The 57,671-nt window shown below is 36.9% G+C and carries 56 protein-coding genes, 1 pseudogene and 1 riboswitch (1 of these 58 running past the window's edge); of the genes and pseudogenes, 17 read left to right on the top strand and 40 right to left on the bottom strand.

Annotated features, from left to right (window positions below):
* Positions 1–243 precede the first annotated feature (243 nt).
* From AC6HVZ_RS09410 to AC6HVZ_RS09420, 3 genes are all read right to left on the bottom strand, one after another.
* Positions 244–381: a putative holin-like toxin gene (locus AC6HVZ_RS09410; protein ID WP_497557896.1), complete on the bottom strand. Its 138-nt coding sequence runs from the start codon at positions 379–381 to the stop codon at positions 244–246.
* 57 nt (positions 382–438) lie between these two features.
* Positions 439–1,155, bottom strand: coding sequence for a sulfite exporter TauE/SafE family protein (locus AC6HVZ_RS09415; RefSeq protein WP_497557897.1), 717 nt, complete (start codon positions 1,153–1,155; stop codon positions 439–441).
* A gap of 110 nt (positions 1,156–1,265) precedes the next feature.
* Positions 1,266–1,898, bottom strand: coding sequence for a superoxide dismutase family protein (locus tag AC6HVZ_RS09420; RefSeq protein ID WP_497557898.1), 633 nt, complete (start codon positions 1,896–1,898; stop codon positions 1,266–1,268).
* Positions 1,899–2,057: 159 nt separating this feature from the next.
* On the opposite strand from AC6HVZ_RS09420, the gene AC6HVZ_RS09425 reads away from it, so the two are divergent.
* On the top strand, positions 2,058–2,432 hold the full coding sequence (locus AC6HVZ_RS09425; RefSeq protein WP_497557899.1) for a PH domain-containing protein: 375 nt from the start codon (positions 2,058–2,060) through the stop codon (positions 2,430–2,432).
* A 54-nt stretch (positions 2,433–2,486) separates the two neighbouring features.
* Here AC6HVZ_RS09425 and AC6HVZ_RS09430 read toward each other — a convergent pair whose 3' ends face one another.
* Entirely contained in the window at positions 2,487–3,005 is a 519-nt protein-coding gene (locus AC6HVZ_RS09430; RefSeq protein WP_497557900.1) for a DoxX family protein, read from the bottom strand.
* Positions 3,006–3,186: 181 nt separating this feature from the next.
* Between AC6HVZ_RS09430 and AC6HVZ_RS09435 the strand changes: the two are divergent.
* From AC6HVZ_RS09435 to AC6HVZ_RS09445, 3 genes and pseudogenes are all read left to right on the top strand, one after another.
* Positions 3,187–3,999, top strand: a pseudogene (locus AC6HVZ_RS09435) (ATP-binding cassette domain-containing protein).
* Positions 4,000–4,008: 9 nt separating this feature from the next.
* Entirely contained in the window at positions 4,009–4,941 is a 933-nt protein-coding gene (locus AC6HVZ_RS09440; RefSeq protein ID WP_497557901.1) for an ABC transporter ATP-binding protein, read from the top strand.
* A complete protein-coding gene (locus tag AC6HVZ_RS09445; protein ID WP_497557902.1) occupies positions 4,934–6,175 on the top strand; it encodes an ABC transporter permease in 1,242 nt (413 codons plus the stop codon). Before AC6HVZ_RS09440 ends, AC6HVZ_RS09445 begins: the two co-directional genes overlap by 8 nt.
* Positions 6,176–6,461: 286 nt before the next feature.
* Here the strand turns inward: AC6HVZ_RS09445 and AC6HVZ_RS09450 are convergent, their stop codons facing one another.
* The 3 genes from AC6HVZ_RS09450 to AC6HVZ_RS09460 are packed head-to-tail and all read right to left on the bottom strand — an operon-like array spanning position 6,462 to position 7,354.
* Positions 6,462–6,641, bottom strand: a complete 180-nt coding sequence (locus AC6HVZ_RS09450; RefSeq protein WP_497557903.1) for a hypothetical protein — start codon at positions 6,639–6,641, stop codon at positions 6,462–6,464.
* A gap of 16 nt (positions 6,642–6,657) precedes the next feature.
* Positions 6,658–7,269 (bottom strand): Rpn family recombination-promoting nuclease/putative transposase, encoded by a 612-nt coding sequence (locus AC6HVZ_RS09455; protein WP_497558010.1) that lies wholly within the window; start codon positions 7,267–7,269, stop codon positions 6,658–6,660.
* Positions 7,262–7,354 (bottom strand): Rpn family recombination-promoting nuclease/putative transposase, encoded by a 93-nt coding sequence (locus AC6HVZ_RS09460; RefSeq protein WP_497558011.1) that lies wholly within the window; start codon positions 7,352–7,354, stop codon positions 7,262–7,264. The genes AC6HVZ_RS09455 and AC6HVZ_RS09460 overlap by 8 nt, the downstream gene beginning before the upstream one ends.
* Positions 7,355–7,705: 351 nt before the next feature.
* Between AC6HVZ_RS09460 and AC6HVZ_RS09465 the strand changes: the two genes are divergently transcribed.
* Positions 7,706–8,242: a flavodoxin family protein gene (locus AC6HVZ_RS09465; RefSeq protein WP_497557904.1), complete on the top strand. Its 537-nt coding sequence runs from the start codon at positions 7,706–7,708 to the stop codon at positions 8,240–8,242.
* A 359-nt stretch (positions 8,243–8,601) separates the two neighbouring features.
* Here AC6HVZ_RS09465 and AC6HVZ_RS09470 read toward each other — a convergent pair whose 3' ends face one another.
* Together AC6HVZ_RS09470 and AC6HVZ_RS09475 are read right to left on the bottom strand one after the other, a co-directional pair.
* A complete protein-coding gene (locus tag AC6HVZ_RS09470; protein ID WP_497557905.1) occupies positions 8,602–9,036 on the bottom strand; it encodes a MarR family winged helix-turn-helix transcriptional regulator in 435 nt (144 codons plus the stop codon).
* Positions 9,037–9,053: 17 nt separating this feature from the next.
* A complete protein-coding gene (locus AC6HVZ_RS09475) occupies positions 9,054–10,214 on the bottom strand; it encodes an MFS transporter (RefSeq protein WP_497557906.1) in 1,161 nt (386 codons plus the stop codon).
* A 414-nt stretch (positions 10,215–10,628) separates the two neighbouring features.
* Between AC6HVZ_RS09475 and AC6HVZ_RS09480 the strand changes: the two genes are divergently transcribed.
* The gene (locus AC6HVZ_RS09480; protein ID WP_497557907.1) at positions 10,629–11,747 is read left to right on the top strand and encodes an N-acetylmuramoyl-L-alanine amidase family protein; all 1,119 of its coding nucleotides are present in this window, start codon (positions 10,629–10,631) and stop codon (positions 11,745–11,747) included.
* A 58-nt stretch (positions 11,748–11,805) separates the two neighbouring features.
* Here the strand turns inward: AC6HVZ_RS09480 and AC6HVZ_RS09485 are convergent, their stop codons facing one another.
* On the bottom strand, positions 11,806–11,988 hold the full coding sequence (locus AC6HVZ_RS09485) for a hypothetical protein (protein WP_497557908.1): 183 nt from the start codon (positions 11,986–11,988) through the stop codon (positions 11,806–11,808).
* A gap of 332 nt (positions 11,989–12,320) precedes the next feature.
* Here AC6HVZ_RS09485 and AC6HVZ_RS09490 point away from each other — a divergent pair, with 332 nt between their 5' ends.
* Entirely contained in the window at positions 12,321–13,580 is a 1,260-nt protein-coding gene (locus tag AC6HVZ_RS09490; RefSeq protein WP_497557909.1) for a hypothetical protein, read from the top strand.
* Positions 13,581–14,006: 426 nt separating this feature from the next.
* Here the strand turns inward: AC6HVZ_RS09490 and AC6HVZ_RS09495 are convergent, their stop codons facing one another.
* The 5 genes from AC6HVZ_RS09495 to AC6HVZ_RS09515 form a co-directional block, all read right to left on the bottom strand.
* On the bottom strand, positions 14,007–15,050 hold the full coding sequence (locus AC6HVZ_RS09495; RefSeq protein WP_497557910.1) for a ribonucleotide-diphosphate reductase subunit beta: 1,044 nt from the start codon (positions 15,048–15,050) through the stop codon (positions 14,007–14,009).
* Positions 15,031–15,465, bottom strand: coding sequence for a flavodoxin (locus AC6HVZ_RS09500; protein WP_497557911.1), 435 nt, complete (start codon positions 15,463–15,465; stop codon positions 15,031–15,033). The genes AC6HVZ_RS09495 and AC6HVZ_RS09500 overlap by 20 nt, the downstream gene beginning before the upstream one ends.
* The gene (locus AC6HVZ_RS09505) at positions 15,462–17,696 is read right to left on the bottom strand and encodes a ribonucleoside-diphosphate reductase subunit alpha (RefSeq protein WP_497557912.1); all 2,235 of its coding nucleotides are present in this window, start codon (positions 17,694–17,696) and stop codon (positions 15,462–15,464) included. Before AC6HVZ_RS09505 ends, AC6HVZ_RS09500 begins: the two co-directional genes overlap by 4 nt.
* A gap of 519 nt (positions 17,697–18,215) precedes the next feature.
* Positions 18,216–18,409, bottom strand: a riboswitch (cobalamin riboswitch).
* A 109-nt stretch (positions 18,410–18,518) separates the two neighbouring features.
* A complete protein-coding gene (gltC, locus tag AC6HVZ_RS09510; RefSeq protein WP_497557913.1) occupies positions 18,519–19,424 on the bottom strand; it encodes a glutamate biosynthesis transcriptional regulator GltC in 906 nt (301 codons plus the stop codon).
* A 258-nt stretch (positions 19,425–19,682) separates the two neighbouring features.
* Entirely contained in the window at positions 19,683–20,915 is a 1,233-nt protein-coding gene (locus AC6HVZ_RS09515) for an IS110 family RNA-guided transposase (RefSeq protein WP_497557914.1), read from the bottom strand.
* A 629-nt stretch (positions 20,916–21,544) separates the two neighbouring features.
* On the opposite strand from AC6HVZ_RS09515, the gene gdhA reads away from it, so the two are divergent.
* Positions 21,545–22,873 (top strand): NADP-specific glutamate dehydrogenase, encoded by a 1,329-nt coding sequence (gene gdhA / locus AC6HVZ_RS09520; RefSeq protein ID WP_497558012.1) that lies wholly within the window; start codon positions 21,545–21,547, stop codon positions 22,871–22,873.
* Positions 22,874–22,934: 61 nt separating this feature from the next.
* Here the strand turns inward: gdhA and AC6HVZ_RS09525 are convergent, their stop codons facing one another.
* Positions 22,935–23,588, bottom strand: coding sequence for a DUF421 domain-containing protein (locus tag AC6HVZ_RS09525; RefSeq protein WP_497557915.1), 654 nt, complete (start codon positions 23,586–23,588; stop codon positions 22,935–22,937).
* 220 nt (positions 23,589–23,808) lie between these two features.
* Here AC6HVZ_RS09525 and AC6HVZ_RS09530 point away from each other — a divergent pair, with 220 nt between their 5' ends.
* From AC6HVZ_RS09530 to AC6HVZ_RS09550, 5 genes are all read left to right on the top strand, one after another.
* Positions 23,809–24,405, top strand: coding sequence for a LemA family protein (locus AC6HVZ_RS09530; RefSeq protein ID WP_497557916.1), 597 nt, complete (start codon positions 23,809–23,811; stop codon positions 24,403–24,405).
* Positions 24,406–25,389 carry a DUF3137 domain-containing protein gene (locus AC6HVZ_RS09535; RefSeq protein WP_497557917.1) on the top strand — a complete coding sequence of 328 codons (984 nt, stop codon included), beginning with the start codon at positions 24,406–24,408 and terminating at the stop codon, positions 25,387–25,389.
* Between the two features lie 127 nt (positions 25,390–25,516).
* Complete coding sequence (locus AC6HVZ_RS09540) at positions 25,517–25,675, top strand: hypothetical protein (RefSeq protein ID WP_497557918.1); 159 nt, start codon at positions 25,517–25,519, stop codon at positions 25,673–25,675.
* Positions 25,672–25,830, top strand: coding sequence for a hypothetical protein (locus tag AC6HVZ_RS09545; RefSeq protein ID WP_497557919.1), 159 nt, complete (start codon positions 25,672–25,674; stop codon positions 25,828–25,830). Before AC6HVZ_RS09540 ends, AC6HVZ_RS09545 begins: the two co-directional genes overlap by 4 nt.
* A gap of 256 nt (positions 25,831–26,086) precedes the next feature.
* Positions 26,087–26,263 carry a hypothetical protein gene (locus tag AC6HVZ_RS09550; RefSeq protein ID WP_497557920.1) on the top strand — a complete coding sequence of 59 codons (177 nt, stop codon included), beginning with the start codon at positions 26,087–26,089 and terminating at the stop codon, positions 26,261–26,263.
* Positions 26,264–26,619: 356 nt separating this feature from the next.
* Here the strand turns inward: AC6HVZ_RS09550 and cuyB are convergent, their stop codons facing one another.
* The 3 genes from cuyB to AC6HVZ_RS09565 are packed head-to-tail and all read right to left on the bottom strand — an operon-like array spanning position 26,620 to position 30,057.
* Complete coding sequence (gene cuyB / locus AC6HVZ_RS09555; protein WP_497557921.1) at positions 26,620–27,342, bottom strand: cysteate racemase; 723 nt, start codon at positions 27,340–27,342, stop codon at positions 26,620–26,622.
* Positions 27,343–27,353: 11 nt separating this feature from the next.
* Positions 27,354–28,841: a UDP-N-acetylmuramoyl-L-alanyl-D-glutamate--2,6-diaminopimelate ligase gene (locus tag AC6HVZ_RS09560; protein ID WP_497557922.1), complete on the bottom strand. Its 1,488-nt coding sequence runs from the start codon at positions 28,839–28,841 to the stop codon at positions 27,354–27,356.
* Positions 28,842–28,872: 31 nt separating this feature from the next.
* Positions 28,873–30,057 carry a carboxylate--amine ligase gene (locus AC6HVZ_RS09565; RefSeq protein WP_497557923.1) on the bottom strand — a complete coding sequence of 395 codons (1,185 nt, stop codon included), beginning with the start codon at positions 30,055–30,057 and terminating at the stop codon, positions 28,873–28,875.
* A gap of 298 nt (positions 30,058–30,355) precedes the next feature.
* On the opposite strand from AC6HVZ_RS09565, the gene AC6HVZ_RS09570 reads away from it, so the two are divergent.
* Both AC6HVZ_RS09570 and fdhD read left to right on the top strand, forming a co-directional pair.
* Complete coding sequence (locus tag AC6HVZ_RS09570; protein ID WP_497557924.1) at positions 30,356–32,707, top strand: FdhF/YdeP family oxidoreductase; 2,352 nt, start codon at positions 30,356–30,358, stop codon at positions 32,705–32,707.
* A gap of 13 nt (positions 32,708–32,720) precedes the next feature.
* Positions 32,721–33,521 carry a formate dehydrogenase accessory sulfurtransferase FdhD gene (gene fdhD / locus AC6HVZ_RS09575; protein WP_497557925.1) on the top strand — a complete coding sequence of 267 codons (801 nt, stop codon included), beginning with the start codon at positions 32,721–32,723 and terminating at the stop codon, positions 33,519–33,521.
* A 164-nt stretch (positions 33,522–33,685) separates the two neighbouring features.
* On the opposite strand, the gene AC6HVZ_RS09580 is transcribed toward fdhD, so the two are convergent.
* Complete coding sequence (locus tag AC6HVZ_RS09580) at positions 33,686–34,213, bottom strand: hypothetical protein (protein ID WP_497557926.1); 528 nt, start codon at positions 34,211–34,213, stop codon at positions 33,686–33,688.
* A gap of 9 nt (positions 34,214–34,222) precedes the next feature.
* Positions 34,223–35,404 carry an Alp7A family actin-like protein gene (locus AC6HVZ_RS09585; RefSeq protein WP_497557927.1) on the bottom strand — a complete coding sequence of 394 codons (1,182 nt, stop codon included), beginning with the start codon at positions 35,402–35,404 and terminating at the stop codon, positions 34,223–34,225.
* A 573-nt stretch (positions 35,405–35,977) separates the two neighbouring features.
* Between AC6HVZ_RS09585 and AC6HVZ_RS09590 the strand changes: the two genes are divergently transcribed.
* On the top strand, positions 35,978–37,237 hold the full coding sequence (locus AC6HVZ_RS09590) for a GGDEF domain-containing protein (protein ID WP_497557928.1): 1,260 nt from the start codon (positions 35,978–35,980) through the stop codon (positions 37,235–37,237).
* 73 nt (positions 37,238–37,310) lie between these two features.
* Here the strand turns inward: AC6HVZ_RS09590 and rlmN are convergent, their stop codons facing one another.
* Complete coding sequence (rlmN, locus tag AC6HVZ_RS09595) at positions 37,311–38,378, bottom strand: dual-specificity RNA methyltransferase RlmN (RefSeq protein ID WP_497557929.1); 1,068 nt, start codon at positions 38,376–38,378, stop codon at positions 37,311–37,313.
* Positions 38,379–38,465: 87 nt separating this feature from the next.
* Here rlmN and AC6HVZ_RS09600 point away from each other — a divergent pair, with 87 nt between their 5' ends.
* On the top strand, positions 38,466–38,666 hold the full coding sequence (locus tag AC6HVZ_RS09600) for a hypothetical protein (protein ID WP_497557930.1): 201 nt from the start codon (positions 38,466–38,468) through the stop codon (positions 38,664–38,666).
* On the opposite strand, the gene AC6HVZ_RS09605 is transcribed toward AC6HVZ_RS09600, so the two are convergent.
* The 18 genes from AC6HVZ_RS09605 to AC6HVZ_RS09690 form a co-directional block, all read right to left on the bottom strand.
* On the bottom strand, positions 38,663–39,643 hold the full coding sequence (locus AC6HVZ_RS09605; protein WP_497557931.1) for a metallophosphoesterase: 981 nt from the start codon (positions 39,641–39,643) through the stop codon (positions 38,663–38,665). The two genes, AC6HVZ_RS09600 and AC6HVZ_RS09605, sit on opposite strands and share 4 nt — an antisense overlap.
* Before the next feature lie 26 nt (positions 39,644–39,669).
* Positions 39,670–41,466: an ABC transporter ATP-binding protein gene (locus AC6HVZ_RS09610; RefSeq protein WP_497557932.1), complete on the bottom strand. Its 1,797-nt coding sequence runs from the start codon at positions 41,464–41,466 to the stop codon at positions 39,670–39,672.
* Between the two features lie 11 nt (positions 41,467–41,477).
* Complete coding sequence (locus tag AC6HVZ_RS09615) at positions 41,478–42,665, bottom strand: nucleotidyltransferase domain-containing protein (protein WP_497557933.1); 1,188 nt, start codon at positions 42,663–42,665, stop codon at positions 41,478–41,480.
* A gap of 18 nt (positions 42,666–42,683) precedes the next feature.
* A complete protein-coding gene (locus AC6HVZ_RS09620; protein WP_497557934.1) occupies positions 42,684–43,130 on the bottom strand; it encodes a lasso peptide biosynthesis B2 protein in 447 nt (148 codons plus the stop codon).
* Positions 43,131–43,148: 18 nt separating this feature from the next.
* Positions 43,149–43,439, bottom strand: coding sequence for a lasso peptide biosynthesis PqqD family chaperone (locus AC6HVZ_RS09625; RefSeq protein WP_497557935.1), 291 nt, complete (start codon positions 43,437–43,439; stop codon positions 43,149–43,151).
* A 636-nt stretch (positions 43,440–44,075) separates the two neighbouring features.
* The gene (locus AC6HVZ_RS09630) at positions 44,076–45,005 is read right to left on the bottom strand and encodes an aldolase (RefSeq protein ID WP_497557936.1); all 930 of its coding nucleotides are present in this window, start codon (positions 45,003–45,005) and stop codon (positions 44,076–44,078) included.
* A gap of 264 nt (positions 45,006–45,269) precedes the next feature.
* Complete coding sequence (locus AC6HVZ_RS09635; RefSeq protein WP_497557937.1) at positions 45,270–45,413, bottom strand: paeninodin family lasso peptide; 144 nt, start codon at positions 45,411–45,413, stop codon at positions 45,270–45,272.
* Positions 45,367–47,352 carry an asparagine synthase-related protein gene (locus AC6HVZ_RS09640; RefSeq protein WP_497557938.1) on the bottom strand — a complete coding sequence of 662 codons (1,986 nt, stop codon included), beginning with the start codon at positions 47,350–47,352 and terminating at the stop codon, positions 45,367–45,369. The genes AC6HVZ_RS09635 and AC6HVZ_RS09640 overlap by 47 nt, the downstream gene beginning before the upstream one ends.
* A 156-nt stretch (positions 47,353–47,508) precedes the next feature.
* Positions 47,509–48,228, bottom strand: coding sequence for a metallophosphoesterase family protein (locus AC6HVZ_RS09645; RefSeq protein WP_497557939.1), 720 nt, complete (start codon positions 48,226–48,228; stop codon positions 47,509–47,511).
* 147 nt (positions 48,229–48,375) lie between these two features.
* Positions 48,376–49,530 carry an NAD(P)-dependent oxidoreductase gene (locus AC6HVZ_RS09650; RefSeq protein ID WP_497557940.1) on the bottom strand — a complete coding sequence of 385 codons (1,155 nt, stop codon included), beginning with the start codon at positions 49,528–49,530 and terminating at the stop codon, positions 48,376–48,378.
* A gap of 73 nt (positions 49,531–49,603) precedes the next feature.
* Positions 49,604–50,185, bottom strand: coding sequence for a dTDP-4-dehydrorhamnose 3,5-epimerase (gene rfbC / locus AC6HVZ_RS09655; protein ID WP_497557941.1), 582 nt, complete (start codon positions 50,183–50,185; stop codon positions 49,604–49,606).
* A gap of 46 nt (positions 50,186–50,231) precedes the next feature.
* Positions 50,232–51,218, bottom strand: coding sequence for a dTDP-glucose 4,6-dehydratase (gene rfbB, locus AC6HVZ_RS09660; protein ID WP_497557942.1), 987 nt, complete (start codon positions 51,216–51,218; stop codon positions 50,232–50,234).
* 50 nt (positions 51,219–51,268) lie between these two features.
* The gene (gene rfbA / locus AC6HVZ_RS09665; RefSeq protein ID WP_497557943.1) at positions 51,269–52,171 is read right to left on the bottom strand and encodes a glucose-1-phosphate thymidylyltransferase RfbA; all 903 of its coding nucleotides are present in this window, start codon (positions 52,169–52,171) and stop codon (positions 51,269–51,271) included.
* A gap of 90 nt (positions 52,172–52,261) precedes the next feature.
* Complete coding sequence (locus tag AC6HVZ_RS09670) at positions 52,262–53,275, bottom strand: glycosyltransferase family 2 protein (protein ID WP_497557944.1); 1,014 nt, start codon at positions 53,273–53,275, stop codon at positions 52,262–52,264.
* Positions 53,276–53,301: 26 nt separating this feature from the next.
* Positions 53,302–54,273: a glycosyltransferase family 2 protein gene (locus tag AC6HVZ_RS09675; RefSeq protein WP_497557945.1), complete on the bottom strand. Its 972-nt coding sequence runs from the start codon at positions 54,271–54,273 to the stop codon at positions 53,302–53,304.
* A 38-nt stretch (positions 54,274–54,311) separates the two neighbouring features.
* Positions 54,312–56,132 carry an ABC transporter ATP-binding protein gene (locus AC6HVZ_RS09680; RefSeq protein ID WP_497557946.1) on the bottom strand — a complete coding sequence of 607 codons (1,821 nt, stop codon included), beginning with the start codon at positions 56,130–56,132 and terminating at the stop codon, positions 54,312–54,314.
* Positions 56,133–56,169: 37 nt separating this feature from the next.
* A complete protein-coding gene (locus AC6HVZ_RS09685; RefSeq protein ID WP_497557947.1) occupies positions 56,170–57,387 on the bottom strand; it encodes a glycosyltransferase in 1,218 nt (405 codons plus the stop codon).
* Positions 57,388–57,412: 25 nt separating this feature from the next.
* On the bottom strand, positions 57,413–57,671 hold the 3' portion of the coding sequence (locus AC6HVZ_RS09690) for a glycosyltransferase (RefSeq protein ID WP_497557948.1). 932 nt of this gene lie beyond the right edge of the window; 259 of the gene's 1,191 nt are visible here — the last part of the coding sequence; the start codon falls outside the window, past its right edge; it ends in the stop codon at positions 57,413–57,415.

Raw genomic sequence — 57,671 nt, forward strand, 5'->3', positions numbered from 1 at the left:
TCAAAAAAAATAAAACCTTTATTTTTTTGCTCGTAAAACTAAAAAAGTGGCACATCGCAAAAAGCTCTTGAATAGTATGTGTTTTATTTTCAGCAAAGTATGGTATAATATAATTAGAAAATCAATATATTAAAAAGAGCCCAGCTGTAACTGGGCTTTTGGATAAGCGGTTCCCTGAAGAGGGATCGGCTACTCTTAGAAGAATAGACCTCTCCCAATCTTTCTTAAGGTGAATGGGAAGGTCTATTTACTTTTGATCAACGTGATGACCAAAGCGAGTAGTGCAATCAGCAAGGTACCGAAACTTCCCAGTACCATCAAAACCTCATACATACTCATAAGCATCACCCCCTTTTTAAAAGGGTTTAGCCGACCACCCATAAAAGAACGTTATCCATTTTTAGTATACCATAGATACGGGGAACGTGTATTCCTTTTTTATATTTGATTTAATAGCAAATATACCCCCGTGAAAAACAAAAGACCATATGTCAGCAGACGAAATAATTTTTGATTAATCCACTTAAATAATAATTGTCCAGCAATTAAACCAATAATCACAAGCGGCAGACCCATTAAACTAGAAATCCAAATTTCTCTGGAAGTCCCAGCAAAAATAACCTGAATAATGAAGCTTGCACCATAAATAAACAAATAAAATGCTAATGTTGTTGCACGTAATCTTTCCTTCGTTGTGTCTGTACCAGAAAAATACAATAAAATTGGCGGGCCTGGCATGCCGATACTTGTTGTAAATGCTCCGGATAATCCCCCAATAACAAAATCCCGATTTGTTGTACGGGAAATGCGAAAATTAAGCATTATTAGTATGGTCAGAACTAAAATCAGAATACTGACTCCGAGCTTAAGGAATGTCATGTCGATTAAAGAAAATACGGTAATCCCTACTGGCAGTCCAACAATGCTGCCAATTATAAACTTTTTCATTATCCCTTTATCCACATCATGTCTGATTTTCATAATCAATGCACAGGAAATAACCAGTGATAATATTAGATTAATCTGTATGGCTTCCCTTGGTTCAAACATAATTAATAAAAATGGAGTCGCCATAATTGAGAAACCAAAACCGGTACTTGTTTGCAATAAAGAAGCGATTAAAATAATACTGCTAAATAAAATAAAAGAGTTCAAAAGGTTCACCTGCAATTTTAAAGTAATGCTTTAATAGTACCATAATGAAAAATGGCCGGGGAATGAATACCCTGGCCATTCTTAACATAGCGATATGACTTTGTTAGAACCTATTCACCTATCACCCCACATGCAATTCGATCTCCAGCGTCACCAGCAGGCTGTGATTTATTATCATCTGCCTTGGAGTGAATCATGAGCGCTGTACCGCCTTCCTTATATAATGAATTATCCTGGTCTTTTTCTAATGTAACCATTTCTGCGGTTACTTCCTCATTTACTGTTCCATCTTCAGCCACTTCAATATTTGGAAGGTCTCCCGCATGTGGTCCATCCGGATCATCAAAGCCGTGGTTGGCACCAGTTGGATTGAAATGACCACCAGCTGATTTAAAATCAGGAGCTTCACAGGTTCCAGTTTCGTGAATATGAAACCCGTGCGTCCCTACTGGAAGGTCCGTTCCCTCAAGCGTGATGTCGACGCCTGACTCCTCTCTGACCAGGGTTGCAGTTGCAACTACTTCTCCGTCCGCATCATTTAAGGAAACCAATACCTCTTCCTCTTCTGTTGCATTGTCAGTTTGCTCCTCACCCGCATCACCGGAGTCGTTATTATTTTCCTGTTCTTCCTGACCCTGCTCATCCTTATTTGTGGTTTCCTGCCGTTCCTCTTCATCTCCACCACAAGCTGATAACACAACAACAATTACTACAGTAAAAAAAAACAAGATCCAACGCTTCATTTAATGTTAGCTCCCTTCAAGATAGTTATAATCATTTTTCACAAATAAAGAATAGTTTAAACATTTTCATGAAAATCTCGTTCCTTATCCCTATTGCTAGTAAATTTATCGTGAAAAATCTATACTAATGGGAGAATACTACTTGAGGGGGTTATTTACATGGGGATTTTTGATGGGATGATGGGAAATGCATCAGAAATTTCAGCGAGTGATGCAAAGAAAGCGCTTACTGAATTACTTACTTCTTCAGAAAATGTGGAGCATGCCTACAAATTAATTCGTGATTTGTTTGTCTTCACCAACAAACGACTCATCTTGGTTGACAAACAAGGAGTTACAGGAAAGAAAATGGAATATCACACAATTCCTTACAAAAGCATTACACATTTTGCCGTAGAAACAGCAGGAACGTTCGATCTGGAGGCTGAACTAAAAATATGGGTATCAGGCAATAGTGTTCCGATCCAAAAAACCTTCAACAAGCAACTTAACATTTATAAAGTACAGAGTGTTTTGGCTTCATACGTTTGTTAAACACCAAAGACTGATCCTGCTAGTTTGGCAGGATCAGTCTTTTTTCCAAACATCTTATGCAACTGCAACGTCTTCTTTCCGCTTTTTATTCTTGGCAGTTGGAGTATGATCTTTCAAGAAAGGAATAACCCATCTGTCTAATCCATACCTTCCAGCATTATATCCTGCAACAGTCAAGAATACGGTAATTAACACCATCTGTGCGTTTGTGCTTACCGTTCCACTGAACAAGAATGCGAAGTTCATGGTGATCCCCATTAATGCCGCAAAATTTGTAAAAATACCTAGAATAAGTGCAATACCTACTAGTAGTTCGCCCCACATTACTACAAATGTAAACAATTCAGCATTTGGTAATGCTACTTTCTCGAGAAAGAACGCCCACCAACCCTGAACTGCCGGATGGTCTCCCCCTGCACTTGTAATAGCTCCTTGAATAAACCCACTTGCATCAAATCCTCCACCGGTGATTTTATTAAATCCACCAACTAGCCATTGATATCCAATATAGATCCGAAGAAAAGTTAAAATACCTGCAGCAACTTTATTATTGCGAATAAAATTCATCATCATTTCCATCTCCTTTAGTATTTTATTTTTATATGTTCACTATTTCACAATATATTGTGAATGTATTTCCTTAGTACATTTATATAATAACATGATTTTGTAATATGGAAATAAGTTTGTTCATCATTTCACAATTATGCAACAAAGCTATGGCAGAAATGTGAATAACTAAAATTCTTTATTCATGTTCCATCTAGGACCAATCGATTTACAAATTAAAGCAGGAACAATCACTGCTCTAGTCGGTAACAATGAATCTGGAAAAAGCACAATTTTTAAGCTCATGATGAACCTGGCAAAGCCAGATATGGGCAATATTAAAGTGAATGGAAAATTTGTCTATGGTCAGGACGAAAGCTGGAAAAAGCAAATTGCCTACCCTCCGCAAACCGTGATTGGCTGGAATCCTTTTACTGGAAAGATATGAAAAGAATTTATTTCACCTTTATATCCAAACTGGGATGAGGCACTTTTCACAAAAATGGTTGATCTGTTCAATATTCCATTAAACAAACGCTTTGGAAAGTTATCACAGGGAGTGCAGCAGAAGCTGAATCTTGCTTTGACAATCCCCAGAAACACGGCCTTATTACTGCTTGATGAACCTACTTCCTTTATAGATATTCCGTCCAAAAAGCATTTCATCGATATACTGGTCGATTGGATGGATGAAGCTGAACGCTCAATTGTTATGACTAGCCATCAATCTTCAGATATTATGAAACTTGCAGACTATTTATCCGTATTACAGGATGGCAAGCTGATTGGTACATTTGAAAAAGGAGATTTAATCGCTAGCTATAAGCGTTATAGGACGTCCGACTCACTTCCTGAAAATTCTATTCCAGGCGAAGTTTCACGTGACAATCAGCAAGTGATTTCTAATCAGCCTGAAGTCACAGAGGGATTTTTAAATAAAAATAAACTGGAATGGACAGACGAACTGCGCCTGAAGCTAGAAGAAATTATCAGATTATTATTAGAGAGAAAGGAATGATAAACCCGTATGGAAACAATGTTATCTGTAGAAAACCTGGGAAAATCATTTAAAGGACAACAGATTATCGCAAACATCTCTTTTGAGGTTCGTAAAGGAGAAATCATGGCTATTCTTGGCCCAAATGGTGCCGGGAAATCAACAACTATCCGCAATATTATGGGGATCATGTACCCGGATGAAGGGTCGATCATTTTCCAGAATAGGAATGAAAAAGAAATTCCCCGACATAAAATAGGGTATTTGCCTGAAGAACGAGGACTTTATAAAAATGTAAAAGTAATGGATATTTTGCTCTATTTAGCCGAACTGAAGGATTATCCACTGGATAAAGCGAAAGAACGGGCACTTGCATATTTGAAAAAATTTGACCTGGAAGGAAAAGAGAAGGTCTCTGTTGAAGAATTGTCGAAAGGAATGGGGCAAAAAGTGCAATTTATTGCTTCGATTATTCATGAACCAGAGCTGCTTATTTTAGATGAACCCTTTTCCGGACTTGATCCTGTCAGTCAGGAATTATTTAAGGAAGAAATTCGTAATTTGGCGGATAATGGAACTGCAATCCTCCTATCCTCCCATCAAATGAATCTGGTGGAGGAAATGGCTGACAGGTTATTCATGATCCATCGTGGGCAAAAGGTGATCTATGGGACGATGGAAGATGTAAAAACGCAATATGCGAACTTTAAATGTACAATTCACGGAAAAAATGAAAAATTTGTTCTAGAACGTATACCGGAAGTTCAACGTGTGGAACAAAATGACAACACATCCATTCTTTATTTATCAAAGGATGTGCAGCCATCGGTTTGGTTGAGAAATCTGTCTGAAAATATCGTCATCCAGGAGCTGGCTATCGACCGGGTTTCGCTTCATGAAATCTTTATCGATATTGCTACAGATAAGAATCTATTTCAGGAAGCAGGTGAAGTAAATGCGTAACACAATGAAAGTAGCCAAATGGGAAATTAAACGAAACATGAAAAATAAAACATTTATTATTGGGATGTTTTTAACACCTGTATTTATTATTGGTTTTATGCTTATAGGAAGTTTGTTTAGTGATTCAGATAACGAAGAAGCAGAAATGACAAATGTATTTGTAAATGATCAACTGGATATTTTCTCTGATATTCAAGCAACTGCTGACCAAGCTGGATTCAACTGGGAATTACAGCAAACAGAACTGGCCGAGTCCGAAGTGAAAAATGAATTAGAGAACACCGAAAATACAGCTTACCTATTTATAGATGACCGTGCCATGAATGAGGGGAGTGTACCCGTATATACAAGCGAGGAAGTAGATCAATTTTTTATCAATCAAGTTCAAGTATTGGAAACGCCACTTAAAGCAGTACAAATGAAAGAGCTTGGATTATCCGATGCGGAACTGGCTATTGCCTCAAGCGGGATTTTCTTTGAAGATGCTGCCGCCGAAGACCCTGTAGCAACAGAAGAAGCTGATACAGAGGAAGCGCTAGGTGCAGATCCGATGGAACGCATTGTACCAGGGGCGTTTGCCGGGTTTATTATGCTTTCAATTGTCTTTACGGGGATGGCAATATTCCAAAGTGCCTCCCAGGAAAAGAAAGATAAAATTGCTGAGATCATATTATCATCACTAACACCAGCTGAATTAATGCAAGGAAAGATCGTTGGATATTTTGTACTCGGAATTATCCAGTCTGTGGTCTCTATCGGGTTAGTATTGCCTGTCCTTACATGGAGAATAGATATCCCGATCATGGAATATTTATTAGTACCTGAGCTTGCATTATTAATCGGTATCGCTATTCTGGGCTTTTTGCTATTTGCATCCATATTCGTTGGGATCGGAGCTACCATGGCGGATATCTCTACAGCCGGTAATTTCCAGGGTATGGTTATGATGCTACCATTTTTACCATTTATTTTTATTGGACCGGTTGCAAGTGACCCAAGTGGATTAATGGCACAAATCGGTACCTATATTCCATTTACGTCTCCAGGCGTCCTGCTTCTTCGCCTATCTATGTTAGATGAATGGCCGTGGATGGAAATCGTAATTTCATTAGCTATTTTAGTCGTAAGTGTCTGGATCTTTATGAAACTGGCAGGAAAAATTTTCAAAGTGGGAATTTTAATGTATGGGAAAAATGCTACACCTGGCGAGATTTGGAAGTGGATTCGTGCATAGGAATTCGTTTTAGTCAAAGTGGAGTGCTTGATGATGTTAGTGGGTTCCGTTTTCTATCGCAAATATTAAAAATGAAGGTTCTTTAATAGCACACGACCTTATTGATAAGAATTATTGGACATCACAGCAAACAGAAATGGAAGAACCAACCTAGATATAATTTGGTGGGAATCCGGGTTATATTACTTCTTCATAAAGCAATATGTCTAACTATTCCTTGCAAATAGCATGGGCAGTTCTTGCTTTCAATCAAGAACTGCCCTTAAATGTTATTTCAATTCATCTTTTATTTGTTTAAGAATGTCCTCTGATAAACCAGTGTAACAATCATAATCTGTTCAGTATCTATATTTAATTGAAACATCTTTTTAGCAGCTTCAATTTTCTCCTCTTTTCTCCCTAACTCCAATCCTTCTGCTTTTCCTTCTTTTAACCCTTCTCTTCTAAGTTGTTCTGCTACTGACATTAAACTCTTCCTCCCTTCAGTAGATAGTCCTTTTTTTCATCTTCTCAATTGGTAAATCATCTCGTGCACTTAATACATACTTTAGATAAACTTCAAAGTATTCTATCCCTGTTTGTTTGGATTCTAGTTCTGTTAAAGCTTGAAAGGCTCTTTCTATGACTATAATTAGTTGTTCTACATCACTTACAAAAATATGCCGCAATATACCAAGAAATACTCTTAACTGTGTCTCGCCTTTGATGTCTTCATCTCCATGTTCTGATAGGTCATATAGCAAATATTCATAATTAGGTATATAACTTTGAATATCTTTAGGCATGTTATCATATCCAGCAAACAGGCTGCTAAGTGCCTTTTCAACATCCCATTTTCGTTTTCCATGATAGTTGACTAACGGTATAATGATTGGCAGCTTGTTCGTTTTTTCATTCCTGTAGTTAGACCATATCTCAATCATATAGCTCAGCAATTGGATAGATATTTCCTTATCCATATAACTTTTGTGTTCGAACAGAAAGTACAAGTATCCATCTTCCCCGTTCATTTTAACACTAAATAATAAGTCGGAAAAATATTCTTTGAGATCCTGAACAAAGCTATCTTTTAACGAATTTAGTGTATCAAATATCTATTATACCCAAAATATTCTCGGGTAAATAATTCTGCATAAAATCCCGTGCAATATCTTGCTTTCCCATTGTTTCTTTAAAAATTTGTCATGTAGATTATTTAACATAATCATTACCTATTCCCGTCGTTTATTCAAATTGTTCTGTCAATTTATTTTACCATATTCTGATATGAAAGTGTTAATAAAAATGTCAAAACAGCCCTTTACTTTCTACGCTCTATTTAATTCTTGAATGATTAACACTAACTCTTATAAATCTTCAATAATCAAATCTCGGCTTTGTTCCATTGTATTTTTTCCGTTATTCAAACATCCCCAAATTTAAGTCGATCTTCTAAAATTCCTGTACCTAACATATAAATCAATCAGAATCATCATCCTGTATTGATATGTATTTTTATTTTATGCTATAAGTATCAAAAAGGAGGATTATATGAAATTAGCAGTTATCCATGGGTCGACTCGAATTAACGGGAATACAGAATATTTAACATATCAAGCTGTACCAAAAGGAAAAGCAACCCATATTTATTTACGGGATTATCATATTCAGCCTATTATCGATGAACGACATGAAGAAGAAGGCTTCCAGGAAGTTGATGACGATCATCGGGAGCTTATTGATATAATGCTGGAGCATGATATTCTCGTTTTCTCCACACCTATTTATTGGTACAGTATGTCTGGTGCAATGAAAATTTTCATTGATCGCTGGTCACAAATTATGAGAGAACCGAACTATACTCATTTCCGAAAAGAACTAGCAAAAAAGAAAGCATACTTGATTACTGTGGGCGGGGACAATCCACATATCAAAGGACTCCCCCTCATACAACAATTCAAGTACCTTTGTGATTTTTACGGCATGTCCTTTGAAGGGTATGTGATTGGCAAAGCCAGCAAACCTGGAGATATCCGAAATGATGTGAGGGCATTGCAGGCAGCTTCAACATTAATTAAAGAATTTTAGGATTATAGATTTACTATTATGGATGACCTCTTATTATAAATAACAGGTTCCGGATTGGGAGCGAAAAATGCTAATAACACACCGATTAGCACATTTCCCAGCAGCATATTAGCAACATAAAAAGCAAGTGAAATAGCTCAGAAATTAATCTGAGCTATTTTTGACGTTGTAGTATAAAAACCTTCTTTCACTAGCCGCCTTTTAGCAATAAGCGATAAAAGTTGCAGGAATTACAACTCCTTCTTTCGTTAACGCATCTGATTATGGAACAAGTCCAATTCAAGGGGAATATGTACCTACCTTTACCATCGATAATGATTCGCAAGCTGCTGTATATTTCAAAAAAGGAATGAGCATCTTTATTTCATATAATTTACAGCATTATTCGTAACTCTTTCTAACACATCTAACAGGATGGCTATTTCTTCCTTTGTGAAGTCTTTCGTTAGAATATCTGTCCATTGATACATCGTACTTAAGATTTCTTCATTAATAGCTCTTGCTTTATCAGTAAGAAATACGAGCTTTATTCGTTGATCTTGGGAGGCGGCTAAACGAGTTACATAGCCCTGTTCTTCTAACTTTTTGATTGCTCTCGCTGCCTGAGCTTTGTCAATGGTTAATTTTTTGGATAAAAAATCCTGGGAGACCCCTTCCTGTTGATATAACTCATGCAAAAATTGAATTTGACCAGTACCAATTCCGTAGCGTTGGTATTTCCGTTGCATATACATTTTCGTGTATCGGTCAATAATCGAAATCCATTTACCAACTGATTTAGATTGATTAGACATCTGTGTTCACCTACACTTCACTTGTTTTTATTGAAAACAAATTTGGTCCCTTTTGATATAAAAACAGCTAAACCTACCAATAGAATCATAATCGCAGACATTTGATAAAGAAACATATTACGCGTGTTTCCAAATAACCCACCTAAAAAATGTAACACTATCGGCGATGAAAATTGTCCTAAATACATAAAGCTTTGCACTAATGCCATAGCGCTCATTACTTGTGCTCCTTTTGTTAATGTTGCTACCCCATTATAAATGGAAGGTATTAGCGTTCCTGAACCAAGACCTAAAATAAATATCCCTAACGCAATTGGAATAATATGAGCAGTAAATCCAATCAAACAGAAGCCCAATCCAATTGTAAAGATTTGGGTAGGAATCATAAAGGATTGTAACCACTGCTTAATATTAGCGATAATAAGTCCACCAACTAGACCACCTAATGATGAAAGTGGAATGATAAATCCAATAATTGATGCAGATGCATAATTGTTTTCTTGTAAGTATATCGCCATGTTAGTCGGTATCGAATAGAAAAATACAAAAACCGTAAACATCGCAAGTGCTAACCCAACAATTTGTTTATTAAATGAAAACCTTTTGCGGATCGTTGTTTCAGTATTTTTTAATTGCTTAGGTGGATTCGGTAAATAGAAGATTACCATTAGTAAGACAAGCAATCCAAGTCCATATACGCCAAAGGTAAAACGCCAACTTACGGCAGCCAGAATTCCAGCTAATGCCATAGATATCATTCCGCCTAATTGATTGGAAGCACTCACACGCCCCATCATGGCTGTTCGTTCTTTTCCTTCAAAAAAATCAGATACTAGACTAGTAGAAATCGGCATGATTAATCCTACCGCTATACCTAATATGGCTCTTGTCGTTAATAATAACCAAATGCTATCCACCAATCCACCAGCAATCCCACCGATCATATAAAAAATTAACCCTACGATTAAAATTTGCTTCTTCGAAAAGTAACGAGTAAGCCAACTCGATATAAAGGTGAAAGGAATAATAAATATAGCATGCAGCGTATTAATGAGTTTAATAAGTGTTTGATTCGTATCTGGAAAGGCAAGAGAAATTTCACCTAATGCAGGCGAAACAGCTGCCCCTGCCATTACTGTGATTAAAGAAATTGATAATATTGCTAGTTTTTCTGACATACAACCATTCCTTTACTTTTGAACTGCATTGTCATTAATATAAAGTAAATTAGTTGCGTAGTCAACTAATTAGGAATGAGTTTTGGCAGTCTAAATATCAAAAAGAGAAGCTAGAAACATTACCGATTATGATTTCGATTACTTGTTGTGCAACAATAGAAAAGTACAATTGTAAAAAAAGAAATTCAATGAAGTCTAAATTTACATATGAAAACCAAAATGGGTTGCAGTGATTATATAGCTTTACGACATTAAAAAAACCGATTATCCTTTTTACTAGGTAAAAATACTTTTCAGCCTAGTTCATCTGACCGATTTTTTGCTAAATAAGTTTAAACTCTACTTGTTTTGGCTAAAGTTAAATACTATTATAAATTTAATAGTCCTAATTTTTTTATAACAAAGGAGGATCACATGCGAAAGTTTCGGCATATTTCTATTTTAATTGGATTTCTGGTATTTTTATGGTTATTTATCCCTTTAGCAGTCCACGCAGAAAGTAATGACACCTATGAGGTAGGAACATCACTATTAAATGTTAGGGCAGAACCTACAAATAACGCTAGCATAATTGGGTTGCTCAGCAAGGGGGATCAGCTCGTTGTATTCCAAGAGAAACATGGATGGGCACAAACGTATTATGGTGGAGAGGTTGCTTGGGTTGCCAAACACCATTTAATCTCTGAAAATAATACGGAGAAAAGCTCACATTCAGCATCACAAACTGCATCAGGAGAAAAAATCACTGTAACAGCTAGTAGTGTTAATATCAGATCCGGGCCTGGTACAGACTATTCTATTATTAGTTCAACTTATTCCGGAGATACATACAATTTAGTAGAATCATCCGGAGGCTGGCATAAAGTTCTTTTATCGAATGGATCTACTGGATGGATTGCTGGATGGCTAACGAACCCGTCTGATACACAAAAAGCACCTTCGAATACAAATTCGGACAATGTCGCAAATGAGCCAACAAAACAATCAACTAATAAATCACTAGAAGGCTATAACATTGTGCTTGACCCGGGACATGGTGGAAAGGATCCTGGTGCAATTGGATTAGGTGGAATACATGAAAAAGACGTCACCACTTCCACAACTAGTAAAGTAGCCGAGCAACTGCAGGGTGCAGGTGCAAACGTTATTGTAACGAGATCAGGTGACTATTTCGTTTCACTTAATGAACGAGTTCGCATTAGTAATGCTTATAATACACATGCATTTGTGAGCCTGCATTACAATGCATATCCGATTATCGCTGTAAATGGGGTAAGCACTTATTATTCCAGTGAATCGGATCGTAATTTGGCACAAAATGTCCAAGCTTCTCTAGCTTCAACAGTCAATATGTATGATAGAGGAGTTATGCAAGCAGACTACCGGGTATTACGCTACAGTAATGCACCATCTATTTTGATGGAGCTTGGATTTATTACGAATCCGAATGATCTTTCTATCGTTCAAACAGCAGATTATCAAAGTAAAGTTGCCCAGGCTGTAACGAATGGATTAATAAATTACTTTCATTAAAACTCAAAAAATAGCTGTCCTGAGGAGGGCAGCTATTTTTAGTTTGAAAATACATGGCTTAATGCAGCCATTTACCGGATTTTGTTTTCGCAGTATTTGCTGGCATTACTTTCCCATCATTTAATTCCCGTACACCCTGCTGAAACTTTATATGAATATAAAGCTCCTGGATAATTTCCTCCATGGAAACATTATCGGGTAGATCTTTAATCAATTGAATAACCTCTTCTTTGGCGTCCATCTTACCTTCCTCCCATTCAAACTAGTATTTCAAGTATAACACTATCCCCTTTTTTTTGCCTTTCTTGCATAACTATGCTTATAGGATCATTAAATTGGTGTTGTTTGGCCACAAAGTATTATTTAGATAACCAGTTTTAAGCGCAACATTTGAGGGAAAAAGGGAAAGTTTCATTTACTTTGCTACCTCATGTAAAATGCATGCTATCCTCCACTAAAGTATACTATAATCGCTAAAGTCACGAAAAACAAAGAGGAAATTTCAATTATTTTTTCAATCCAAAATAGGAATGATATACTAAGGGCAATCATTCAATAAGCGAGGTTTTTCAAATGCATACTAAAATACAGGAAATCGTTGATTATACAGCCGATAAGTTCCACTTAGACAACTACTATTTAAAAAGACATCATATTTTCCAGAAAAAGAGCGGTTTAAATGAAACATCCTTTATTTTAAACATGGAATGGTTTCCAAATGAAGTAGAGCTCACAGATGATGACCATAACCCTACAGGAACAGCCAGTATTGATATGGATATTCATACAAAGCAAGTTCGGAGTATTATATTTGTTAAAGGTGTCTCGTATGCACATTCCAATTTCCCATCTGCATCAGAGAAAGAGAATATAATCGAATGGATTGAAAAAGAAACCGAATTGGAATTTGGTCGTCAATTCAAGCTCATTAATGATGCTGGGGATAAACTTAGCTTTCAGGCGGCTGTGGATAATGTTGCTGTTTTTCCATCAGGTTCCATTGACGTGAAATTTAATCAGGAAGGACATCTCGTCTTATTTTCAATCAATGGCAATTTCCCAAATGAGTCACAATTGAATTGGGAACCATTTTCACTAACACCTAAAACAACCGATCCAATTGCAAAGAAACATTTAAAATTACTCGAATTCCCACAGGAAGCTGTGGGAAAGTGGATAACTATATATAGTGCTCCGGCAGTTTTTGTGACGAACGATGGAAAACGAACTATTTCATTTGAGGATGTGGAAAATCAAGGTTCCCATATGAAAAAAGATGTGGTGCTGGAGTGGGAATCCCCAATACATGAGGATTTTACGAAAAAGCCTATCGACATTTCACTAGAGGTCACGGTTGAACAGGCACTGGGAAATGAGGACCTGGGCAATAAGCCATTAACAAAAGCAGAAGAAGAACAAGCTGTGATAGAAACAAAGCAGCTTCTGCAGCGTGAATACTCCAATGACAGCGGAAAGTGGAAATTACATCAATTGTATCGTGAGCATGGCTATATTTTTGCTGAGTTAAAGCCAACAGAAATGGATAGACGAGTGATTGAACGTAAAATGAAGGTTGTGATTGATGTGGAAAATTATCATGTGATTAACTATGTGGATAATGGATTCATCCTTGATATGTATGAGCATTTTGCTAAAGCGGATGAACCCACCATTTCAAAGGAAGTTGCTTTCGATAAACTATACAGTTATATTGCAGTTACACCAGTATATGTGTATGATCAGGAAAAAGAAGGATATATTTTATGTGGGAAAATTGATTGTAAATATGGTGTGGATGCAGTGTCGGCTGAGGTTATTTTACTGGATGAATGATACTGTGAAGAATCGGCATGGTGCCGATTCTCTTTTTTGATCAGGCTGTTTTCTAAAAGATTTGGACTGCGCACTGCTCGTCCCACCAAAACTATTTATTTTTGACATAAAAGATATATAGTGCGACGTAAAATACCGCTCCGGAAATGCACTAAAGCCTTAGGGATTGAAAACTAGTGCAAACGGTCGAATAAAACATCTCTCTATGCCCGAACAGGGACAAACTTGAGAGATAATACAGAAAGTTGAGAGAGCACGGTAATTAGTTGAGAGATAGCCCATAAATCACCGATTATCTCTCAACTTTCTTCGGTTATGTCTCAACTTCCATGTTAATTCTCTCAACTTCACACGGTTTTCTCTCAACTCCGATGCTACTTCTCCAACTTTTGCGCTGCTCTCAAAACTTACGATAAAAGCCTTGGATCACAAATCATCAAACCCATTCAAATCACTTGTTTTCGTATATTGTCTGGACTTTTGTTCAAAGAAATCTGTTTTTGTTCCATCAAAGTTATCCACATATGCACGGATCCATTTCATTGGATTATCCACATGCTCTGTGTATATCTCACTTAATCCCATCATTCGCAGCATTTTATTTGCCCGATATTTAATATATCCAGCCATTTCATCGAGATCTATCCCTTCGACATCTGCTAATACATAACGGGACCAATCAAGTTCAAGCTCTACAGATTTTTTAAAATGTGCATAAACCCAATCGATAAACTCGCCTGTATTATATGCTGGATTCTCTGCCAACGTCGCCCGAAATAACTCAGCAATAAAACGTCCGTGCTCCAGCTCATCTCTGTTGATATAGCTGATCATTGTTGATGTGCCAACCATTTTATTATGCCTGGCCAAGTTATAGAAGAATGCAAATCCCGAGTAGAAAAACATCCCTTCAAGCAGTGAAGTATACACCATTGTTTTTAGAATGTTTTCGATTGTTGGTTCTTCAACAAATTTATTATATTGCTGGATAATATTTTCATTTCGTTTCAGCAAAACAGGATCCTTTCTGCCTAGTTCAAAGGATTTATTTTGCTCCTCCAGTGAGACAACTGACGATAATACATAGGAGTAGCTCTCATTATGAACCGCTTCCTGCTGTGCAATGACCGCCATTATCGATTGAACAGATGCATCTGTTGCATATAATGATAAAAGCAATGCTGTTCTTGTTTGCGGTGCATCCAATGTGGATAACAAGCCAATTATTTTTAAATAGGCATCGCGCTCAGATTCCGTTAATGTGGAAAACTGTTTCACATCCCCTGCCATATTAACTTCATCCGCCTGCCAATAGTTACCCACAAGCCGTTTATACATTTTATACCAATGTGGATAAGCTATATCATTCCAATTTAAAATCCCGCTCGATTTCCCACCAAATAGTAATGTTGACTTATTTGGATTATGCGGTTCCAATGTTTTCGCTTTTTCAAGCAAGGCTTTTGACATCATGTAAAACTCCTTCCACCCATTCTACTACATTATGTTCTTGACTCCCCCGAGGAGATTGCTCTATTTTCAACCCATCCCATTTGCTTTCATAAAACTTCGCCAACTTATCCACAGCTTTACAGAATAAGGTATCTCCGCCAAATTGGGTATCTCCTGTCCCAAACACAGCAATATTATCTGGCTTATAGCCAATTTCCAAAACAAAATCCTTTACCTCATCCGGAGTACTGCCCATATCCCATGTGAACGTTCCAATAAAAATGTAATCGTATAAAGAAGGATCAATCGGTGGCTCTATACCAATACGATGCATGTCCACCTGCATGTAATCACTGAATAAGTGGTTACAGATGATTTCAGCAACCTCTTCAGTATTTCCGCTATACGACAAATAGGCAATTAAAATTTTCAACTCTCACACCACTCACATTCTTCGACATCATTGGAGGTTGAGCGAACATAATAGGTTGTCTTCAATCCTTCCTTCCATGCTTGAAGATGAAGATCCAACAACACAGATGCTCTTATCGTATTAGGCACATAAAAATTAAACGATATACTTTGATCAACATGCTTTTGCCTTGCAGCATTTTGTTTCACAGACCAACGTTGATCAACAATATAGGCAGACCGGCGATAAATATCATAGGTTTCATGTGTTAGATCCGGTGCTGTTTTAGGAATTTTAAAATCCTTTTTTTCTTCATTGTAATATGGCTTAAAAATAGGATCGATACTTGCTGTTGAACCAGCAATCATAGCAGTAGTTGAATTAGGGGCAACAGCCATTAAATAACCATTACGAATCCCGTTTTCCTCTACCTGTTTTTTAAGGGTGATCCAGCTTTCACTGGTATATCCCTTCTCTGTAAAGTAAGCACCAGAACTCCAGCTACTGCCTACAAATGCTGGATAGCTTCCTTTTTCCATACTTAATTCCATACTGTTTTTTATCGTTAAAAATGCGATTTTTTCATATAGACTATCGGCAAATTGTACTGCATCCTCGGATTCCCATTTAATATTTTTTAGTGCCAATAAGTGATGCCAGCCAAATGTCCCCAGCCCAATTGCCCGATACTTTTGGTTGGTCAGCTGCGTTTGTTTAATTGGCAATGTATTAATATCAATTACATTATCCAGCATACGGACCTGAATTTTAATTAATCTTTCAAGTATATTGTCAGATACCGCTTTTCCCAGATTGATAGAACTTAAGTTACAAACAACGTAATCACCAGCTTTATACTTCTTCACAATCGTATTCTCGTGTTCAATATATTCCTCGATAAATTCTGTTGGTGATTGATTTTGCGTTATTTCTGTACAAAGGTTGGAGCAATATATAATTCCATTATGTTTGTTGTTATTCTGTCTATTCACTTCGTCACGGTAAAACATAAATGGTGTGCCTGATTCAAGCTGTGATTTCATAATTCTTTTCATTATATCGATTGCTGGTACACTTCTCTTGGTCAGTTGATCTGACTTTACACATTCGTCATACCGCTTGCGCCATTCTCCGCTTCCTTTTTCTTCATCATAAAAGTCTTCTAGTGAATAGCCCATCACTTGCCGTACTTCATGTGGGTCAAATAAATACCAATCTCCTCTACCGTCCACCTGCTCCATAAATAAGTCCGGCAGACAGACACCAGTAAATATGTCGTGGGCACGCATTCGGTCATCCCCATTATTTAATTTTAAATCAAGAAATGATTCAATATCCATATGCCATACATCTAAATAAATTGCGATAGCACCTTTTCTGGTCCCTAATTGATCTACATTCACTGCTGTGTTGTTCAGCTGTTTAATCCATGGAACCACTCCACTGGACATTCCTTTATATCCTTTAATTGCACTTCCTCGACTGCGGATTTTCCCCATATAAACGCCAATCCCACCACCATTTTTGGATAGTTTAGCGATGTCCGTATTACTGTCATAAATGGACTGCAAGCTGTCATCAACTGTATCGATAAAGCAGCTTGATAATTGCCCATGCGATTTACCGGCATTTGTCAGTGTTGGCGTTGCAACCGTCATATATAAATTGCTTAAAGCCCAATAGCTCTCCTTTACCAGTTGAATTCGATGTGCTGGATCCTCATCCTGCATCAAACACATCGCAATAATCATCCATCTTTCCTGTGGCAGCTCATAAATATTTTTATCATGATCTGTTGCCAGATAACGTGTAGCTATTGTATACAGCCCCAAATAATCAAACAACAAATCCCGTGTTGAATCAATTTGTTCCGCAAGATAATCAATGTCTACTTTTGAATACTTCGTCATTATAGATGATGCATAAATCTCTTTATCAGTAAGTGTTTTAATTAAATTATAAAAGTTCCCGTATCGATTGTTAGCATCATAATTCCGATTTTCCCCTGCTTCGCGATAAAGCTCCTCTAAATAAATTCTGCTTGCTAGATAGGTCCATTCGGGATTTGCCTCATCAATATTTTCCAGCGCATTTTTCACAAGAATATCTGTTGCCTTTGCTATCGATAGATTTGCGGGAATTGTTTTTAAAGCTTTTTCTTTGAATTTTACAGTACTAATGGATAGGTCTTTGGATGCTTTGTCAATCAGTTGAACGATATCTTCTTGATTCGTCGTAATTTCCGTAATCATGATAAATTCTCCTTTTATTAGCTATGTATTCGCTAGTCTTATAGTTTAAGTAAAGTGGACGAGCAACCTTAGTGCTGTGATGTACAGATTTTGTGCTGCGATGTACAGGTTTGCCGCAGTGCTGCATGGCTCTTCTTTTCCAACCTTAACTAGTACATGAACAAAGGCGCAGGGCTCCCGTTTAGCGACGTACGGACTGGACTGAGCCGCAGAAGATAAAGGAAACTCAGGCGACCAGAGGAAGCCGATGTTGACTTTCACCACAAGGGTATAAGTGCGCCTAAGCCTCTGGTTCCAAACGGCAAGTCTTCTTTATCGTACGGAGGTGAAGGAAGTCTGCTATGGCTTTAGCCCTGGAGCCGGACGTGGCTGATTCGGTTGTTTTGTTATCCACAGCCCACAAATTTTATACTTTCCTAGACATCGAAAAAAGCCGTTTACCCAACGATGAACGGCTTTAAAACGACAGAAATTATCTAGTTACATATCTATCGCTTCACCTTCCCTCACCCCGGGGACATGAAACTATAAGCTATGGCAGGTCTCCTGACTTGTGCTTCAATCTACTAAAGTCCTTCCCATAACGACACTTCAACAGCTATCGAAACAGTGGATTTCTCGTTCGTCTACACTTACAGTTGCGGGGGCAGTTGCGGTTTTTACCGCATTCCCTTTTCAGACACATACATGTCACCTTAACTCATATCACTACATATAGTATTGTTATTAGAATTTATTACAATATATTGTATTTAAAGACTAACATATTCATTCAGGGAATGCAATAGTCACGAATGTTAAATCTTAAATTCTTTGGCAGTGTTAGTTCTGAAACTTTTCCAGTCGTTTAAAGAAATCTAAGAGAAATTGATAAAACAATTTTTCTGTCGGGAGTAATTGACGGTCCCTTGGGATAACGATTCCAACTGTTCGGATAATAGCTGGTTCAATATTAGTCACTTTTACTGTAGCTCTCGGCAAATTATCTAATAATGTAATCTCTGGTATGAGTGAGACACCTAATCCTGCTGACACCAGACCTTTTATCGAATCTATATCCTGTCCTTCAAACGAAACGTTCGGTTTGAAACCAATCTGTTGACAAGCATTCGTAATCAGCTCACGCAAGACATATTCTTTAGGGAAAAGTACAAACGAATCCTCTCTGAGCTGATTCAGCTTTAGCGATGAACTTTTGGCAAGTGGATGATTAGCTGGCAATAATCCAATAATATTTTCAGTAAATAAAATAGCTCCCTTTAGTTTTTTCTCATTCAACGGAACCGGTCCGAGCATCGCCATATTAATTTCACCTTTTACAACAGCTTCTTTTAATTCGTGATAAGAACCCTGATTTAATTGAAATTTCACATCTGGATATTGTTCACGAAATGCAGAAATGGCAGTAGGCAAAATATATGTAGCTAAACTACTCGGAAATCCAATATGAATGGTTCCACTATTAGGGTCTGTGTATTCATCGATAACCTGTTTAGCATCATCAATTACATGAATTGCTTGTTCCATATGCTCTAAAAAAATCCGCCCAATCGGTGTAAGGCGAACATTACGGCCCTCGCGTATAAAGAGATCCACGCCTAATTCCGACTCCAAATTAAAAATTTGCCTACTGACTGCAGATTGGGCTACATGTAAGGAAATAGCAGCTTCCGTTACATGTTCACGGTTGGCAACTTCAATAAAGTATTTTATCTGTCTCAGTTCCAATTGTAACCACCTCACATCTCATTATCTCATATCGGCATCAATATTATCTATATTTTATATTGTTAAGATTAGTTAATTTTTGTAAAATTGTAATATAACATTTTTTAATTAGCATCTTTTTTGATGTTACATAAAGTGAAACTTCATTTGTATGAAAACTCTTACGAAAAATACCTAAAAAACGCAATAGGAAAGTAGACCCTTCAAAATCTTTGTTTTTTGAAGAGATGAGTTCATCATTTCCGATAAGTCTAGAAGCTAAGCTATCTGTTCTTCTGAAGGTATAATTTTGTATCCTTTCCTTTTTAGGTATTCAACCATCTTTGATTCTTTGGTTTGTTGTTGGTCTTTCAGGTAATCGGGGCCTAGTTCCCGATAAGGTTCCCTCGTTTGGAGGATGTTGTAAGCAATTTTTAAAATCAAATTGGCCGTAGCTATTCTTGCTTTCATTTTGCCTTGACGCTTCATTATCCTTTTTTGAAAGGAAGAGATTCTATTATTTTGACTAAGGGTCGCTAGTGCACATTCTGCTGCTATCGTTTTTAATGCCTTGTTTCCTTTTTTGGATTTACTGTGTTTTTTTTTACCAGCACTTTCGTTATTTCCTGGACTAACACCGGCCCACGAGGCTAAATGTTTATCTGATTTAAAAACGGTCATATCAACACCCATTTCCGCAATTAAAATGGCTGCACCTTTTTCGTTTATTCCAGGTATAGTGTCTAGTAATTCTAATTCTTCACGGTAAGGTTTAAGGCAATAGTCAATCTGTTCTTCCAGTTCCTTGATTTGTCTTTCGATATACGTCATATGTTCCCAGTGTTGGCGTAACATATAACGATGGTGACGACGGATACGTCCGTTTATGGCATCGGCAATCTCAGACAGACTTGCCCTTGTCTTAGGATGTACCATTTCTCGAAGTGACTTTTCTTCTATTTTTTCGCCATTCATGATGGCTTCAAGAATACGTCGGCCAGATGCACCAAAAATATCAGAAAAAACGGAGGTAAGCTTGATATTTGCGTCTTGTAGAATCTTATGGATACGATTTTTTTCTTGCGTACAATTGTGAACTAATTTTGTTCGATAGCGTGTAAGATCCCGTAAATCACGGATATCTTCTGGTGGAACAAAGTTACTCTCAATAAGGCCACTTCGTAATAATTTTGCGAGCCATTCTGCATCTTTTACATCTGTTTTACGACCGGGAACATTTTTAACGTGTTTAGCATTGGCGAGTATCAGGTGAAATTGTTCCTCAAGCATATTCCATATTGGTTTCCAATAAACGCCGGTACTTTCCATTACGGCATCGGTTATTTCCATATGGGCGAGCCAATCATTCAAATTCAACAAACCATTTGTTGAGGTAGAAAAAGTTTTAATTTCCTTTTTGGGTCTTTTGTCTAATGGGCCATATAACACACAAGCTACGACAGTTTTCTGATGCACATCTAGGCCTGCACATCGTTCAATCATTGCTTCCATTTAGGTAAACCACCTTATCTTTGTTATATTTAACAATACAAATGAAAGTAACTATGTTGCAAAATTTTTGTATACATGCTCGAGGCATAATAGTTAGTACTTTTATACTTTCACAACCAGTTTCAGTGCCAGGGTATCTCACGTTCAGATCCACCAGAATGAGGACGGTCTGGTAGTATTGTTATTAAATATATGTCCATAATCTACCTAAGTAATACTATCGTACGGGGTGATAATTATTATTTTCATGGTAGTTGGTGGTTACGCGAAGCGTAGCCATGAGAGTTCAGTGGGGGTTCCCTTCCTTCCCACTGAATGTTAGTACCTCATGGTATGACCTAAAGGCTCTTGAACAGAATCAGGAAATTTACGGGCTGTTTTTACCGCAAAGGTATGACACAAGGTCCTCCTTCACCTTCACGTCTGGGATTTTCTCACGCTTGGAGGTGGGGGTATTACAGCCCGTTAATGCGTGATAAAGATCTATCGCAGATTAACAGTGAGCTGTCTTTTAATCTACGGTAGATTTTCATTTTACATTTTATTAATACAGTAGGAGGTTCAGGATCATTATGAATTTAACGAAAGAAAGTAAAATCGTAAAGGAAAATGTATTCATCCAAGATTATATGCAAACTTTATATAAAAAGGTAATAGAACGCAACCCCAATGAAAAAGAATTTCACCAAGCAGTTAAATTAATTCTTAAATCGCTCATCCCGATTTATATAAAAAACCCCACATATATGGAAAAAGGGATATTAGAACAGCTGGTAGAGCCTGAGCGAGTAATCACCTTTCGCGTGTCATGGGTGGATGACCAAGGGAAAGTACAAGTTAACCGCGGCTTTCGTGTTCAATTCAATAGCGCACTTGGTCCGTACAAGGGCGGGCTTCGCTTTCATCCATCCGTTAATTTAAGCATTGTTAAGTTTCTCGGATTGCAGCAAATTTTCAAGAATTCATTGACGGGTCAACCCATTGGTGGGGGAAAAGGTGGCTCTGATTTCGATCCAAAGGGAAAATCAGATAATGAAATCATGCGTTTTTGCCAAAGCTTTATGACAGAGCTAGCAAAACATATTGGACCAGATATAGATATTCCAGCCGGCGATATTGGTGTTAGTGCGAAGGAAATAGGTTATATGTTTGGACAATATAAAAAAATCCGCGGAAGCTTTGAGGCAGGAGTTTTAACTGGAAAAGGATTAGACTATGGAGGGAGTTTGGCACGAAAAGAAGCGACTGGATATGGCACCGTTTATTTCGTACAGGAAATGTTAAAAGATAGTGGGAGGTCTATTAACAGAGCTACTGTAGTTGTTTCCGGATCTGGTAATGTATCTATTTATGCCATGGAAAAGGCGATTAAATTAGGAGCTACAGTTGTTGCATGCAGTGATTCAAACGGCTATATTTTTGATGAAAATGGAATTAATATTGAAACTGTAAAACAACTTAAAGAAGTAGAAAATGCTCGAATTAGTGAATATGTGAATATACACCCAACAGCAGAGTATGTTGAAGGATGTACCGGTATTTGGTCCATCCCCTGTGACATTGCGCTACCTTGTGCAACACAAAATGAACTCGATGATAAGGCAGCAAGGCAACTGGTTGCTAATGGGGTAAAGGCAGTAGCAGAAGGAGCAAACATGCCTTCTACAACCGAGGCGATTGAAGTGTTTTTGCAAAATAATATTTTATTCGGTCCGGCAAAAGCTGTAAATGCAGGTGGCGTAGCGGTTTCATCATTAGAAATGGCACAAAATAGCATGAGGATGTCATGGAGCTTTGAAGAAGTTGATGCTAAATTACAAGAAATCATGAAGACCATTTATCAAAACTGTATAGATGCTGCTGAGGAATTTGATAAAAAAGGAAATTTAATTGTTGGTGCGAACATTGCCGGATTTAAAAAAGTAGCCGATGCAATGCTGGCACAGGGTGTTGTCTGAAATTAGTTTATCTATGGAAAAGATGCTTCCTTAACCGGGAGCACCTTTTGAGTATTCTTAACTACTGCAAATGCTTGGGTGGATTAATGTCATGACTTTTCTTTTTTACTTCTGCAAATAAACCTTCCTGATTACTATTTTCACTCAGCTGATAAGTTAACTGTTTCAGCTGCTCCTTTAATTGTGTTAATTCCATTAATGGGGTTGACTGGTCCAGTGTTTGCTGAATATTATTTGCCAGCTGCATAAATTCTTTTTTTGTTACAGGCTGTGCCTCTTGTTTTAATACATAACCTATTTGTCCGTTTGGCTCCAGCGTTGCCCACTGCACATCATTTACATTCATAACATTTAGCTGCCTTAAATTCATTTCCAGTTGATCAACAGTAAGCCTCATTTTTTTAAGATTCTTTTCCTGCAGGACACCATTTTCAATTACAACCTTTGATTTACCAGTAATTAATGTTTCAAAAAAGTCCCCTTTGATTTGCACATATTCCATCACGATTAAGGTAATGATTAGAATCCCCCCAACCGCTAGCGTCAGCCAAATATTCTCCCCCGCCACCGGCTGAACAAGCAATGAGCCTATTCCAATCATAATAACCGTTTGAGCCAAGGTCATTTGGGAAATCGACTTTCTCCCAGCAATTCGGAGTAAAAGGGTTCCGCCAATTACAACGAGAATAGCTTTCCAAATCCAATCTAATTCCATATAACAATTCCTCTTTTCTGCTATGACATCTATACCATTAGTTTTACAATTTAAATTGATATTATTCTTAACTGTTCGTTCATCTTTAGCAATTGGATAATAATAATAAATATAAAATAGATCTAAAGTACCATTTTAAAATATTTAGTATTTTCATGGTGACGAATTTGTTACAATAACTACAGATATTTTAACTAATTCAAATTTAGGAAGAAGGAGAGTGTTTAAGATAGATAGTTTATTAGCGTTTTTAATAACACCAACTGGTTTAATTCTTGCTGGCATTGTTATCATCATTATTATATTTATGATTATTTACAATCGTTTTATAGCTTTACGTAACCGAACGGAGCAAGCTTTCAGATCGATTGATACATATCTGGAGCAACGTTTTGATGCATTGTCGAAATTAGCGGATGCTGTAGCTTCTCATAATGAGCATGAACGCTCTACACATACAAGACTTGCAGAAATTCGGTCAAATTATAAAAATATGACAAATGATGAAAAGGTTGCTGCGTCAAATGAGGCTGAGGGTCTAAAACAACGACTAAATGTACAAGTGGAGAACTATCCAGAGCTAAAGGCTGATGGGTTGTATTTGAATATGATGAAAACTACTACTGATATTGAAGAGAAGCTGTCCGCCAGCAGACGGAGCTACAATGCAAATGTATACAAACTCAATACAATGCTGGATTCATTTCCAACGAACATATTTGGGAAGATGATGAATTTTAAGAAGGCTGAAATGTTCAAGGCAACTGAGGAAAAAAGAGAAGATGTCGACCTTCGAGCAAGATTGCGGGGAATGTAAATGTTTCCGTCTTTTGAAAGTATTTATCCTAGTCTCGGACCTGTACTGGAAATAGCGCAAGATGCACGTGCAGAGGCAAAGAAAAAAATTTTCCGTTATATAATGATAGTCCTAATCATGTGGGCGGTTTCTGTAGGAGCACTGTTGATTACTAGTAATTCGTCCATCGGGGGAACATTGGTCTTCATTTCTTTTCTGGGAACATTTTTATTTATCGGTTTATCCTTTAGGAAAGCAAAGGAATTTCGATCCATATATTCCCATAAAATTGTCGGAGCATTGGTAACGGCAATGTTTGAAAATATCGCGGTGCCAAAGGATGAACCAGAATACGAAACAGCTATAAAGTTTATTCCAAATCAACGAATAGGAATTAATCGTGTTAGTACAAGTGGAATTGCTCCACAGTTTGATAAAGTAAGAGGGGAAGATTATATAAGCGGAAGACTGGGAGCAACAACCTTTGAGTTCTCCGAGATTGAGCTTATTGACATCCAGTATAAAAAAGACAGTAAAGGCAATCGAAAAAAGGTGGAAAAGCGTGTATTTAAAGGGATTATGTTTGTTGCTGACTTCCATAAAGATTTTGAAGGGGAAACATATTTAATTGACAAAAAGTTTTTTGATAGCGAAAGATTCCACCTCAAATTTCAAGGGGCATTCGAAATTGAGATGGAGGACATGGCCTTTAATAAAGCCTTCCGGACAATGACAACTGATGATATTGAGGCTCGTTACGTTCTTTCGTCCAATCTAATGGAAAGAATAATGGAATTTGAGAGACAATCTAAACATGAAGTTGAATTATCTTTTAAAAATTCAAAGATGTTTATCATGCACGAGTCCCGTAAAAATCATTTCGAAGGTAAACTGTTCGAAAATAACGATGAAGAAACATTAAAACAAATTTATACAGATTTCCGGACATATTTTGATATTGTTGAAGAATTCCGATTGAATCGCAGAATATGGAGTAAAAGTTAGGTGGGTTTTTGGCAGTTTGGGCGTGTAGGACATTCTGATGGACAGTTTTAGCTTGGATTTGGGGCTGGTTTGTCCGTGACAGGCGTTCTCATGGACAGTTTTAGCTTGGATTTGGGCTGGTTTGTCCGTGACAGGCGTTCTCATGGACAGTTTGGCTTGGATTTGGGGCTGGTTTGTCCGTGATTGGCGTTCTCATGGACAGTTTAGCTTGGATTTGGGCTGGTTTGTCCGTGATTGGCGTTCTCATGGACAGTTTAGCTTGGATTTGGGGCTGGTTTGTCCGTGACAGGCGTTCTCATGGACAGTTTGGCTTGGATTTGGGGCTGGTTTGTCCGTGAGATGCCTTCTCATGGACAGTTTAGCTTGGATTTGGGCTGGTTTGTCCGTGATTGGCGTTCTCATGGACAGTTTAGCTTGGATTTGGGGCTGGTTTGTCCGTGAGATGCCTTCTCATGGACAGTTTAGCTTGGATTTGGGGCTGGTTTGTCCGTGAGATGCCTTCTCATGGACAGTTTAGCTTGGATTTGGGGCTGGTTTGTCCGTGAGATGCCTTCTCATGGACAGTTTAGCTTGGATTTAGGGCTGGTTTGTCCGTGATTGGCGTTCTCATGGACAGTTTAGCTTGGATTTGGGGCTGGTTTGTCCGTGACAGGCGTTCTCATGGACAGTTTGGCTTGGATTTGGGGCTGGTTTGTCCATGATAGGCGTTCTCATGGACAGTTTAGCTTGGATTTGGGGCTGGTTTGTCCGTGATTGGCGTTCTCATGGACAGTTTAAGCTTGGATTTGGGGCTGGTTTGTCCGTGACAGGCGTTCTCATGGACAGTTTAAGCTTGGAAATGAACAGTTTTGTCCTTGAGAGACACTTTATGTGACCGGCTGCTCCTATTTTCGACCTGTTCGGGCAATAGAAGCACTCTCCCAAATCCTGCCAGAACAAAGGCGCAGGTCGCCCATTTAGCAACGTACGGAACGGACTGAGCCGCAGAAGATAAAGGAAACTCAGGCAGGCGACCGGAGGAAGGCGATGTTGACTTTCACCACAAGGGTATAAGTGCGACTAAGCCTCTGGTTCCCAATCGGCAAGTCTTCTTTATCGTACAGAGGTGAAGGAAGTCTGCTATGGCTTTAGCGCTGGAACCGACGTGGCTGATTCGGTTGTTTTGTTATCCACAGCCCACAAATTTTATAATTTCCTAGACGACAAAAAAATGGTACTGATCCAAAGTGATCAGTACCATTTTTCAAAATCCTTCAATCGTTTCCCCGATAATAGAATCGACTGATCAACCAGCGCCTGCATAGCATCAACGCAATGTTCGGAAACCTCTTTTCGTAATTCCAGACAGGATAATTCCGTACAGCCTAATATAACGCAAGAGCATTCTTCCTTATTTATCAAATCATTGATAATCGTTTCTACTTCTGTAATATCAACAGGCTTATCTTCTTTAAAATTATAGATCGTGTTCATTACCAGTTCCTGTTCTGTATCTTTCGGAATAATTGGTTTAAGATGATATTCCAAACAGCTATTTTGATAGATTTCACTATTAATCGTACCATCTGTAGCTAAAATACCAACCTTTGCATTCGCTCCATATTTACCATGAATGTATTTTATCGTTTCATCAATCATATTAATGATGTTTACATCCGTCATTGCTTCCATTTCTTTGATAAAATAATGCGATGTATTACAGGGGATCGCTATATTAGAAACACCTGCATACTCAAGAAGTTCAAAATCCCTTTTCACTGCTTCTAAAAACACCTTTTCCTTTCGTTCCAAAATAGCTTCGGTTCGGTCAGGGATTGTGGGATGGTTAAGAATAATCATATCAATATGATCCTGGTCCTTTTTTGCAACTGTATTTTCGATTACCTTCTCAAAGAAAACAGAGGTTGCCATTGGCCCCATACCACCAAGCACTCCCAGTTTTTTACCTTCCATCTTGCGTCCACCTACTTTATTTTCGCAAAGTGCTTTTTGCTTTTTAATGCTTCAAATATAATTTCAGATTCATTGAAAGGCATTTCTCTATCACCAATAATTTGTGTTCTTTCATGCCCTTTTCCTGCTATAAATATGGTGTCATTTTCATTACTTATATCAACCGCATACTCGATTGCTTCTTTTCGATCCAAGAAGGTTCTATAATTTCCCTGATGCTTGTCCATTGCTTCAGCTATTTCCTCGATAATTAAATTAGGATCATGCTGTTTAGGATTGTCGGAAGTGACAATTGATAAATCTGCATATTCGGATGCTACCCGAGCCATTCCGTATCGTTTATCTCTTCCACTATCACTTGTATCTGCATATACCCCGAACACTAATATTAATCTACCTTTAACATATGGCTTGATCGTTGTTAAAGCTTTTTCCAACGCATCCTCCGTATGTGAGAAATCAACCATAATTTTATAGTCCTTTTGTCGATAGACTACTTCCATGCGACCATCAATTCCGCCAACTTCCTGGATACCCTTTTGGATAACCGAAAGTGGAATATCATTACAGTAAGCACATGCGATTGCCGCAAGACTATTATAGACGTAAATAGCACCAGGCAGATTCACTTTCAAACGAATACTTCCCGCTGGTGTATGGACAGTATAGGTTGTGCCTTCAAATGTATATTCAATATCAGTCGGGAAAATAGCAGCACTATTTTCGATTCCGTATGTAATTACTTTTGGTTGACGATCTTTCACGATATCGATTAGTTTTCGACCATATTCATCATCTACATTTATCACATTAAAATCACTTGTTAACTTGAACAACTTTGCTTTTGCACGAAAGTATTCATCCATGTTTTTGTGTAGCTCCAGGTGATCTGGAGATAAGTTAGTGAAAATACCAATATTGAAGTTACTATATGCAACACGATCCAAATTCAACGCATGTGAGGATACTTCCATAATACAGTTGTCAATTTTTGCCTCATTCATTTTGGTGAAAAATTGCTGCAGATTCAGTGACTCTGGTGTCGTGTTTTTATTTTGCATGAGCTTATTATTAATCATTGTTCCAATTGTACCGATTAACCCAACGGATTTATTCGCTTGTTCAAAGATAGACTTAATAAAATAGGTTGTTGATGTCTTACCATTCGTGCCCGTTAATCCGATAACGTTCAGTTTCTCTGTAGGTCTATCATAAAAGTTTGCTGATATCCTTGCAAGTGCATTTCTAGAATTAGCCACCTTTAATACAGTAACTTCCTCAGATACTTCTATATCTTTTTCCACAATAATAGCAGCTGCACCTTGTTCAATCGCTTTATTAATAAAGCGATGCCCATCTACACTGAAGCCTGATATCGCTACAAATAAACTACCTTCCACAACTTCTCTGGAGTCATATGCGACTTCAGTGATCTCCATCTGCATATTCCCTTTCATTTTAGTAAACTCCAGATCCTGTACTACTGAGGTTAATAACATTGTTTCAACTCCTCAACCATTGCTATTTCGATTAGCGTTTCCCAATTCTTTTAAAGATTTTACTCAAAATAATTCCTGTATAGGCATATGCCGGTTTCGGGTCTTTCCAATCCCAAATGGCATAGGCTTTTGGCCTAATCAAGGACTTAATAACATCCATAACAGAAAGCTGCCCTGTTTTTATATAATCCCGTACTGCCAACATATCCTCATACCCGTACCAAAAAGCGCGGTTTGTTGTTTCTTTCAAGGCTGTTGGAGCAAGCGGAGTACCTGTCAATTCCATATAAGTTATATACGGGATATTCATGCCTACCTTTGCAAGCAGGTTATTTAGATTAGTAATTCTCGCATTTATTTCAATCAGATAAAAATCGCCAGTTTCTGCATCTTTTTTAAATTCTATTTCAGCAAAACCTTTGAACTTAATAGCTTCCAAGAAAGCAGACCCTTGTTCAACAAGCTCAGGCACATATTTTTGTACAGTGTAAACAGATGCACCAAAATTAACCGGATATTGCCGCTGCTTTTGACATGTCACCCAGTGGGTAACTTTGGCGTCCTGATTTAAATAGGCATCAAATGTGTGCATATGGTCATCAAAACCAGGAATAATGCGTTGTACAATTACTTCCTCACCCGCATCCTCAGATTGTTTTAATGCATCTTCTAATTCTTCCATTGAATGAACTTTAAATAACTTCCTTCTGAATTTCTCTACAAAGCTCGGTGAATCGGTTGGTTTAACAAGGCAAGGGAATGTAATGATATTTTCTATTTTTTTATAAAAGTCATCTTCGTCCACACGAACGGTTTCTGGCACCTTCATCCCTTTTTCAACTGCTAATGCTCCAAGTGTTTCTTTATTCATTACCCTTGTATATAAACCCTGCTCTGTTTGCGGAATCAAGTAATATTCTCGGATTCTGTCCAAGTGGGCGTCAAGCACTTCAACATAGGAATCATGACATGGAATAAGCACAGGCTTTCTGTCCTGCTTTTTCGCATAGTCTATTAATGCGTCTATGAAGTTTTCAGAGTCCTTTTTATAATGAGGAACAATTATCTTTTCCGAGCAATACTTCGACTTTGCTCCGTATCTTTCCTCTTCAGAATAGTCGGCAGCCACCGTATGAATTCCGTACATGCCAAGACATCTGATCGTGCTTAATCCTATATAATAATTATTCCCTAAAATCACGGCTTTATTATTCATATAATCGCTCCTTGATAGTGATTCCCCTAGTAAATGTAGTAATCGTCATTTGTATATATGTTGTATTTAGTAAACTAATAAATTATACCATATTTCACACACACTAACTAGTTTGATTTTCACGTAATAGCTTTCGATTATGCTTCATTTTTTATGACATATACACTCATTGTCGTTCTTATTTAAAAATTCGCATTATAGACTCTTTAATATATCATTTTAGTGTATAATGGATATAGATTTTTTTATTTCTTAGACACCTATACATCATTATATAATTCAAATGGGGGGATGACCGTTGGGGAAGACGAAGCATACCGGTCCAGTTAAATTATCAAAGAAGCCAAGCCCTGACTTATGGGTTAGTAAAATCCCTTTTGGTTTGGGGAAAATTAAACCACATCACATTCGAGATACAATGAAAGTAGCATGGGATAATAAAGATAATCTTCCCTATGCAAGTCGTATTTTAACGCAAGGGGTTTGTGATGGTTGTGCACTGGGAGTATCGGGATTAAAAGATCAAACATTAGCAGGACCTCATATTTGTACAACCCGTTTAAATGTTCTTCGTTTAAACACGATGTCTGCAATCAAAGAAGACCGTTTACATGCAGATATCAATGATCTGCGGAAAATGAGCAGTACAGAACTGCGTAAATTAGGTCGAATACCATACCCACTTATACGTAAACCTGGAGAACGGAAATTTAACCGTATATCATGGGATGAAGCACTGGATAAAATAGCCAATAAAATGAAAACGCTTAACCCGAAACAATATGCCTTTTATACCACATCTCGAGGCATCACAAATGAAGTTTATTATACGATTGGAAAAGTAGCACGCTATCTTGGAACGAATAATATTGATAATGCATCACGAATTTGTCATTCTCCGTCCAAAACAGCACTAAATCGTTCTGTAGGAATTGGTGCATCCAGCTGTAATTACAAAGATTGGATTGGCACAGATGTACTTGTCTTCTGGGGATCTGTTGCTGCCAATAATCAGCCTGTTTCCACAAAATATATGTATGCAGCCAAAAAGAAAGGTACAAAAATCATCATTATTAATCCATATTATGAACCTGCAATGGATCATTACTGGGTGCCATCTATTGCTGAATCAGCCTTATTCGGAACTAAAATTGCTGACGACGTTTACCAGGTTAATATCGGCGGAGACATTGCCTTTATGCACGGGATTATGAAGCATTGGTTTGAAATGGAAGAGCGTGAACATGGTTCTGCTATTGATCATGAATTTGTAAATGAGCACGTTAATGGTTTAGAAGAATTAAGGGAGAAGACCACCTCCTATGAGTGGGATCAGCTTGTAAAATCCTCCGGTATATCAAAAGAACAAATGATTGAACTGGCAGAGCTACTTGCTAAATCTCAATCAGCCGTATTTGTTTGGTCAATGGGACTGACACAGCATCGGTTCGGGTCGGATAATATATCGCAGGTGGCTAACCTTGCATTATTGCGTGGCTTTTTAGGCAGGGAACACTGTGGATTAATGCCCATACGTGGTCACTCTGGTGTTCAAGGATCTGGGGAAATGGGTGCTGATCCCTTCGTCCTCCCAGGTGGGGGCATGGATGATTCGAACAGAGAACGTATAGAGAAAATATGGGGATTTGATATCCCGGTATGGCAGGGCGACATTGTTGGGGTCTCCATCGAAAATGCTTTACTACCGGAGGAACATGAACGGAAACTGAATTTATACTATATGTCAGGTGGCAATTTCCGGGAAACAATGCCAGATCCTGATTTTGTCACAAAGGCACTTGAAAATGTAGATATTCGTGTTCATCAAGACATTATATTTAATACTTCTACCCTTCTCGATGCCCGGGAGGCGGTTATTGTTTTACCGGCTATGACTAGGTATGAACAGCCTGGCGGAGGTACTTCAACCTCAACAGAAAGAATGGTTTACTTCTCTCCGGAAATTAAAGGACCGAGAATGGAGGAAGCTCGATCTGAATGGGAAATTTATGTTGACCTTGCAAAGCGAGTAAAACCTGAGGATAAACATCTGATTGACTTCAAGGATGCTCATCACATACGTAAAGAAATTGCGAAAGCTGCACCGAATTATGATGGGATTCAGCATCTTCAAAACAGGGGCGATTTATTTCAATGGGGTGGGGCCTGGCTTTGTGAGGATGGCATATGTCCAACTCCTGATGGCAGGGGAAACCTTATCTCCGTAGAATTACCAGAACTCCGAAAACCTGAAGGACATTTCTATGTTACAACACGCCGAGGAAAGCAATTTAATTCGATGATCTACAGTGAAAGAGACCCATTTAATGATGCAGATCGCTATGATGTTTTAATGAATGCATCGGATGGCAAAAAGCATGAAATTACTGAAGGTGACTCAATCGTTGTTTTCAATCAGCATGGTACATTTACTGGTCGAGCGAAGTTTGTTCCACTAAAAGAAGGGAATATTGAAGTACATTGGCCTGAGGGGAATTCCCTTATTCCAAAAGGTGTCTACGAGGAGCACGCAGGGATTCCGGAGTATAATACGGCGATTATTATGGAAAAAGCGGAAACATATTATGCCCATAAAGATACCAAGTATGTAGAGAAACGTGTGGAAGAATTGGAAATGGAAGCTAATTAAAGGGGGGGAAATTATGATCGAAATGAAGCAAAATGAATGGGATGTTATTCGTTTTGATGGTACCTCTTTATCTTTTCAAGAGGAAGAGATTGCAACCGAATTCCCTCTGACTATTGTATTAAATGGCGAGGAATTCGCAACAATGGTCTGTTCGCCTTCCAGTCTGCATGAACTTCTAGTTGGTTTTCTCGCTTCAGAAGGAATCATCCGTTTTTATAATGAAATTACGAAGCTATCGATTGATGAGAAGCGTGGCTTTGCTTATGTGGAAATCGACAAACCACTAGACATGTATCAGCATGACCATTCTAAACGTTTTATTGGGTCATGCTGTGGGAAGAGCAGACAATTTTATTTTAAGAGCGATGTAAAAACTGCAAAAACAATTACCAGTAGATTGGCAATTTCTGTAATCCAATGCACTACTTTAATGAAAGAACTCCAAGAGAAATCTGATCAATTTCTAAGAACCGGTGGTGTACATAATGCAGCATTATGTACACCTAATGAAATCCTTCATATTGGAACAGATATTGGCAGGCACAATGCATTGGATAAAATCTACGGGGGAATTTTAAAGGACAAAATTTCACTGGTCGATAAATTAATTGTCTTTAGTGGACGTATTTCATCAGAAGTTTTACTGAAAGTGTCAAAAATCGGGGTAGGTATACTTGTTTCCAAATCAGCACCTACTGATCTTGCGCTTAAATTAGCAGATGACTTGGGAATAACAACGATTGGTTTTACAAGAGGAAATAAGCTGAATGTTTATACACATCCAGATCGTATTATTGAGGTTAATGGGGGGTAGTGTAGCTTTTCTAAGTTAAATTATAACTATTTTCATATACTTTCGGACTGCACTTATTGGCTCCATCGAATAGTATTGTTGCTTTATAACCTTCACAGTTTTTGCAATGTAAAAAACAGCATTAAAAAGCTGATCCAAATGGTTTAGCACCATCCGGATCGGCTTTATTTGTTCATACTAGAGAAGAAATCACCTAATGGATCCTCATCCTCTTCAGGTTCTTCCTCATTCTCATGATTCATTTCCAGTCCCTGAATATTTACATCATCCAGATCCTGCTCATTCACCTCAGGTTTATATTCGCTCTCCTTAGAAACTGCTGCTTCCTGAAGGTATAGGGCTTCATCAATATTACTAGTATTACTGTTTAAGGCTGCCAGCAATGTTGTTGCACGCATCGGATCATTTAATAATTGATACAAAATTGTGCCAATCAGCGCCTCGGAATGCTCGTGCTTTAACCAGCTCTTTTGTTCTTTCGTAAGCTGTTTGGGAAGCGGAATTGTGATCGTTTCTCTATCTTTTGCATACGTTTCATTTACTCCTTTTAATACAAATCCTGCAATCTCACTGGAAAAGTTTCTTCTTTGGGTTTCTTTCAATTTCGACAATTGCTTCAAAAGATAATCCGGTGTATCTGAAGGAACTCGAAATGTTATCGATTGCCCTCTTTCTATACTTTTTTTAGACATAGTCTCACCCTATTTTGCTTCTGTGGTCTTTTTATCTTCTTCCTTACTTTCAACATATACTCCGGATTTTCTGACAAAATCCGTAACTAATTTATAATAGGCATTTGCCATCATCCAGATACTTTCATTCTCATCTTCAAAGAATTCAATGTTGTAGCCATCCAGCTTATTATTCAGAGCTTTGATATAATCCTTTAATACTGCTGAACCACCACCAACGAAATAGCAGATTTCAGATTGTGAGTTTTTTGCCCATACATTTCTCAGAAAACGATATTCCTTCTTAGCAAGCTCCAGTAAAATATGATCGGTTATATCATGGACATTCGTTCTGCTCCCTTTTACCATAATATGGTGGCGATCATTTTTCCTCGTTATTATATCAACTACATCGCGACGGCTATCCAGTTCAACCCCATGTTTTGAACGGATTTCTTCCCGAATTTCCTCCAGCGATTCTGATACACCAAGGTTAAATCCCTGTGCTTTATCATCATCGACATTACGATTTCGTATGACAGCTATATCTGTAGACAATCCGCCAATATCCTGAATTAATATTTGTTTATCAATCAGTTCCTTATTAATTACTTTCAAATCATTATCCATAATTAGATTTACATATGCCGCAAATCCCTCAGGATAAACTTTTACTTCATCAAATTTAATATTTACTTTTTTACCTTGGTGCTGCGGTGTAACAAGGAACTCTACTTGGTGTACAGAGCCTAACAACTGTGATCTGTAGCCAACATCCTTTCCTTCTTTTACTTCTCTTAATGGTAGACCCGTTCCTAGTGTAAAGTTGGCATCAATAACATCATCCTTTGACGCTTTGAATGCCCCACTGCTTACTGCATCTAATGCTAATGAAGCAAATAGCATGATTAACGTCTGATCCTCTTCTGATTTACTGCTGCCCGGATCAAGCTCTGTTGAATTATTCGTCTTTGTTGCTAGATTGCCAACACGATATACAACATTGTTTTCTTCTAGGGCAGGGGAGTGTACTCGGATGTGAATATTATCCAGTACCTCCTTTTCATCCAATTCCTCTATGCCAATAACTGGACGATCCTCCATGTCCTGTGCAATTACATTTGGTATATATAATTCATTTTCCAGTTTTCCGAAGTTTCCCTTTAAGGCATCATTTCCGACATCCACTGCTGCGATTCTTGTTTTTATCATATCTCAAAAACTCCCTTCTAAATAATATGTATCATTAATAGATTAATAGTTTTTAGGAAAATAATCAATCAGACTTTTTATGTAATCTTTTTTATTTACTTGTATACAATTAGAAAACGCTGTTATACAAGTATGCATTCATATTTGTATACTTGCAAACATTATTGTAATTTAATTGTATACAAATTGTTTGCAAGTAAACTTATTTGTATATGAACAAACAAGAGACAAGATTGTAAACTCTTGTCTCTTGTTTTAGTTTATTTTATATGAAAAAATTCCGTTATAAGGGATAGAATTACCTCGATGCCATTACTTATATCAACTGCAACTGTACTTACCGTAATCCAGAACTGTATAAAATAGCATTTTTTACAGTTATCAATAAGGAACGTACTTCAATGTCTATTCATCCTGGACAAAAAATAGAAACTCTTCCATTACTACAATATAATATGACTAATGTTAAGAATTAAACAGAGATTGGCAAAATTACAGAGCTATTATTTAAATTTTATGATATTATTAACTAACTGGGAGTTTTTACCTATATAGAAAAGGGGATAATCGCTCATGGTTCGACTAAAGGTCTTTATAATTTTACTATTTTTGGCCTCAATAACTGTCGCTGTAACTTCTGGTCCACTACTAATAGAAACATCATTATATGTGAAGTCTGTATTATTATTTTGGGTATTCTCATTTCTTTATTCACATCTAAGTGTTATTATCAAAAAAGGGAAAGTAAATATGGATTACGGCATAAACTATGGTCTTTCACTAGGATTATTTGCCGGGCCACTGGGACTGGTCATTTTTGAAACAGTATACCGTTTTACCGTCTACTTCAACAGGAAATGGACTAAAACAGCTGATCCAGATGAATTTTTACATACATTTTACAATATAGGAGCTTTTACACTAAACCATTCCATTGCTTATTATATGTTCATAACTTTATTCCCAACGTTTCAAACCATTCCATTTGGCTTTTGGATACTAATCATTTTACTAGTCATTATGGTCTCACTCTTGTCTGACACATACTTAATTATCATATTTCTCTTCACAGGAGAGATCCATTCAAGACAAGATGCATGGGATTTTATTAAGAGCAGAAGCATACTTGATATGGGAAAAATTGTATTCTCCAATGGTCTGTTATTCGTTTTCCTCCAACAGCAAAATTGGGAAATGCTGATTGCTTTGTTTATACTAAATTACCTAGTCAGCCGTTCCTTTCTAGCAAAGTCACAAAGCATGCAGCATAAAATAGAACGGGATAAATTCAAACAAATGGCCTACACTGACTTCTTAACAGAGGTTTATAATAGAGCATTTATGGACAAAAAAATGAATGAACTAAATAATTCCGGTGAATATCTTGGAATTATTGTTTCCGATATCGATTCATTTAAAAAAATCAATGACTCTTATGATCACGCAGTTGGCGACCGTGTTATTCAGCATTATGCAGCTACATTGCAAAGTTATTTGGATGATGGGGATTATCTTTTCCGAAGCGGTGGTGATGAATTTACGATATTCCTAAGAAACAAAGACTTCCAATCATGTGTAGAATTATTGCAAACCATTCAAAAAGGGATCGAAACAAATCCAGCTATCGCAGAATATAAAACGAATAATATTACGCTGCCCTATACATCATCGTTTGGTCTGTATTATTATAAAACTGGCAAACATTTAGAAATTAAAAAGGCGTATGTGTATGCAGATCACCTATTGCTTGCTTCTAAAGACCACGGAAAAAATGGGGTATCGATAAAAAATGGAACATTAGATATGCCACTTTCCTTACGGTATAATAACTAATCTAAAGATATAATTCATTTTTATTTAAAAGACTCTATCCACATTAATTTAAAGTGAATAGAGTCTTATTTATTTACACTGCATTTTTCTTTTTAATTTGTTTACTTCTTAACTGGCCACACGCTGCATCAATATCTGCACCGTTTTCCCAACGTACACCACAATTAATCCCGTGCTCTTTTAATGTTTCAAAAAATGCCTGAATATCTTCAGAAGTGCTGCGTTGGTACTGGTTATGCTCATCAACAGCGTTATATGGTATCAAATTCACATATGCAAGATGCCGATGATCTTTTAACAGTTGAGCCAGTTGAATGGCTTCTTTCTTATGATCATTTACATCCCTGAGCATGATATACTCATAAGTAATTCGCCTATTAGTTTTTTCCAAATAATAGTCCACAGATTTCATCAGCTTTTCTATCGGAAATGCTTTATTTATTTTCATAATCCGTGTACGCAACTCATTGGTTGGTGCATGGATAGAAATTGCTAGGTTCACCTGAATTCCTGTATCCGCAAATTCATAAATCTTATGTGCCAAGCCACTTGTTGATACAGTGATATGCCTTGCACCAATATTAAGTCCCCTATCATCATTCACGACATATAAGAAGTCCATTAGATTGGCAAAGTTATCGAATGGCTCTCCAATTCCCATGACTACAATGTGACTCACACGCTCGTCTTGTCCTTGTGCATCAAGATGCTTTTGTACATTCATAATCTGTTCTACGATTTCACCACTAGATAGATCACGACTTTTTCTTAATAAGCCACTCGCACAAAATGTACAGCCGATATTACAGCCAACCTGTGTTGTAACGCAAACAGATAATCCGTAATTAAAACGCATTAGCACCGTTTCAATTAAGTTTCCATCAGCTAATTTATATAAAAATTTAATCGTACCGTCTTTAGATTCCTGTCTAATTTCCTCATCCAAAGTATGCAGAACAAAATTTTCCTCCAATAATGCAATAGTTTGCTTATTTACATTCTTCATTTCAGAAAAACTTGATATCCGCTTTTTATAAAGCCAATTCCATACCTGGTCGACACGAAAACGCTGTTGTCCATGCTCTATCAGCCAGTCAGTTAATTGATCATATGTCAGTCCATAAATGGATTTTTTACTCATTTATATTACCCTCATTTCCAGAGAATCATTCCATTATTTCATGCTAAATAATTCGATATCATTGCAATGTATAATATTACTATATTATTGCTTGATTATCAATCAAATAAGAAATACAGTGCCATTTCTCCATTATTTTTTATCTGTGTAATTGATGTAAAGTATGACGAAACTAAAGATGATGACTGGATGTATGAAAGAGAGTGCATCTTGACGTTAAATGTAAATGGGAAAGGGCCAAGAGAACGTTTTTCTAAAACAAAAATCACTTATTCAAGAGCAAATTAGTCACCCTTTAACTTCAACAGATTAATCTCTGGGGAATTAAACAACCGGAACTTTAGCAAAGATACAGCATCACTGCTCCCAAGACCAGCACTCACATACTGCTTCGTTCCTTTATATTCCCATAATCCTTTCACTCTATTCTGCGGCGGAAAAAGACCATTTGGTTCATACCAGGGATCCGGAATAAATAGTGCACCGATAAAAGGTAGACGAATCTGTCCACCATGATAATGTCCTGCAATAATTAAATCAAATTCTCTCCATACTGTATTGAAATCTGAATCGATATAATCTATTCGCGGGTCAGGAACAGGGTAATGGTTGAGAGCAATAACTATATCGGAATCAGGGAGATACTCAACATCCATCTCTTCCCATAATTGTCTTTGATATGAAAGATATGGCTTATCAGAACTATAGCTCGGATAAACAACCCCATTTATTTTCCCGATACTATCCGGATTACTGATGATAGCAAGCTCTAAATTAAGAAAATGTATAGCGACTCCATTTACTTCAACTGTATCAACCGCCTCTACTAGTGAAACCCCTCTTTCTTCCATGCCTTTAACAAATTCACTTTTCCCAAATGCGGGTTCAATCTGATAACTATCCGGATCTGCATTTCCAGGCACATACCAGGCATTTTCTTTATTATCTATCCCTTCGAGTAAGGAATAAAACGGCCGATAGTTCGTGCTTTGAACACCACTCAACATATCCCCTGTAAAAACGATTGCATCATAATCGATACCATTTATCGTTTCTATTAATCTCTCCTGATTTTTCCCGAATTGCTTTTCATGCAAATCCGTAATTTGCAGGATTCGAAAATTTTCTAGCTCGGGTGCGAGATTATCAATTGGTATTTCTTGTTCTACAACAGTTATACGGTGGTTATCCCATAATGTGTAAAAACACAAGACAACAGCACCGATTAGAATAACTACCATAATCTTGCCAACTACTTTTCTCACGGCTTATCGCACTCCAATTCCATTTCTTACTTAATAGCCTCCAATTGATGGTGCAGTAAGTTACTAAAAACGCTTTTCTTTTCCTTGGAAAGCTGCGTAAATCCACCCCGCTGAATAATTTCCCCTTCTTCAAGTACAACAACCTGATCTGCATTTTGAATTGTTGATAATCGGTGAGCAATAACAATAATCGTCATCTTCCCTTTTAACCTATCCAGTGCTTGCTGAATTTTTGCCTCATTTTCTGTATCAAGTGAACTTGTTGCTTCATCTAATATAAGGATGGATGGTTTTCTTAAAATAGCACGGGCTAATACAAGCCGTTGCCGCTCCCCACCTGAAAGCTTAATCCCTCGATCCCCGATAGGTGTATCCAATCCATCAGGAAGTTTACTTACAAATTCAGCGGCAGAGGAGAAATTCAACGCTTCCCATATCTGTTCTTCAGTCGCATCCGTTTTTACTAATGATAGATTTTCCCTGATACTCGTATTAAATAGAAAAGGATCTTGGGGAACATAACTGATTGCCTTTCTTAATGACTGGAGATTGTTTTTCATTAATGGAGTCCCATCAATCAATACCTGCCCTTTTTCAGGTTGATTTAGTCCCATTAATAAATCGATCAATGTACTTTTGCCTGCACCTGAACGCCCTACAAAAGCGGTCATTTGGTTTACGGGTATGCTAATATGAATATTTTTAAGTGCATAATTGCTCTCATTTTGGTTGTAGCGGAAATAGATATGATGACATTCGATGCTATAATGTATCTCTAGAGGTTTTACGTTAACATCTTTATTTACTTCAAACTCTTTTGAAATCTTACATTCATTTTGTAAAGCTATAACTGCTTTAAATGACGGAATCGTTGTTGCAATTTGTTCCATCGACGCCTGTATGCCAGCAACCCTTGGCCATAACCTGGCAAAAACTGCAATAATTAGAAGAAGCTGTGCTGCCTGCGCATTAAACATCATTAAGGCAAAATAAATAAAAATCGCAATGAATACCGCTGAAGCAACTTTATAATATAACTGAGAGGTCGACTTTAATCTTGAGTATTCCACCTGTTCTTTCTCCATGCTTTTCGTAATAGAGTGAAACCAAACTATTCTTGATTCTTCCAATGTATTACTCTTAATATCTTTAATTCCGTTCAGCTGGTCCGTGATGCCCCCGACGTATTCCCGCCCTAATTCGTAATTTCTTCCCCCTAAGGTAAGAGACCGTTTTAAAAACTTGCGATTGAAAAAGATGAGAACCAAACCACAAAGCAAGACAAAAGCGGTAATTCCCGGCGAAAGTATGAAAGCAAGTCCAATTTGGATAGCGGAAAATGCTAAGGATGCAATAAACTGGAGTACAGAGTAAGCACCCATGCTCGAACGGGCTACTTCTGCTGTTAGAATATTAAGCAAATCAGATTTCCTTTGTTTGATAAAAAACGGCCAGTTGGAATGAAGCAATAGCTGATAGGTCTCCACCTGCATATACCTTAGAAACCCTTGTTGAATCATTGTATTCTTCACCGTCAACTGTCTGCGAACGATATTTTGGCCAACTACAATTAAAACATAAATAGTTAAAATAATAGGTAATCCAACAAGCGGAGGAATATCATCAATAAAACTAAACATACTTAAAATAGGAATTCCCTCTACACCCATATCGATTAACCCGCTCATACTGATTAATGGTACAAGTAATAGAATGGCCACCCCTTCTAAGAGCCCTATGCTTGACATTGCAATAAGATTTATATAAACAATTTTCCCGGAGTACGCGTGTATTTGTTTAAGAAAGTAAATAATGGATTCCATAAGTCTTCCTCCTATGAAAAGGCGATTTTCCTAGTCTTTCGGTATGCCCACAAAAATGGTCGCAATGGAAAATAGAGAAAGTGCAAGGTTTTTGGTAATGGTAAGGTTTTTGCATCATCTGGATATGGGTATAAGAAACTTAAAATAAAGAAAAACTTCTGGTTTGCACTCATTAAAGAAAATAAATGACGTTTATGATAGCGGGCTACTTCTTCTGGAACAGGGTCTGAATGTAGATTAACCTTTCTTTCAAGATAAAATATTGCTGCTTTCGCTAATTGTCTTGCACATTTTTTTGATGTTAATAACTTCATTTCACTGTTCAGTTTCACTTTTAAAAGCTCCGAAGCCAGAATAAGTCCCTGACCGCCAACACGTTCATAGTGATATCCCTTTAGAATTTTATTAACCTTCTTCCAGTTAAGTTGCTGATTCATTAATTGCTGAATATCAATTAACCAACGCAGGCGAGACCATCCATGACGTGAACCATGTGAAGTGAGAAATAATAACAAGTCTTCCCTACCGAGTAAATAAACTGGAAAATTAGTAAGCTCGCTTATACTCTTTCGTTTCCATAACTCGTTAAATCCAGGCTCCTTCGCAGGACCAGGATTTAGCTGCCAATGGATTTCCAGCTTTATTTTACTTTGTGGATGAAAATAGGTAACATGATGATGTCGCCATTTCCAGTCATTTAGCACCGTTTCGAAATAGTCATCTTTCTCATAACCTTGTTCAACAAGGAGTGCTTCTGCCTTGTTAAGTAGATTTATCGGTATGATCATATCCAAGTCACTTGATGTTCGAAGGGAAATATCCCCATAGAGATCATGTGCAAGTGCAGGCCCTTTCAAGAAAATTAGTGGGATTTGACTATCTGAAAACAATTTGCTCACTTGTTCCATCACCGCACTCAATTGAAGCATTTGAAAAGTATTTCTTTTATATAGATAATTAAGTTTTTCTATAATATACTTAGGAATAATCTGGTTATCTATCTTTTGCAGTTTAGTATAAAGTATTGGATATACACGATGATGGATTGTCAGATCTATGAAATGGTCCCAATCTACATCATTAAAAAGCTCTAGGTCAGTCGCCTGCGCATCATTAGCACTATTACTCTTTAATAACTCAATTATCGCCAGTAATTCCTTAGGTATATTGTTAAGATCAATTTTAGGTCTATTGTCCATTGACTTCTCCCTCTGCATTTAATGTCCAACTTTTTTAGCAAACTTACTAATAATAGTAAAACGTTTCATACCTTCTGCACCAGTTACATAATAAGGACCACTACGCAGCCATGCATGCGCAATCAGCTTTCCATTCTCGTCTTTTGCCGTTCCTAAGTAAAGCGTACTTTCTATATTCCGCTTCTCTAACATTTTTAAAGCAGCAATTGCTTTTACAAGACATTCACTTTCCCAAAACGTATATTTACTCATGATATGAATTGCTTGGGATATTTCCCCCAAAGTCTTTTTATATTCAGGATTCAAATTGGACGATGTTTCATTCATTTTTTCACCTAGTGAAGGAGCGATTTTCGAAAAGGGCATCTCTTTTAATATGCGAGCCCAGGCTAGATACAGATATGCTTCCAATAAGGTTCGCTTTGTTTTCGTATTTAAGGACAAAAGTAATTTTACTTTTCTCATCTCACTATTTACTCCTTCTTATGCAGACTTTACCCTCACTAAACCTTCTGCTTCTAATTGATCGATGAATTCAATAACCTGATCTCTGCATTTACCTTCGTCTACATCATATTGCGCTACCAATGAATAAATAAGATCTTTAATTAAAGTTGGTTCTTTCATACACTCCCAAATCTCTCCACCGATTTCCCCAAGATTGTAGTATTTACCGTTCTGAACACTTAACATGACCTTTTCCCCATCCATATCGCTAACAATATTGCCCTCTACTTGACTTACACTATCTGTAATCGAAATCGTTTTGTTCATATAACTTTCTCTTCCTTTCGGATATTATTTAGATATTATTATCTCAACTTTCGCAGCGTAAAATGAACACATAAGTCTTGAAGGAATAAGGAAGGCTGAAAATACACTACTCGAGTTGACTTTGGTTTACCGGTTCGTATTTGCTATAAGATGTGTAACAAGTTAGAAGGCAGAAATGTGCTATAATGCCGCTGCGGAAATACATGTCGCTTTCCGTGGGCGTCTGATGAGCCTCCTCGAGCTAACGCTCTGTGGGGTCTCATCCAGGCCTCTGCTCCCACAGGAGTCTCCATGTATTTCCTCCGCTGATTTTTAATTTTTTCTTTCGTATTCACTGTAATGCAATGCTTAACAATCGATGTTGCACTGTACCCGCATTTGATTGGAGCGGAGGGCAGTTGACTCCTGCGGGAAAAGCACGAGTCTGAAGACCCCGCAGGAAGTGGTTTTCTTCCGAGGAGGCTGAGGCCGTGCCCGCGGAAATCAACTGCGGCAGTAATTGCACATTTTATACTTGTGTACAACGATCTTTTATGTTTATCAAGGTTGTCAAGCCAACAATTAGAAACATTTTGGGTTGATCAAAGTTAACTGTTTGAGCTTATTTTATTGGTGCGAAAGTTGAGTTATTATCATTTAATTTATCTCTTTATTCATTAATTTTAGTATGCTATCAACCAATTCATTGGCTGTGAACCGTGAACTTGGGCGTATTATTCGATGAAAGCTAAACCTATTCACCATATTAGCTGAAAATTTAAAGTGCCAATCCAATAGACCAGAACGATGTAACATAAAATTTCGGTATGTATTATGGTAAAGAATTGGAAACCGTTCTAATTTCTGTATAGGAACTATTTCAATTTCACTTTGATCTGTTTTAATTAGCTCAAACATCCCTGCTAAGGGCATGGGTTTATCAGAAAAATGGTTGGTAACAGGAATTGCAAATTTTGTTTCCCGATCATAAATTGGTCTAAACTGATTAGATTCCATACCAAACTGATCTAAGCTTTTCTGCCATAATTTTTGCTGTGGATAAGAAGGTGTGACAAACGGAATATTGTCCTTAGATAACGTCACCGCTATAACATCATCTGTAAGTAATGGAAAACCCCGGTTTAAAAATGCGGAAGCTAGTGTTGACTTTCCTACACCGGAATCTCCTACAAATGCATAGGCTTTCCCATCAATCGCTATGGCACTTCCGTGTATAGGTAGTACTTTCCGTTGCATGAGTGCTACGCCTAAACACGTTCCAAGAAGATACAGTCGAATCTGATCATCGTTTGACCCTTCTAAAGGGGAGAATGAAATAACCCTTCCGTCTTCAATCTGATAAATGGCCACACCCGGAACTCTAACCATACAAAGGTTTTCTTTAATATAGTAATAGGAGTCCGGTTCGGCAGACTCCAACCATAGAGTGGATAAATCTTTTTTCTTCATTATTAAATCTGATTCACAATCTTGATGACTAATTTGCTTTAGTTCAGGTAATGGAAAGTCACTTGAAATTGTTAACCCAAATGCTGCATAGGATACAATTTTAGTAGTTTTGTACATGGATTACTCACCTACTTTTTATAGTAAACAAAATATTACAAGATTGAGACGTAAAGTTCCTATTCATGCTTCATTAAGTAATCACTTGAATTAAAGAATAACCCTTATACAAATTGATAGGTATAAGGGTTACTGGTAATCATCTAGCAGAAATCAACCTAAGTAAGACATCGTTTTGTTGGGGAAATAATAGAATTTCCCCAATATCTTTAATGAAGACAAAGTTAACTTACGTAAAAGTAAATAATTCTTAATTTAGGTAGATTAACTTTCCGTTGGTTCTGGTTCAGGTTCAGGAGCATATTCCCTCCCAATAAAAAACCCATCCCACGAGTCGCCTTTCCACTTTGCCATTGTCTCTTTAATATCCAACAATTCCAGTTTTGGCTCTTTCCATTCCTTTTTCATATGTATCACCTCCTTCAAGGTCAAATGATTGTAGAAATCGATAGACTATAATGCCACGCATGAGCATTCTTAGTTCAGGGTTAAAAGCTGAATCTCCCTTTGGCACTTTTATTGTTGTTGAAAGGGCATTGCTGATCGATTCCATATTGATATATTGTGCTACATCTTTATCTCTTAACAGCTGTTTCACTTCTTCAATAAAATCAGTCCAGCAAGGTATCATGCGATGAAGCCAATCAGCTGCTTGAAGACCGAATTTTGTTTGGTTTAACCTTACTTTATCCGGCAAATACCCCTTTGTTGCATTTCTGATTAGTGCCCGATCCATTCCGTTATTAATAAATTGATCCAATGGTAGTGACATGCAATAATTAATCACCCGGATATCATTGGTTGGATCACGCATCAATAATCCATACTGCAAGGATAATTTAGAAAAAGCTATTCCGTTTGAATTCCAAATAAATTCGTTACTAATAATGTGTTTCCTTATATTAAAAATTGTGAGATCGGTGAATCCATCTACTCCAATTCCATATTTTTGAAGTTTATCAAACACGTTCATTTTTTTAGCAAAACTCGGATTTATGAGCATCGGAAATTGATATTCATCTTCATGGTTCAAAAAGGGAAATGCCTGTTTACCTATAAGTGGAAGCAACTTTTTCCTTCCCACACCGATGTTTCTGCTATAAGCCTTAAGTTCACATGCAAATCGAATCCATTTCATACGCTTTAATAAATAACCATAATATTCTAACGCTGGCCCCCAAGATATCGTAAAGTTTCCCCTGGCTCCGGTTAATAAAATTCCAATACCATCTTTACTTGCTTGTTCAATAATTCCCTTCATCCAGAACGAATTCTCAAAGAATTTATAGGGCGTTTCGATAATATCCAGCCAGTCATCGATATCTGTATAAGAATTTTTGTTGTTAAGGCACAAATAATGATCTTTAATATTCCTTACATAATCAATGGTTGCACGAATATAGGGACGTTCGTCGGGGAAATAGGTTCTTGATGTATAATCTTCAAAATCCTTTACAGGAATAGAGCTGTAGGTATGTAATTTTTTATTTTGCTTTTGTAACGTTTTTACTGCAAAACTAACAACCGAACCTGAATCGAGACCACCACTCAATTGTGAGCCAACGTCTTTAAATGTACGTAAACTTGAATCAACTGCTTTTTGAAAAATATCACGGAAAGCCTCAATATATTCTTCATCACTTTTAAATCTTATTTTTTCGTCAAATGATAGTAATTGATATTTAGAAAGCTTAACCTGGCCATTTATCACAGAAATCGTATGGGAAGGTGGAACTTGTTGAATATCTTTTATGGCCGTTTTTGACACATCAACGGCATCAATCATATTCGAAATTGCCAAATACTCAGCGAGCCATCCTTCATTTAACTGCCTTTTTACGAAAGGCAACCTTAATAATGGTTCCATCACTGTACAAAAAGCAAATCGCTGATCATTATGGTAATAATAGAGAGATCTCGTCCCAGAAAAATCCCTTGCTCCAAATAGCTTTTGACTTTTTCCATCCCAAATCATAAAGGTAAAATCACCAATCAAATGTTTTACAACTTCATCTTCCCATTTAGAATACGCAAGGAGAATCAATTGACTATCTGGCATTATTTCTCCTTCCCCACGATGAACTCCTAATTTATCAATTAATTCTTCCCGATTATCAATCATTGCATCTGACGTAATTGCCAGCTGTCTTTCATAATCATACAAAGGAAGTTGTTCACCGATCGATTCTGGCGTAATCCACTGTGCATGGCACCCTAAAAGTACATTTTCCTTGTTCCAGATTTGTACGTCATCTGCAGGAAATTTCCTTAGTGCATGCACCATTTGTTGTCCAAGAATTATAGGAACAGTGTCTTTTTCGTAAAAAATCCCAGCAATTGCACTCATCATATCCCCCATATAACATATATTTCGTTCATTATTAAGAACATTTCGTTCAAAAAAATACACAGAAGACTTAAATTTATATAATGTTCTTTATAAAGAACATTATATATTTAAATTACCATCCACATACTTTTTTGTCAATATTTTTTTGAAATTTTATAAATTGCCCTTCTCTACTATACTCGCCATCAATTCTTTGTTGGGATAATCTGATTCCTCAAATTGCGTTATAACCCCTTCTACATCATAATCCACCCTAACTATCGAAGTGTTATAACTATTCTCACCAATATCCAAAATCACATACGATGCCTTCTTCACCCCATCAAAGGGTAAGCCCACACTTCCTGTATTTACAACACTCTTGCCGTCTATATACCTTATATAAGGCTTGTGAATATGTGCATAAATATAAATATCTGCACCATCTTTAGTCATTAATTTTTCATTAAGAACTTCATCACTTTCAAAAGGCTGCACTATTTCAAACAAACTATCTGGTGTCGCATGAAATGCATGGATTTTCGCATTTTCATATTCCAAATTCAGTTCTTCAGGAAGATTCCTAAGATATTCTATTTCCTCTGAACTTAACTTTGAATAGATCCAGTCACGTTCCTTATTCATCATTGATAATGCTTGTTCTGGAACCTCTCCCTCTCGTACACCACGTACTACCCATTCATCTGCATTGCCTTTTATAACATCGGTATTTAGTTGCTTTACCAATTCGATGGATCGTTTAGGTTCACATCCTCTAAAGCATAAATCACCCAGTATAAATATTTTTTGAATGTCTTTTTTGTTAATATCCTCCAGCACTGCTTCCAGTGCAGCGGCATTGCCATGTATATCAGCAATAAAAGCCAGTTTCATATCGATCACCTTCCCTTATATATTTTTACCCTTCCAAAACTTCTTACCCTATTCAGTCGACGTTTTAACAATATATATATCAAAAAGATGGGAGATGGTCATCAACGACTCTAAACGAACCATCTCCAGATCCTGTTAAACTAAAAACTAGATATTTATTGGTGCTCTTCCAGCAGTCTCAAGCCATGCTGTTAATGCTAGACTCCCGGGTAACTCAACATCATCAAGGGTGATCATTTCCCCTTCTGCCACTTCTCTTTTCATAACTGTGTTTACTAGTATCCCAATGGGAACATGATCCTTATTCAGAGTCATCTTAATCGCTTCTCCTCTAACCTGAAAGCTGCCAATGCCTTTTTTGATTTTCTCACCAGGCTTCAGTGTCCTTTTAGCAATCGCTGCCACACTCACCGTAGGATTTTCTCCATTATTCAATAGCACCCCGCCACCACTTATCACCCGTTTAATCGTTTTTACAACCTCTAAATGGCAAAGGTGGTGGTTTTGAAGAATCGTATAATATGGACCTTCCCCCATCTTAAGGTATCTAAGTGCATCTTTTTGACGGCTATCATGTTCTGCTGTGATAAATACGCCTGGAGGAGCTTTCGGTGCCACGACAAACTCGGAGATGGGATAACCTAAACGTTTTGCCTCTTCAGCTAATTCTTCTCCGGTTTTATTCAGGTCATCTGAACTAGGTGCTAGTAACCCATCAACAGCAATCCCGGCACCAAGTCCATTTGCAACAAGTGCTTGTTCTACCTGAACTTTTGTTCCGTCTGTAAAAGATGTTGTCATGTCAATACGTACACCATTTTTCTTGGAGAAATATTTCATATCTTCAATGTTTGGATCAAGCTTAAGAAATCCTTTTATATTTCCATAAACTAACGGCTTAAAACCCATCTGAACTACATTCTCATGTAATGAAGCTAAACATCCCGGCTGATCTCCCTCTGCTTCCGTAATGAACCCTCTTTTGGCAAAATAAGAGCCTGTTGTCACCTGCAGCTCAGCATTCATCGTGATAACAGGAATCGATGCCTTAATGGCCATATCAATTACATCCGTACCATAAATAACATCTCCACTACATTCTACTATTAAGTCGCAGCTCTCAATGAATTCCTCAACCGAATTCGTAAGTGCTTTAGGGAATGGGTAGTCATTCATTGTATTGATATCTCGTCTGGTTAAAACCTTTGATAGTTTCAACCCAGCTTGCTTCTCCACTTCAATCGCTATTCCCTTACCAATTAAACCTGTTCCAGCAATACCGACTCTCATAATATTTTGCATTTCAATTGCCTCCTAATGAATATGTTTGTTATAAAGAACATTTGGATTAAAAAAATAGAAATCCAGTTCTAATTTATTGCTTAATCATGACTATTTCAGGTTCTGTATATTTAAAATTTATTTCTGCATCTTGTAATAACGGTTGTTTCGCATCTTTCTCTGATAAAATTGGCCTAACCGTTGGCCAATCAATAGAAATGTTAGGATCATTCCATAGGATTCCTTTATCGTTCTTTGGAGAGTAATATTCATCCACTTTATATTGAATATTTGTATTTTCCGTTAATGTACAAAATCCATGTGCAAATCCTTTTGGAATGAAAAGCATTCGATGATTAGCTTCACTTAACGTTAGACCAAACCATTTACCGTATGTTGGTGAACCTTTACGGATATCAACCACAACATCATATATTGCTCCAGTAATAACCGTAACGAGTTTTGTTTGGGCTTTTGGGTTTAATTGATAGTGAAGCCCTCTTATCGTTCCTTTTTCTACTGACATAGAATGGTTATCCTGAATAAACTTTTCATTAATACCGTTGGCTTTTAACTTTTCATAATGATAAGATTCCATAAAAAAACCCCTATGATCACTAAAAACCTTTGGGGTGATAACTTTTACCTCATCAAATACGGTTTTATCAATTTTCAAAATAAACACCTTCCATCTCTAAAATTTATGACAGGAATTATATTTATCACTGGTTTATATATTCTCTACCTTTTATACTCTCCCACCACCATTGATTATTTACGTACCATTTTATCGTTTCTTCTAGTCCCTGTTCCAAGCTGTAATTGGGCTTCCAGCCAAGATCATCCATAATTTTATTAGGTGCAATTGCATATCGCCAATCATGCCCTTTCCTATCTTTAATATATCTTATTAAATTCTCGGATTTACCTAATTGGTTTATTATTTCTCTAATAATTTCAATGTTTTGCTTTTCGTTATGACCGCCAATATTATAGATTTCTCCAGGCATTCCTTTATGAAGAACCAAATCAATTGCACTACAGTGATCATCTACATGTAACCAATCTCTAACATTTAAGCCACTTCCGTAGACAGGCAGCTCTTTATCCTCGATTGCGTTTAGAATCATTAACGGAATTAACTTTTCCGGAAATTGATAGGGACCATAATTATTTGAACATCTTGTAATGTTACTATTCATTTTGTAGGTTTCATAATATGCTTTTACTAAAAGATCTGCAGCCGCCTTACTTGCTGAATAAGGACTACTTGGTGCTAATGGGGTATCTTCTGTGAAATACCCTTCATCACCAAGGCTTCCATATACTTCATCCGTGGAAATTTGGATATACTTATCTATATTATTTTTACAGGCAGCATCAAGAAGCGTTTGTGTACCTAACACATTGGTTTTGACAAAAACACCTGGATTCTCGATACTTCGATCCACATGTGATTCAGCGGCAAAATTTATCACAACAGAAACCTCAAATCTTTTTATAACAGCATTCACTAATTGATCATCTGTAATATCTCCTCTGACAAAATGATATTGAGTCCAATCCTCTATATCTATTAAATTATCGGTCTTTGCTGCATATGTTAATTTATCTACATTTATAACATTATAATTTGGATATTTTCCTAACATATATCTGATAAAATTACTTCCAATAAACCCCATGCCACCGGTTACTAATATATTCATTGTATTTTCCTCCACCTATTTACTAATCACGATCCATTAGATGTTATGAATTACTTTACTAAGATTCCTTCTTTCTCTTTTTCTCTACTCATCTCCACAATTCGAATTAAATACTGCCCATATTCACTCTTTTTTAGAGGCTCTGCCAATTCCAGTAACTGTGACGCCGAAATATACCCTTTGTTATAAGAAATTTCCTCCAAACAAGCCACTTTCAAGCGTTGCCGTTTTTCAATTATTTCAATAAACTGAGAAGCCTCCAACAATGATTCATGTGTGCCTGTATCCAACCAGGCAAATCCACGTCCCAGCAATTCCACATTTAATTGATCCCCTACTACGTATTCTTTTAGAATGTCGGTTATTTCCAGCTCGCCTCTGGCTGATGGCTTTACACCTTTTGCAATGTCCACCACTTGGTTATCAAAGAAATATAAGCCTGTTATCGCATAATTGGACTTTGGAAAATCCGGTTTTTCTTCAATCGATATTACCTTTCCACTTCCAGCAAATTCCACAACACCAAATCGTTCAGGATCTTTGACATTATAGCCAAAGATTGTAGCCCCATTTAATTGTTTGGCTACCCTTTCTAAATGTGAAGTAAATTCATGTCCATAAAAGATATTGTCACCTAAAATTAAAGAAACATCGTCCTTGCCAATAAAGTCTTCGCCAATGATAAAAGCTTCCGCTAGTCCATTTGGCTTTCCCTGAATGGTATAGGATAAATTAATCCCCAACTCTGAACCGTCCCCTAACAACTGTTCAAATCGGGGCGTATCCTCCGGGGTCGAAATAATGAGGATATCCTTAATACCAGCCAGCATTAGCACCGAAATCGGATAATAAATCATTGGTTTGTCATAGACTGGCAGCAGCTGCTTAGAAATAGATCTTGTCAATGGGTATAGCCGTGTTCCGCTTCCTCCAGCTAGGATGATACCTTTCATAGAGCCACACTCCTTATATTTAATTTTTCCCATAAAAAAACACACTCCTTTTTTAAAAGAATGTGATTACTGCAGATATGTTGTTTTTTATTAAGCTATTTTTGCTTTAACCTTCTTTAACCGTAAGATTGAATTAAGTTTATAATAGACGATTGCTAATAAAGGGACATTTGCCAGTATCCTTGCCATTACCTTCTGTTTATTTGTTAAGTATTGATTTGATTTGAATCTGTTTACCACCATTTTCATATGATCACGTAATATCCTGATGTATTTATAATTTTCTTTAAGACTAGTTTTATCATTAATTATATACATCAATATATCTATACAGGAAAGATAATGTTTCAATGTCACCAACTCACATACATCCGGATGATATTTCTCTATATAAGAGTAGGTATCTTCATAGTTCGTCAATATATCTAACTTCTTCACTGTGAACTTATTTAAAATACTCTGCGTAATCCCGGATTTCCGTAAATAATGATGGTATAACGGAGACTCAATTACAGCGATTTTATTCGCCAAGGAATAGGTTTTGGATAAAACCGCTTCATCTTCATATGCCCTGTTAGCCGGAAATTTAATTTCACTGAAAATATGTCTTTTAAATAACTTGTTCCATACATTAAAGCTTGTAAAATTATGTTCGTATGTTAATTTGATAGCCTCATTACTATCATATACCTTAACCCTTTTGGTGTTAGGTTTTTCTTTCACAAGTTTATAGTTCTCATTATAGATATTAAATAAGCATGCACTTATATCTGCGCCATTTTCTTCGCATAGATTATACAGTATCTCAAGCATATCTTGTTCAATCCAGTCATCCCCATCAACGAAACCAATATATTTCCCAGTTGATTCTTTAATTCCGATATTCCGCACTTCTGCTAATCCCTTATTGCTTTGATGAATCACTTTTACCCTTCGATCCTCTTTTGCAAAATAATCAATGAAGCTTCCTGAATTATCCGTGGAACCATCATTGATTAACAATAATTCAAAATCCGTAAATGTTTGGCTCAAAATGGACTCTATACATTTTTGTAAAAGATTTTCCTGATTATAAACTGCCACTATAATACTTATCTCAGGCATGTCACACCTCCTTTTCATTAAATTATTCAATGCAGTACATTTCTTAGTTTATAATAAAAGAAACCTGTTAATGGCCATGTAGATAATAACCTTGCCAGCAATAATTGTTTTCTACTAAGGAATTGATTATTGGTAAGTGTGCTCTTGATTTCTTTAATTTCCTCACAGACTCTTTTAATATGCATTGCTTTTTGGGGTACATCCTTTGCATTTACACAATCTACAAAAATACCTCGCAAGGAATTATAATAATCAGCTGTTAGTATCTCACACATTTCTGGATATCTACTTTTCATAAATTGGATTGTTTCATAGTAATTTTGTACAATGTGAAACCGCTTCTCGGTAAAGTTATCCCGGGTAATGCTGGAATCGCTATGGTTATAGTTGTACAGCGCTAACTGTGTTGAAACAATCCTATTGGCCTGTTCAAAAGCACGATACATTATTGCAGCATCTTCATATATTCTCCCACTAGGAAAGCGTATATTTTCAAATATATGCTTGCTGAATACCTTATTACAGACAGAAAAACCTATTAAATTCCCCTCGTATAATGATTTTATTGCAAGCTTACGATCATAGAGATTAATTTGTTCACTCAACTCCATTCTTTTTTGGAATTTATTATTTCTGATAGTATTTATTAAACAGGTGCTAATGGCTGAATGGTATGTTTCACATAAATGAATCAAATGGTTATACATATTAGATTCTATCCAATCATCCCCATCTACAAATCCAATAAAATCCCCCTTAGCTGCTGTTATTCCTGTGTTTCTGGCATCCGATACACCACCATTACTTTTATTAATTACAGTAACACGTTTATCCTTACAGGCATAGCTCTCGCAAATTTTAAGACTTCCATCTGAAGAACCATCATTCACAAGGAGTAACTCGAAGTCAGAAAATGTTTGAGCCAATATGGAATCGATACATTTTGCTAAATATTGCTCTACATTATAGATTGGAACTATAATACTTAACTTTGGCATCAACTAACCTCCTCGTAATAGCTTTCATTTATCACGCATTAACGGGCTGTAATACCCCCACCTCCAAGCGTGAGAGCTTCCATTACTGATTGGTCCAATCTATTTTCAACATCAACTATTTTTCCTTTACTGATTTTATAGACGATGTCACAATTTTCTATGGTAGTTAATCTATGTGCAATAATAATTAGCGTTTTTTCTCCTTTCAATCCATCGATAGCTTTCATAATTTCTTTTTCCGTTTTATTATCTAAAGCCGACGTTGCTTCATCCATAAATAGGATTTCCGGATTATGATATAGTGCCCTTGCAATTCCAATCCGCTGACGTTGTCCACCGGATAAGCGAACACCTCTTTCTCCAACACTCGTTTCCAATTTCTCGGGTAGTTGTTCCACAAATTCTTTAAGCTGTGCCTGTTCCAGCGCTCTCCATACTTCTTTATCATTAATATCTTGACTTTCTATACCAAAAGCTACATTCCCACGAATGGTATCATCAGATAAGAATATAAATTGAGGTATATATCCGATTTTTTGCTGCCATTCCTGTTTTTGTTCTAATAATTTCCGGTTATCCACCAACAAATAGCCCGTTTTGGGAGTCAATAATCCCAGGATGATATCAACTATGGTACTTTTTCCAGCACCTGATTCCCCAACAAATGCAACAGATTTGCCAATCGGAATATTTAAAGAAGCATTTTGGATTGCGTACTCTTTTTGATTTGGATACTGGTAAAATACTTCCTTCAACTTTATCGAGTCAAAGAAGGATTTATTAGTCGATTTTTTTATTCTTTTTGAAACGTCTTTCATACATTCATCTTTTTTATTATTTTCAAACAAATCTTCAATCACTACAGTTAAAGCAGGTTGATTTACCCGTATAGCTGTAATTAATGCAATTAGACGAGTAATGGAAGGCATAAGCCTAAAAGCGGCCATGGCGAATAATGCCATAATGGAAACTAACTCTTGAGAATTGGAACCTTGAAATACAATCACAAGCATGGTGATTAGGACCGTTGAGACCAATATTGTTTCAATAAATAGTCTTGGTGATTGCTCCAGCATTTTTAAGTATCGTCCATTATTTGCTCTAATTTGACTTTGCGCCGTATAAGCATTCACAAAGAATTTCTCTTTACCCGAAACTTTAACTTCTTTAACTGCTCCTAAGGCCTGATTAACCCATTTAATCATTGTCCCACCTACTTTTTGCTGTTCCTCGCCAAGTTGAGTGATTTTTTTTCGAAAAATTTTAAAGAAAATCAAAATACTACTTGTCAATATAGCTGCTGCAGTCAAAGTTGCTAATGGCTCTGTAAAGATAAGTAATAATAATATACAAGCAATAATAAGTGTTTCTGTAATCAACTGAAAAACAGACATGATGATCCCTTGAAACACTTTAGGTACTTCTATATTAATATTCCTGAGCAAGTCGGATGAATTCTTTTGTAAATGGAACGTATAAGGCTTTGTCAAATATTCCCTTAACATGGCACTGGACAATTTAACTTGTTGATTTAAAATCACTCTATTCTGTGCATAGAAAAAAAATAATAAATACATATTTTTAATAACGAAAACGGCTAATAAGATGATGACTGAAAAAATGATAAACGCACTTGATGATTGAAAGTCGAACATATTATATATATAGGCAAGCATCGCCTGTTCTTGGATCATCTGAGGGTTCGTTACTATGCCTACTAAGGGTACAATTAAACCGATTCCTAACGTTTCCAGTATTGCAGCAAATATCATCATTAGAAATAAGATAAACAGCTTCTTCTTTTCCTTGCGATTAAAAAGGAGAAGTAGTTTTTTCATTTTATCCTGCAAATAGCTCACACCTTTTGTTAATGTTTTCTACCGAGAGGTCTTTTCCTTAGTAAATAATTGCTTTCTTGGTCATTCCTTTGCTGTTCGGGGTAAAATAATTAAATTCAACAGGACAATGAATAGCTTCTGTTTTTAGGTTATTCGAAAATCTTTCACATAAGTTCCTATCATCCAATAGCCTTTTCACACCGTTATAAATTGAATTCTCATCAACATTTACTATCAACCCAGTATTTCCATCCTTTATTTGTTCCTTTGCTCCAGTGAAGTCAGTTGTAACTAAAGGCTTTCGTAATAACCTTGCTTCAGCTAAAGTTATACAGTAACCTTCATGCCTAGAAGGCTGAACATACACGTCGCATTGTTTGATATAAGGATATGGATTAGAATCAGCTCCCAATAAGATAAATGTATCATGTAGATTATATTCATCAATTAATTTTTCATAAAAATTCCTTGCTTCACCTTCCCCCACACAATACCACTTGACCTTATAGCCATCTTCCACTAACTTGGCTAATACTTTTATAGCAAGATCCTGCCCTTTTTCTATTGCCAGCCTACCTACAGTTAGTATTCTCACTCCTTCGAAATTGTCTTTAAAACCAGTGCCTTTTGTTGCCAGTGCATGGATCTCTTCTGTTCGAATTATATTTGGAAAAACAGCTACTTTTTCTCTTAATTCAGGTAACAATTTTTCAATCTTCATTTTGCCTTCTTTAGAAACTACGAAAATCTTATCAAAGCATTGATAAATTCTGTTGACAAACCTTTTATCAAACCCTACTTTTGTTACATCAAAATGTATCCATTGTATTTTCTGTTTAGCTTTTATTTTATTTATAACAAAATAGCTTATGAAGTCCATTGGACCAGCATAAGCTACGGCAATATCGAATTCTTTATTCAATTCAGGATATTTTTTAAGAAGGCTTTTAAAAAAGATTCTTCTATCTTTTGTTGCTTTTAAAATAATGTGTAGGCTTAATAAACGAAGTCCATTAATGATTTTCCTATTCTTGAACAATCGTAATATAGTTTCTTTCGGTGGATAATTTAAATTGCTTTCAATTTCTTTAAATCCTTCAAAACAAATTACCTCCACATCATTTGGGATATCATGTAAAAATCCACCCCTTTTTAATAATAATAAAATAGTTATATCATAATGCTCTCGCGGAAGTGTTGCTATCAAGTTCAGCAAGGCCTTTTCGGTTCCACCGACGTTCATATCAATTACCATGAATACTATTTTTTCTTTCATCAATAATCACGCTTTCTTTTTCGATTTACCCAATTAGCTGATAGATCTTCTCCACCTCCTCAAGATTGCCCTTTTTCTCCGTTTTTTGATACTGTATAATACTTTCTCTTAAAGGTCGATTGTCAATGAGCTTTAAGATACCTTTATAAACTGCATCTGCATTCATATCCACAACAAGCCCATTTTTACCATCAACCATTTGGCTATAAACTGCATCAAATCTTGTTGTGACAACTGGAATATTGAGCATTCGCGCTTCGGCTATTGCGAGACCAAATCCTTCA

The organism is Oceanobacillus sp. NCCP-135, from assembly GCF_059698015.1.

Bases quoted from the DNA above. Each gene is read 5' to 3' on its own strand.
- AC6HVZ_RS09410 (WP_497557896.1), bottom strand. From the start codon at position 381: ATGGGTGGTCGGCTAAACCCTTTTAAAAAGGGGGTGATGCTTATGAGT.
- AC6HVZ_RS09420 (WP_497557898.1), bottom strand. From the start codon at position 1,898: ATGAAGCGTTGGATCTTGTTTTTTTTTACTGTAGTAATTGTTGTTGTG.
- AC6HVZ_RS09425 (WP_497557899.1), top strand. From the start codon at position 2,058: ATGGGGATTTTTGATGGGATGATGGGAAATGCATCAGAAATTTCAGCG.
- AC6HVZ_RS09430 (WP_497557900.1), bottom strand. From the start codon at position 3,005: ATGATGATGAATTTTATTCGCAATAATAAAGTTGCTGCAGGTATTTTA.
- AC6HVZ_RS09440 (WP_497557901.1), top strand. From the start codon at position 4,009: ATGGAAACAATGTTATCTGTAGAAAACCTGGGAAAATCATTTAAAGGA.
- AC6HVZ_RS09445 (WP_497557902.1), top strand. From the start codon at position 4,934: ATGCGTAACACAATGAAAGTAGCCAAATGGGAAATTAAACGAAACATG.
- AC6HVZ_RS09450 (WP_497557903.1), bottom strand. From the start codon at position 6,641: ATGTCAGTAGCAGAACAACTTAGAAGAGAAGGGTTAAAAGAAGGAAAA.
- AC6HVZ_RS09465 (WP_497557904.1), top strand. From the start codon at position 7,706: ATGAAATTAGCAGTTATCCATGGGTCGACTCGAATTAACGGGAATACA.
- AC6HVZ_RS09470 (WP_497557905.1), bottom strand. From the start codon at position 9,036: ATGTCTAATCAATCTAAATCAGTTGGTAAATGGATTTCGATTATTGAC.
- AC6HVZ_RS09475 (WP_497557906.1), bottom strand. From the start codon at position 10,214: ATGTCAGAAAAACTAGCAATATTATCAATTTCTTTAATCACAGTAATG.
- AC6HVZ_RS09480 (WP_497557907.1), top strand. From the start codon at position 10,629: ATGCGAAAGTTTCGGCATATTTCTATTTTAATTGGATTTCTGGTATTT.
- AC6HVZ_RS09485 (WP_497557908.1), bottom strand. From the start codon at position 11,988: ATGGACGCCAAAGAAGAGGTTATTCAATTGATTAAAGATCTACCCGAT.
- AC6HVZ_RS09490 (WP_497557909.1), top strand. From the start codon at position 12,321: ATGCATACTAAAATACAGGAAATCGTTGATTATACAGCCGATAAGTTC.
- AC6HVZ_RS09495 (WP_497557910.1), bottom strand. From the start codon at position 15,050: ATGTCAAAAGCCTTGCTTGAAAAAGCGAAAACATTGGAACCGCATAAT.
- AC6HVZ_RS09505 (WP_497557912.1), bottom strand. From the start codon at position 17,696: ATGATTACGGAAATTACGACGAATCAAGAAGATATCGTTCAACTGATT.
- AC6HVZ_RS09515 (WP_497557914.1), bottom strand. From the start codon at position 20,915: ATGGAAGCAATGATTGAACGATGTGCAGGCCTAGATGTGCATCAGAAA.
- gdhA (WP_497558012.1), top strand. From the start codon at position 21,545: ATGCAAACTTTATATAAAAAGGTAATAGAACGCAACCCCAATGAAAAA.
- AC6HVZ_RS09525 (WP_497557915.1), bottom strand. From the start codon at position 23,588: ATGGAATTAGATTGGATTTGGAAAGCTATTCTCGTTGTAATTGGCGGA.
- AC6HVZ_RS09535 (WP_497557917.1), top strand. From the start codon at position 24,406: ATGTTTCCGTCTTTTGAAAGTATTTATCCTAGTCTCGGACCTGTACTG.
- AC6HVZ_RS09550 (WP_497557920.1), top strand. From the start codon at position 26,087: ATGATAGGCGTTCTCATGGACAGTTTAGCTTGGATTTGGGGCTGGTTT.
- cuyB (WP_497557921.1), bottom strand. From the start codon at position 27,342: ATGGAAGGTAAAAAACTGGGAGTGCTTGGTGGTATGGGGCCAATGGCA.
- AC6HVZ_RS09560 (WP_497557922.1), bottom strand. From the start codon at position 28,841: ATGTTATTAACCTCAGTAGTACAGGATCTGGAGTTTACTAAAATGAAA.
- AC6HVZ_RS09565 (WP_497557923.1), bottom strand. From the start codon at position 30,057: ATGAATAATAAAGCCGTGATTTTAGGGAATAATTATTATATAGGATTA.
- fdhD (WP_497557925.1), top strand. From the start codon at position 32,721: ATGATCGAAATGAAGCAAAATGAATGGGATGTTATTCGTTTTGATGGT.
- AC6HVZ_RS09580 (WP_497557926.1), bottom strand. From the start codon at position 34,213: ATGTCTAAAAAAAGTATAGAAAGAGGGCAATCGATAACATTTCGAGTT.
- AC6HVZ_RS09585 (WP_497557927.1), bottom strand. From the start codon at position 35,404: ATGATAAAAACAAGAATCGCAGCAGTGGATGTCGGAAATGATGCCTTA.
- AC6HVZ_RS09590 (WP_497557928.1), top strand. From the start codon at position 35,978: ATGGTTCGACTAAAGGTCTTTATAATTTTACTATTTTTGGCCTCAATA.
- rlmN (WP_497557929.1), bottom strand. From the start codon at position 38,378: ATGAGTAAAAAATCCATTTATGGACTGACATATGATCAATTAACTGAC.
- AC6HVZ_RS09610 (WP_497557932.1), bottom strand. From the start codon at position 41,466: ATGGAATCCATTATTTACTTTCTTAAACAAATACACGCGTACTCCGGG.
- AC6HVZ_RS09615 (WP_497557933.1), bottom strand. From the start codon at position 42,665: ATGGACAATAGACCTAAAATTGATCTTAACAATATACCTAAGGAATTA.
- AC6HVZ_RS09620 (WP_497557934.1), bottom strand. From the start codon at position 43,130: ATGAGAAAAGTAAAATTACTTTTGTCCTTAAATACGAAAACAAAGCGA.
- AC6HVZ_RS09625 (WP_497557935.1), bottom strand. From the start codon at position 43,439: ATGAACAAAACGATTTCGATTACAGATAGTGTAAGTCAAGTAGAGGGC.
- AC6HVZ_RS09630 (WP_497557936.1), bottom strand. From the start codon at position 45,005: ATGTACAAAACTACTAAAATTGTATCCTATGCAGCATTTGGGTTAACA.
- AC6HVZ_RS09635 (WP_497557937.1), bottom strand. From the start codon at position 45,413: ATGAAAAAGGAATGGAAAGAGCCAAAACTGGAATTGTTGGATATTAAA.
- AC6HVZ_RS09640 (WP_497557938.1), bottom strand. From the start codon at position 47,352: ATGAGTGCAATTGCTGGGATTTTTTACGAAAAAGACACTGTTCCTATA.
- AC6HVZ_RS09645 (WP_497557939.1), bottom strand. From the start codon at position 48,228: ATGAAACTGGCTTTTATTGCTGATATACATGGCAATGCCGCTGCACTG.
- AC6HVZ_RS09650 (WP_497557940.1), bottom strand. From the start codon at position 49,530: ATGCAAAATATTATGAGAGTCGGTATTGCTGGAACAGGTTTAATTGGT.
- rfbB (WP_497557942.1), bottom strand. From the start codon at position 51,218: ATGAATATATTAGTAACCGGTGGCATGGGGTTTATTGGAAGTAATTTT.
- rfbA (WP_497557943.1), bottom strand. From the start codon at position 52,171: ATGAAAGGTATCATCCTAGCTGGAGGAAGCGGAACACGGCTATACCCA.
- AC6HVZ_RS09670 (WP_497557944.1), bottom strand. From the start codon at position 53,275: ATGCCTGAGATAAGTATTATAGTGGCAGTTTATAATCAGGAAAATCTT.
- AC6HVZ_RS09675 (WP_497557945.1), bottom strand. From the start codon at position 54,273: ATGCCAAAGTTAAGTATTATAGTTCCAATCTATAATGTAGAGCAATAT.
- AC6HVZ_RS09685 (WP_497557947.1), bottom strand. From the start codon at position 57,387: ATGAAAGAAAAAATAGTATTCATGGTAATTGATATGAACGTCGGTGGA.